Genomic DNA, 40,767 nt, shown 5'->3' with positions numbered 1-40,767 from the left:
AATAGATAATATATTACATAGCAAGAAAACTAAGAGCATGAAAATATTTTAATAATCCAATTAACTTCTTGGAAAAGTACAATAGGGAAAGTGATAATATGCTTGCAAAAAAATATTGATAGTCTTTTAAGGATATAAGAATATTTCCTAATTTTACCTGACGGGTTTTGCAAGCCCATTGGTGTAAAAGATTGATAATAGTACTTTTTCATTCAAATAAATTCGCAAACCAATTTTGTTTGGGTATAAAAATTAGATTTACCATGATGCCAATAAGCTCGTTGCCGTATGACTTAGCAGAAGTCCACACCCTCATCAGCGATATGTTTGAAAGTACAAATGATTGGGAAAAGTATAGCTTGACCGAAGAACAAGTAGATTTTTTCCATGAAAATGGGTATTTAGCTGGGATTAAGCTACTTGACGAAGCGCAAGTAGAGAAGCTACGAGAAGAACTTAGTGAACTTTTTGACCCTAAACACCCTAAAAATCAATTATTCTATGAGTATCATACCAACGAATCCTCCTCGCCTGACCATGTCTTGTTTCATGCCTTAGGAGCGTGGCGTATTTCTGTAGGTTTTCATGATGTTTTGTGGAATCCTGCTTTTGTAAAACCAGCCAGCCAGCTATTGGCAGGGAGCGTAAGATTTTGGCACGACCAACTTTTTTGCAAACCTGCTAAGCATGGAGGCGTGGTGGCATGGCATCAAGACTATTCATATTGGACACGTACAAAACCTATGGCTCACTTGACTTGTTGGGTAGGTTTAGATGATGCTGATGAGGAAAATGGTTGTTTGTACTACGTACCCAAAAGTCATCGTTGGGGACTGATAGAAAAGCCTGAGTTAGCGGGAGATATGAATGGAATTTATCGTTTCCTAACAGAGGAACAGAAGGCACAGTTCAGCCCCATTCCTATCCCTTTGAAAAAAGGATACGCCGCTTTTCACCACCCATTACTCATGCACGGCTCGTATGCGAATAGAACTGACCGACCAAGACGGGCTTTTGTACTCAATGTTTTCAAAGATGGAGTTTGCTCTGATAGCAATGATACTCTTTTAGAAGGTGTAACTCCTATTCCCAAAGGGCAAAAAATGGAAGGAAAGTTTTTTCCCTTGCTTTTTGAGGCGAAATAGTTTTTAGCAAAATGCCTCAAAAACAGGAAATTTCTCGCCATCTATGACTCCTCGCCGACCTACAGTTTCAAAATAAGTAAGAGATTCCGCTCCTGCTTTGTGCAAGATGCCTATGCTTGCTTTTGTCCATTGATAGCAAAAATCACTGCTTTGTCTCTCATCAGATTGAGGATAGCCTGTTTCATTTGGATTAGTGGCATTGGGATTGAACCTTGGTTTGAGCGTAATTGAGTGAACATAAATGGGAATATTGCCATATTTCTGCTTAGCGGTAAGGATAGTATCTTTTTGTGCTTCAAGGGTTTCTATCAGCGAAAGGTCATCAAACGCATGAACTTGGGGATTGATAGAAAAACCTATAAAATCAATGTTAGATATATCTAAACTCGCTCTATTGAGTTCTGCAAAATAAGCATCTGTTCCAATACCCAGTTTTACCTCAGGCAAAATCTTTCTAAAAGCATCAACTAAAAATTGCTGAGCGGTAGTTTCCCAGCCAGCCTTACGGTATCTGAGCAATAAGATAGAATGATAACTCGCTGACATTGAAAGAGTATGATTCAAAAAGTCATTTGCTTCCTGCTTGTAATTTTCGCTAAAATGTAGCACTGCCTCCAATTTCCAACCCAAAGTATTGGCTTGTTCACTTGCTCTTTTCATTTCCTCTTGCCAATTCAGATTAAAAAGTTCAATATCCGCTCTTAGGTGGTCGACTTTGGTACTTTTTAACCATGTAATTTCCTGTTTGCTCAAATTGGCTTTGTCCGTTGAAATTCCCATACCTAAGGAAGTGTGAATCTCCTCTAATTCTGTAGGAAATTGGGGGAGGTGAGGAGCTTTTTTTTCTGCAAATACTTTATTATCAAAAACTTGTAATTTTAAAACAACTTTTTGCTTTATTTCTTCTCCTTCCGTGACCCATACAGGAAAAGGTTTGCTCAAAGGTGTGCAGTAAGTTTTGTAGGAGGCATCAGTCCAATTCCTTTGGTCTTCAGTTTCAAAAATTTCTCCTTCAAAAAATAGTTCTGCTTGGCTATTTTCCATTGGAAACCAAGTCATGCTTTGCACATTAGAAAAAGGCTGATGAGGAGAGATAAAGACAGGGAAAGTCTGTTTCTCTCTACCGTTAATGATTATCTCTTTGCCTACGCACTCTCTCAATGGGTGCAACACGCAAAAGCCAATTCTATTTTTTTTAAAATTACTGTATGCTTTTCCCTCAAAAATACATTCTATTTCATTATTGGATTTGCCTTCATAGGTCAAACTTGCCTTAAAGTGAATGTCATCTTGCTGGTAGAGTGCATTTAATACTATTTTGAAAGCAGCTTCTCCCTCTTTTAATGAAACAACTTCTACTTTGGGAATAATAGTATCCCAGTTTTCATTGCGAACTGCGGCGTAAATTCCCCTGACTATCTCCACTCCATTGCATTGGATATAACGGAGTTGGGTTTCGTCTAAAAAAATATCTAAGTTTCCAGCTTTTAAAGTTTTCATTTTGGAAAGAATTAGAATTTAGTAACGGGAACATTAGGGTCAGTCATTACACCAATTTGGTATTTGACATGCTCAACCTCGAGTACTTTTTTCCAGTCTTCCTTGAATATCAAAGGTCTGCCGATGTGTATAGCCTTGTATGCTGCATCAGAAAATACTCCGCCCGGCAGTTGGTCAAAGCAAAGAGCCAATTCAATATTCATGTGTCCCATGAGAAAGTCAAAAGCTGCTTCTCTGGGTACTCCTTTTTTTATGATTTCTTCTAAGGCTTCTCGGATAGTTACCATGACTGCCCCCAAGAAAGTTTCTGCCAAACCGGGTTCGAGCAGTGCCATCTGCTCGGCGGTAATGCGATGCGACCTTTCCACAGGTTGATAAAAAACCTTTGCCAAATCTTCGCCTATTTGATAGTGTTTCTCCTCGCCTTGCAACAAAGCACATACGATAGACTGCTTGGCAGCGATGCCTCCAAAATAATCATAATGGGCTTTTTTATCCTCTTCCCAGTTAAATACAGAGGGGTGGCAAGGGTGAGTAATGAAATAGGCAATATCCTCTCGCTGTGGCAGATGTCCGCCTACTGCCGCCGCAGGGTCAAGGGTAATGACGATACAACCAGACTTGAACTTAGGCAGTAGCTCAGTAGCTACTTTGCCGATGAGAATATCAGGCAGGGCAAGAATGACTACGTCTGCCTCTGGAATAACAGACTCATCTGAAACTGTAACTCCTCTTTGGGCAAGTCTTTCTTTGCCTACTTGGCTTACTTCGAGGTAATACACCTCTTTCGTACCTGCTTTAATAAAATTGTCGGTGAGTCGGCAACCCATTTTCCCGCCTGCACCCAGTAATGCGATTTTCATTTTCAAATGTATTTATAGTTTAATATTTTACTCCTTCATAAGCCTCTTGGTAAAATGACTTTTTCCCGTTTTGCCCTCCCTTTAATGCAATTTGAAGATTATCAAATTCTTTTCTCTGAGCATGAGTAAGGCAGAAAGGAGAACCTGCGGTCAGCTCTGCCAAAAACTCAAGTGCATCTATTTCAAGCAGGCGTGTAATTTTGCCTGAGGTATCGCCTCCTGCTGAGATGACGCGGTCTGGCTTGTAACGCAAAACCAAGTCTTTCAAAAGTTTGCCTAATAAAATTGGTAGCCTCTCTTGCCCGTGAGGAATTTGTTTAACCAAAGGCAAAGAAGGGTCATTCGGACCTAATGCCGAGTAAAAAATGATAGGTAAATAATCATTTTTACTTTCTGAGGCAAGACGCATCAAACGCTCTTGTTCTGAGGCACTTTCCTGTTCATTTAACAGCCTTACTGTATCTATAGCTATGGTTTTAAACCCAATTTGTTGGGCGTATAAAATCTGCTCGGCGGCTACGGGAGAGCAACTCCCTGACATCGCTATCATTTTTTTGGCTTTTCCAATGGCAGTTTTTGCTCTTTGTGCTTCATTTTCTTTTTCAGGAAATAAAGCGGTGGCTACTGCTGACGAACCCACGATTAACTGATTAGATGTAGGGAAATAAGCATTTAACCCTTTGCCTATCAGGTTTAGATGTGTAGGAGAAAGCGTATCAAACAAGACAATTTTTTTACCTGCTGACTTTGCTTTGTCCAAAAGTTGTGTGAGGTTTTTTTGCCTATCTTCCAATTGAAGTACATCTATTAAAAAGCCTTCTTTTTTTGTTTGTTTGGAAAGGTGTAACAAAATATCGCTCTCGTCCATAGGGGTAATAGGGTGCTTAGACATAGTTGGGTGTCTGTCCAATCGGTAAGTAGTTTCTTGTACTCTTGCGAAAAGATTGCCAAATACGACAAAGCGGTTGAGTTTGGGCATACCTACCAAAAGCGGTATTAGTTCACTTTCAAAGTATTCAGAGGCTATGTCTATAGCTTGCCCAATGCTTCCAATACCGGGCGAGGAGTCAAAGGTAGAACAGACCTTGTAGTGAAAAAATTTGGCGTTCAGTGCAGCTAATTTTTCAAAAATGGCGGGAAGGGTTGCTTGCATCTGTTCCCTGTTCAGACTGCGACTGATACCTGCTACGCCGACAGCACGCAATTTTTGCATAGAAAAGAAGGTATTTTTAAACTGAAAATCGTGAATTTGTGCTTTGGTAGGCGGTTCAGTAAACAGAGCTACAGGTACATGTGCTAAGGCTAAGGCTTCCATGACATCAGTAGAGCCTGTAAAATCATCTCCATAAAATGTCAAATCCAGCATGTTCATATTATTTTCCATAAAATGCCAAAGCCTTTTGAATAACAGGGTATTTATGAGCAATATCTTGCAGTTGATTGCCTTTCATACCTTCTTCCCAAGCAATGCGGATACTTTCTACCCCCGCTTTAATGCCGTCGGGGTGTGCAGTGATACCTCCTCCACACAAATACATCAGGTCAGCATTGCCTACTTTGGCATAAGTATCTGCGGCTTGGTCTGCCCACTGTCCAGAAGAGATAACAGGCATAACCTTGTAAGAACCTCCTGCTTCGCTTTGGCAAGCGCGAATCGAGTTCAGTACAGACTCATCGCTTTCGCAAAACTTGTTGCGCAATCCGTTGGTATGCAAGTGGTCTATACCTGCTAAGCTAAATATTTTTTTATACACAGGAAAAGACATTCCCATTAACTCAGGTCGATAAAACATTCCCCAACCGTTTCTGTGTCCATGTACGGGAAGTTGGGTAAATTGGCAAATCTGATGCACTGCGGAAATACCTACCCAATTCAAGCTCATCATGATGCAAGTCCCTTCGTTTTTGAGTACGATGTCATGCCTTCTTTTCATATCGTCCAAGTCGCCACTAAGGTTAAAAGCGTACATCACTTTTTTTCCTGTGGCATCGGCGTATTTATTAATCTGATACATAGCTAATTGTACTCTTTTTTCAAAAGGGGAGTGCGGAGGGTCTGCCATAAGTTCGTCATCTTTGATGAAGTCCACTCCCCCTTCTATCAAAGTTTTTACTTGCTCTGCGTTCTGCTCGGGACTTAGCCCTACGCTTGGCTTGATGATAGTGCCGATGATAGGTCTTTGATGTACTCCTGCTAATTTTTGTGTACCTTCTATGGAAAACTTAGGACCCGAGTAGTGTGCTTTATAAGTCTGAGGAAGTTCTATATCAAGAAGTTTTAAGCCTGAGAATTGAGAAAGCTCAAACAAATTTCCTGCTACGGTAGCCATAAGGGTAGGCAAGTTTGCCCCTACGTTGTCATAATTCCAAGAAATTTCTATTCTTGCCTTTTGAAATATTGCTTGGGCAACTCCTTTGGGAGGTTTTGAATCGTTTAGGTAGGGGGTGGTACTCTCACCGAGGATTTCTATGGATTCTACTTTAGCTCCGTATTTTTCTGTGAGTTCGGCTGTTTCACCGGGAACTTTTACGAAAGTGCCACTGCTCTGCTCGCCTGCAAGCACTGCTACAGCTTTCTCGACAGGGTGAGCAGTTTCAATCAGGTATTTAGCGATAATTCTATTTTTCATATTTACTTAGGATTGAATTTCTATTTACTTCTTCAAAGCCACTTTGTTGTAAATCTTAGCGATGGCTATATCCACTTCTATTGCTTTGATTTGCAGGCTTTTGTCTTTTTCGTCTAAGAGGTTTACCTCCCATTTGCTTTTTCCCTTTCTGATGTGTTGCTCTATGCCTATTTTGTCTTGTTCAATCATAATGTACTCTTGGAGGGAGGGAATAGAACGGTATTCTTCTAATTTTTCTGTTTTGTCTATTTTTTGGGTGGAAGGCAATAGAATCTCTATGTTCACTATGGGGTTTTCTACCAAACCTTTCTCGTCGCGCTTTTCATCTATAGCAGAAGTGGCGCATAGGTCAGGCATGCGAGATTTTTCTTTATTGGGAATTTTTATATTGGGGTCTTCTGTATAAAGATTATACTTTTCTTGATTTAATTGTTTACCAATCTCTAAGAAAATATTAGAGTTGATAAGGGAATGATTTTTACTTTTCATTTCTAAATGGTATTGAAGGGCAAGTTGCATGAATTTGTACCAATCGTAATCAGGGCTAAAAAGAAAATCCAAAATTTCTTCTGGGACTTCTTTTTGGTCGTACCTCCAATAAATGATGCCTTCGCTGTACTCAAAAAAAGGCTTGTCTTCTACAATCTCTACCAATCGCAAATAGTCATCTAAGGAATAAAGTGTGGTTTTTACCTCTGTGAGCATAGTGTGGTTACTTTTTCCAAAGTTAAAAACTTTATTGTTTTTTTCAAAAAGTACAGTTACATTTATACAAATCTCTTGTTTTTTACAATGAGTAATAAATTTAGGGAACGTGGTAAATTTTTCCACGTTCCTTTTTATAATAAAACCCATCAGGTTTTCAAAACCTGATGGGTTTGGTTTTTTGTCTTACAAACCAAATCCACCCTCTTCTAACTGTTCTTTCACGTTACCAAGCGTATTGCCTAAGACCGTTCCTTTGAGCATATTGGCAAAGACTTCTGCTACGCTTTTGCCTCCTAAGATAGAAAGCGGAGCCATGGAAGTCGCTACCTTTTCTGCCAATGCCCTATCGCTGAACGCTTGGAGTGCGGCTACTAAATCTGGAGAAACGGCACTTGCTTTGGCAACGACTGCCTCGACCTCTCCTTTGAGTTCAGCCAAGTAGATTTCCAATTGCTGCTTTTCTACGTCAAGCGTAAACGCTTGGCGTTCTTTTTCTACGGCAAGTTCAGCACTGCTGATTTTTGCCAAGAGGTCTTGCTCAGCGAGTTTGGCATCTAAACTACGCTGACGAGATTTGATTTCAGACTCTATTGCCGCCATTTTGCTTTCCAGTTCTTTTTTGATTTCTATTTTTTGCAGTTCTAACGCTTGCTGTTTGGTTTGGGACTTGCTTTCGCTGATTTTACGATTGACATTTTCTACCTCTTCGGTAAGCTCGAGCTTGCGTTTTTCATTGGCAATGGCTAAGTTTTGACGAATCACGTCTTGCTCTGCATTGATGAGCATTTTTTCAATGTTGGCATCGCCTAACTTGATGTCAAACACCTCTACATCGTAGATGTGCATACCGTTTTCCTCAAAACGCCTGCCATTACGCTTGCCGTTTTCCCCTGCTACCCCCAGTACCGTATCTCTGATGATATTGATGCCATTGGCATAAAAATCCATGATTTTGTACTTTTTGACTGCATTTCTAATCACAGAACGAATATGGTCGGTTAAAAACTTGACGTAATTTTCTACATTGAACCATTTTTCAGGCTCCCCCTCAAAGTTTACACGATAAGAAAGATGAATGTTCACTTGGCAAAAATCAGAAGATTCTGCTTTGACCATATCGGAAATTTTATTGTGTAAAACCTTCAAATAGACTGTTCTAAGCAGATTTTCTTCTGTCTTGGGCGTACCTGTGGAAAGTTCTACGGTTTGTAAGTTCTCATCGTATTCCAACAAATAAGTTTGCGGACCTACAATGACTTTGCGCGTGCCTGTTTTGCTTACGACCAAGACCGCATAGCCTGTCCACAAATTGATAGTTACTGCTCCTTCGTACTTGTTGTAAAGCGTGATTGTTCTTGGTCTTGCTAACTGCTCTGGGCGATTAAATTCTTCCCCTGTAAAGCCAGAAGGCACGGTCGTCATAGAGCGTTTGCGAGATTCCTCTTTGGTTGTACCTCCTTTGAGGGCTAAGTCCGCATCTTTTGCCAAAATAAACTCGTCTTGTTGGGTTTGCTGGAAAAGCTCTTTGAGTCTGGCGTTGTACTCTAAGGCTTCTTTATTCCCCGGAAACCATAACTCTACCTGCCTCAAATCCAATACTCGCCTTACGATGACCTCCTCTCTGGGGTCTGGTAAGAACATAATAGGTCCTGTTTTGAGCGTAACGGCACCCGTTTTTCGGTTGAGTACATAGCGACCTTCCCCTGAGGGAATCGCTACAGCATGATAGATTTCTTGCTCTCCGTACTTGATGATGGCGTGTTCGGTGCGTGGATAGTAAATCATCTGGTCTTTGCCCGTAATAAATAACTCTTGCCCTACTTCATAACGGATGCCGTTTTCTTCATAAGGAGCTATGACTTTGATGTATAAACCACTGATTTCGTTTAGCTCAATTGCTCTAAATTTACGGTTGCCGTTGCGAACTACGAAGTCTTCCGTTGGCTCTGGAAAAACTACATTAGGACCTTGTACGTAGCGTTTTTTTCCATTTTCATCAAGCAAAATGCAATACTCCAAGCGTTCCAGAGTTACGGCTTCCCTTACATAGTTGCCCTGCTCGTCCCTGACTACTTCTACGCCCGTGGGAGGAATATAGAAGGAAACATTTGTTCCTTTGATTATCAGGGTTTTACCTGTAATCAAATCGGGTGCTTCTGTACTAATGATTTCGTCTTCGCCGCTTTCTGCATTTTTCACTTTTACGACTGCTTTTGTCCAATTTTTCTTCGCTTCGGTTTCATCATATACCCTTACGACCAAATACTGATTGGAGCGAAGGTGATGCCCTGTAACGATTTTGGCGATTTGCCCAGGCCAAAGAGCGAAGAAAACGGGACCGGGTATATTGACTTTTCGCCCAATATTTAGCTCCCCTAAGTTGTTGGAAGTGCCTACTTTGGGCTGATTTCCGTCTTTGGGTGGATTTTTCAAAATCACGTACCACCCTTCTGGTGCAATGGTAAAAGTTTGGATAGACTCGTCAAGATTACATTTGATAAACTGTTTGGTTTCGGCATCAAACAGTACAGGTTTGTCGGTATTTGCCAAGCTCGTCTTGTAAGGACCTACATAGACATTGATGTTGCCTTTGGTTTGGTCGGAAATAAAAGCGTACTCGTTTGGCGCGAGTACTAAATCACGTTCTCTGTTGCTGTCGTTCATCTTTTTGCTAATTTGGAATGATTTAATCTGGAATGATTTAAAATTAAGAAATTCCAGATTTCTAATTTTTTTGATTCCAGATTCTAACAATATATACGTATTTTTTACACTAAGGTTAGTGTTTTTTATACACTTTTTAAATTTTTTTTTGAAGGAGTAAAGGAAAAGAGAAAATTCCTTGATAGCGTGATTAAAATGAAGATAGTGGGATATTTTATAAGTGAATATTTTTATAAAGTTTGCAACCTAAATATTTACATGAACGTATAAGCTACTGTAAAATAAACTAACTATATAAAAACTTACATATCTTATGAAAACATTGCTTATTAAATTTTCTTTGATGATTATAGCCTTTTTGTGGAATCTACTTGTTTACAAGATAAAATATATATTCTCATTGAGGAGTAACGCTGTACTTAATGTAAACTAACTGCTTTTTAAATAAAAATAGAAATGAGTTGTAGAGGATTTTTACAACTCATTTTTTTATTTTTACCCAATTAAATATAAAAAAATAGTTGAACTACTATGGCAGTAAGAATGTCTGATACACGAAGTAGAGGAGTAGCAATAGAGGAATCTACTGAGGCACTTCACGAAGTACATGCACAAAGTAACATCATTATTGTAGGGGCGGGTGTAGCTGGTATGTATGCCGCTTATCTTTTGCATAATCAAGGCATTGAAGTAACTATTTTAGAGGCTTCAGCACAATGGGGTGGTAGAGTGAGGACATTGGAAGGGTTTGCTTCTTTTCCTGTGGAAATAGGTGCAGAGGAAATTCATGGAGAAAACTCATTGTACTACCAAATGGTAAAACAAGCTAATATAGAAATGTTTGACAGTGAAAGTGGAGAAAACTTATACTTTGTAAATGATGAACTGCTTAGCGAGGATCGCATCAATGAGAACAAGCACTATAAAAAAGCCTTAGATTTGATAGAGGAGATAGTAAACTATGAAGGGGAGGATATTTCTCTGCAAGAGTACATGGACAAGCAGAAGATAGACAAAAGTATTCAACACATCTTGAACGCAGAGTTAGCCAATGAAAGGGGGACTTCGGCGAGTAGGCTTAGCATGAAAGGTTTAGCTTATGAGTTTCAGCATTGGAAGGCTGGTTATCAGACCTTTATGCTTAAAAATCATTCACATTCTGCCATTTTAAAAAATTACTTTGCAAGTATTTTAGACAAAATCCAGTACAATCAAGAGGTAAAAGCCATAGATTATTCTGAAGATTTGGTGAGTATCATTACCCAAAATGGACAAAGTTTCCAAGCAAGCAAGGTTGTCTTGACTGTTCCCTTGACTATTTTGAAAGCGAATCTTATTAATTTTTATCCTGTCTTACCTAAAGAAAAAGAATTAGCAATTCAAAAAATAGGCATGGGAGCAGGAATGAAGGTGATTTTGAAATTTAAGCAAGCTTTTTGGGGAGAGCATACGAACTCTATTTTTGGGCAACTTGTCCCTGAGTATTGGGTAACTTCTTTTCAAAGAAATGAGAATGAATATGTTTTGACTGCCTTAGTCAATGGGGTGAACGCAGAGTTTTTAAGTCATCAGGGGGAAGAAGCTATCAACTCCATTTTAAATGAATTGGACAACATCTTTGGTGCGAATGTAGCCTCTGCCAATTTGGAGAAATCTTACCTTATGGACTGGACAAAAGAACCTTTTATCAAGGGTACATATTCTTTTGACAAAGTAGGAGGTGGCGATAGTCGTCAGATACTTGCTGAGCCAATAGCAGAGAAATTATTTTTTGCAGGAGAAGCTACCTGCACCAATGGGCATCATGCGAGTATTCACGGGGCGATGGAAAGTGCAGCAAGGGCGGTGAAAGAAATTTTAGAAACCAATTTGTAAGTTAGGAAAAATAACAACTAATTTGCATTACTAAACTAAAAAAATATGATAACAGAAAAAACAGATTTTCAATTACTTACTTTTGATGCGGACACTAAGTTAGTAAGCATTACTTGGCAGGAAAATACTAAGCTAATGACAGAGGAGCAGTACAGAAATGAGCAACTTCAAACTCGCGATTTTTGCTTGAAAAATAAGCCTGCTAAGCTATGTGTAAATACACAAAATTTATTTTTTGTTATTACGCCTGACTTGCAAGTCTGGACAGATGTCAATTTGGTGCAGCCACTTATCGAGCAAGGGGTTAGTCGCTTTGCTTTTATCATGCCTGAAGATATTTTTACCCAAGTTTCCATACAGCAAGCGGTGGAAGAGAACCCACAGCAGTTGGAAAGCACACGATTTTTTGATAAAGAGGCAGAAGGGATGAGTTGGTTGTTGAAAGGATAGATTTGATGATAAAGCTATCAAAAAAATCAATTTTTGTAAAGTAATTTTCATAATGATTTCCTTAGCTATGCCTAAGCATTTTCAAAAATCCTTAGGGTTTTCATGCAGTCTCATATAGGCTTTTGTATCTTTGTTAAGAACTTCTCGTATTTTTAGGAACAAAAAAGAAACTCAGAAGTTATCAAAAGAGAGTTTTTTGCTATTATTCAAAAGCTATTTTTTTCTAATGTTTAGATATTTTTTTTTGTTTGTTTTTGTTTGTTTAACTGTTATTCAGCTATTTGCTGGGAATACGCCTACATTAGTGCTAAACCCTACAGACCATTACAAGCGAATTTCTTTGTTGCCATATCTTCAGATTTTGGTAGATAGTACCACACAGAAAAACTTAAATGCAATCTTACTGCCTACTGTCCAAAAACAATTCCATCGCCTCGATATTGAAAGCTTAGATATCAAGGCAAAATCCATTTGGCTGAGGTTAGATGTGGATAATAAAAGCGATACAGCAAAAAAGATAGGTTTACAGTTTGGCTATTTCGAGCATTTGACTATCTACCTTGCAAGCGATACATTGACCAAGAAAGTCGCTCAACGTTCTTTTAAACGCTTGGAAGATGTAGAATATGTCATGTTACCTCCTCATAAAAGCACTTTTTATTTTCATATTAATCGCTCACAGCCTATTTATATTTCGCAAGTAAAACCTGCTATAGACTTTGCTTTTTTGCATGGGGAATATTATGATTACTTTTGGGAAACTAATAAAGTGGGCTTACGTTATTTTTCTTTGCTTTTTATTGGAGCAATCAGCGTAATGCTTTGTTATAACCTTATTTTGCTAATTATTTTAAAAGATAAAAATTACTTGTATTATGTTTTATGTCTATTCTCATTTGGCATTGCTGATTTCTCAGAAAGAGGTCTTTATGAAGAATTAGTAGCACCAGCCCCCCCCACTTATTTTTTGTGGTTAATACTTATTCCTGTTATTTTTTATGTTCTTTTTCAGCTATTATTTACTCGTAGTTTCTTAGACCTACCTAAGAATATGCCTTTTCTAAACAAAATAGCCCTGTTTCTATGCTTTCTGGTAGGCTCTAATTTTTTGCTTATTGCATTTGGAGCGTATGAGTATCTCCAGATTTACTTGATGATATGTTCTGGTATTGCTAATTTAGGGATACTTTGTATCTCTTTGCTTGCTATAAGAAAAGTAAAAAGCAATATCACATTCTATCTAATAGGAAATATCCTTTACAATATTGGGGTAATCATCTATGTACTTGATTTATTCCAAGTGATAGAAAGTAATATCTATACCGTGAATGGAATGTTAGTAGGTAATATTTTAGAAATGATGTTGTTTTCTCTGGCTTTAGCAAATAAAATCAATGAGGCTAAAAGAGATTTGATGGAAGAGAAGCTATTAAAAGAGCAAGAAAAAAAGATTATTATTTTAGAGCAGAATAAACTTTTGGAAGAGAAAGTGGAACAACGCACTTATGAACTCCAAGAGAGTAATAACAAACTACAACAAACACTGAAAACCGTAGAATTGCAAACAGAAGAGTTGGTGAAAAACAATTTATTCAAAGACAAAATGTTTTCTATTATTGCTCATGACCTTCGCAGTCCTTTGGGTGCGCTAAAAGGTACTTTGGCACTGTTAGCAATAGATGCTCTGAGCAAAGAAGAAATCAATTCCATGACCAACGATGTGAAAAGACGTTTAGATGCCTTAGATGTAACTTTGAATGACTTGCTACAATGGGCAAAAAGCCAAATGCAAGGAGCTACTATCTCCTCAGAAATAATTGATATACAAGAGAATATAAATCAAAAAATTGCCTTGTTTTTGCCAATAGCCGAAGATAAAAAAATTACACTTCTGAATCATATACCAAAGAATACTATCGCTTATGCGGACTTAAATCAGTTCAGAGCAATTATAAGAAACTTGATAGCCAATGCAATCAAATTTACCTCTCCTAATGGGGTAGTAATAGTGGGAGCAGAAGAAGAAGAAAAGGATACCAATTTTGTAACTATTTGGGTCAAGGATACGGGGTTAGGTATGAAAGAAGAACAAATGAAACAACTTTTTGAAAACAAAACGCACTTTACTACCAGAGGCACCAAAGGAGAAAAAGGAACAGGGTTAGGGCTGTTACTTTGTAAAGATTTTGTAGTGCAAAACGGAGGGAGAATTTGGGTAAAAAGTGAATTGAATAAAGGAAGTTGTTTCTATTTTACTTTACCCAAATCTCCCACCAAGATTTCAAATTAAGATGTTAAAATTTGAGGAAATTTTAGCCCTATTCACTAAATTTGGCTAATTTGAATTTCTTAGTAATTATTAGACTTTGCTTCTTAAACTATGCTTGTTGAAGTTTATCAACCTAAAAGCCTTTCCCCTTCACGTTTGGACAAACTCTTGGCAGGTGGCTGGTTTCGTACCTCCTCAAGTATTTCTCGCCTTCAATATCTGTGCATAGATGGAACGGTAGGCTCTGTGATTAATATTAGGGCTAAGTTAAGCGATTATCAGTTCAGTAAAAGTTTTCGTAAGTTATTAGCAAAGAACAAGAAAAAGTTTACTCATATCATCAGAAAAGCAAGCATAGACGAAGTCAAAGAAATGCTCTATCAAAAGCAAAAAAGCCGCTTTGAGATTTTTGTCATGGAGAACCTGCATGTTTTTTTGTATGATTACTTAGATGCACGAGATTGTGTATTTGATACTTACGAGATTGCGGTCTATGACGGGGATAGATTGGTCGCTGTAAGTTTTTTTGACTTGGGCTTTCAGTCTATTGCCAGCATTTTGGGCTTGCATGACCAGGACTATCAAAAATATAGCTTAGGCACATATACGATGTTATTGGAAATAGAATATGCTAAGGCAAAAGGGTTTACTTGCTATTATCCTGGGTATGTAGTGCTGAGCAACAAGGGCTATACATTTGACTACAAATTGCGTTTGGCTAATTTAGAATACAGAGATATTTTGGGAGAGTGGAAACCCATCAGCGAGGTAGAGTCAGAATATTGGATTCACCAAGTTTTGGAAGAGAAAAAACAAGCAATTGAGACCTTGTTTGAAAAATATAACATTGATTGCCAAGAAGTTCTGTATCCTTACTTTGCTATTGCTCATTTTATTACTCATTACCAATGTGTTAGTACTGCTATTTACTTCTTGATAAGTGAACGGCATCACCAACAGCTAATTTTAGAATATTTGATAGAAGAAGCAACTTACAGGGTAGGTTATGTAAGTCCAATTAATGATATTTTTATAGAAATGATGGTAGAAAACGTAAAGCTCTCTGACAAATTCATAACTACCAGCCACTATTACAAAAGACCCTTAAAATATGAGGAGATTGTCTTAGAAACCATATCTCTGCCCCAAGCAATAGCTAAAATTCTGGAATTGAAGGTTTTTGAGGGATAGAAAAGTAAATGAGAACTAATTTTTAAACGGGCAGATACACTTTAAAAGTAGTGCCTACATTCACTTGACTTTCTACCTCTACTGTGCCATTCAAAAATTCTACTTGCGTTTTTACCAGATAAAGCCCTAAGCCTTTTCCTTCTACGTGGTCGTGCATTCTTTGATACAAGCCAAAGATTTTATACGGGTCTGTATTGGTCAAATCCATGCCTATCCCGTTGTCTTGAAAGGAAAGAAGAAACAAGTCATCTATTTTAGTAGTACTAACATGAATAATTAACTTTCTTTTTTCTGAACGATATTTGATTGCATTAGAAATGAAGTTGAATAAGATGCTTTGGATATAGCTTTTGACGGAGTTGATGTGTTTAATTTGAAAATCGCGGACTATGGTTATTTGATTGAGTTGTATCTCCCCGATAAAATAATTTAGTTCGTTGTCAAATTCTTGTTCTATATCTACTTGTTCTTTGATAGAAGTCAGATTCTTGCGAATAGAAATAATCTGAGTCAGGTCTTTGATAACTTCGTCTAAATTTTGAGTGGCTTTCTCTAAGTAGCTCATTACTTGCTGGTTATGGGCTTGGACTACCTCGCTTCTATCAAAAATATTCATCAGCCCAAGTATTCGGGCAACAGGAGCGCGTAAGTTATGAGAAATAATGTAAGAAAACTGTTCTAAATCTTGGTTTTGTTTAGAAAGATTTTCTACTGTGTGCTTGAGTTCGCTGGTGCGGTCAGAGATTATTTTTTCCAAGTTTTCGTTCATTCTAAGTATCTCTTCGTTTTGCTGGTTCAGTTCCTCATTGATAGTTTGCAAGGTTTCTTTCTGTTCTTGGATAAGTCTGTTTTGCAAGGTAGTAATATGATTGGCTTTTTTTATCTTTTTATTGTTTTTATGGAAAAAGTAAGCTACTATACACGACAAAACTAAACCTATGATGGTAACATTTCTAATGATATTTTGTTCCTCTATTGTTTTTTCTTGGAGTTGGAGAGCAATTTTTTGTTTTTCTATTTCATTTTGCTTCTCTCTGATTTCATAATCTGTTTGAAGGCGTGTCAGGGCATCTATTTTATCTTTGGTAAAAAGGCTATCTTTGAGTAGGAGTATTTGTTCGTGATAGGCAAGTGCTTTTGCCAAATCTCTTTTTTCTTTGTAAATGAGATACATAATTTCGTAGATTCCCAATTTTTCTTGCTTGGAGTCTATGCTCAAAATCAGACGAAGGGCTTGTTGGCTGTATAGCATCGCACTGTCTAACTGGCGGGAAGTCTGATGAGTTTTAGCTATTTCCTTCAAGGTCATAGCAATTGACAAATTATCTTGGACGGTTTTATCTATGGCGAGGCATTGATGCAAAATCTGCAAAGAGGCAGGGTAGTTTTTCTGAAAAAAATAGACTTTGGCAAGGTAAAAAAGTGCATCGCTTTCTTTGTCTTTTTGCTTGATTTTCTTGGCAAGGGCTACTGCTTTCCCCAAAACTTTTAGGGCATCTAAGTATTTTTCTTTGATAATGAGTATTTTTCCCAGACGGTTAAGGGCTATGCAAAGGGACTGCTCGTCTTGGGCTAAAGAGGCGAATCGAATAGCCTCTTGGCAGTATTGTTCTGCTTTTTCGTATTCTTCCTGCGCAAAGTAGATATTGGCTATGATAGAAAAGTTAGTAGAAAGAATATGATTAACACGGATTTTTTTTGCCTCTTCTACCGATGCTAAGGCATATTTTAGTGCATTGGTAAAATCACTTTTGGTAAAATAGGCTAAACTGATATTGCGAAGCAAGAGAACTTTGCCGTAGGAATAATTAATTTTATTAGCTATTTCTAATCCTTGGTTGCCATACTTGATAGCTGTCAAAACATCGTTCCCACTGTACAAAATAACTAATTCCGCTAAAATTTTTACTTGAATGGAATCAGTAGGGCGAGCATTTAGTTCTTGCAAAAGGCTATCAATGAGGTTTTTGTTTTGTGCAAAACCTTGTACATGAATTAGCAACAAATAAAGTAACAAGCCTAAAAGCCTCTTAGACATAAATATTTATATCTATCATTCTTAGTGTTTGAAATTAGATAAAAATTTTTAAATAGGAAAATATACTTTAAAAGTTGTGCCAACGTCTAACTTACTTTCTATTTCTATTTTCCCTCCAAAAGACTCGACTTGTGTTTTTACTAAAAAAAGCCCTAATCCCTTCCCTTCTACATGTTCGTGCATTCTTTGATACAAACCGAATATTTTATATGTATCCGTCTTGCTAAGGTCTATACCCAATCCATTATCCTCTACGGAAAGGCAGATAAAATCTGTCATCTTTTCTATAAGGATACGGATAATTAGCTTTCGCTTATTAGAGCGATATTTGATGGCATTGGAAAGTAGATTGTGCAAAATACTCTGGACGTAGCTTTTGATACAATATATAGTGTTTGTATCACTGATAAAGGTGTGAATTTCTGCTTGTGCTTTTTCTATTTCATCTTTTAGCAGGAACTTTTCTGTTTCTATGACTTGCATGAGATTTACAGATTCTTTGGTTTTATTTAAGTCATTGCGAATGGTAATGATTTGCGTCAAGTCTTTGATGACAGTATCCAGGTCGTAGGAAGTTTTTTTCAAATGCTCAAAAATTTGTCGGTTGGCTTGGTCGTCATAGTCCTTTTCATTGAATAAGCTAATCAAGCCCAATAAGCGGGCTACTGGAGCGCGTAGATTGTGCGAAACTATATAAGAAAACTGGGCTAAGTCCTCATGCTGTTTTGTAAGGTTGTCCAGTGTTTGTTTTAATTCTACTGTCCGCCGCTGCACCTTATTTTCTAAATTGTTATTGAGTTCTATGATTTCGTTTTTTTGCTGATGCAGTTCCCTGTACTGCGTTTCTATGAGTTTGTTTTGCGTTTCCAGATGCCTATTAATCTCAATAAGTTCTTTGCGTTGCTCTTGTAGTTCTTCGTTTTGCTTTTCTATTTCCTGTTTGGTTTCCTCTAATTCTGAGGTTCTTTTTTGCACTTCTTTTTCTAAGTTTTCTTTTTGCTTTTGTACTAACTCGATATTTTCTTTTTGTAAAATATTGATTCTATTGGCAAGTGCCAATGAGGAAATAATAGTTTCCAAAACGATTCCTGTGGGCGTGAGATACTTGGAGAAGCTGTGAAACTCTAAGACTCCTGTATAAGACAAAGTTGCCCAATTAGTTAGGATTATGAATGCGCTCCAGCCTATGAGGTAATAGATAGCAGGTTTGTATCCCTTCGCATAGATGATGATGCCTGAAATGATATAAAAGGCAAAGTCGAGGGTAAGAAAAAAAAGACTCCCCTTGAAAAAAAAACTACCTAAACCTGATATATTTAATACGATTCTAAATATAGAAATAGATAAAAGAACCCAAGCGATGCGATAAAGTGTGCAGCTATACTTTTTGAATTTTAAAAAAGTAACTGTAAAAAGCATCACAAAAATAGGATAGATAGAACTAATCAGGTAAGTGTAGCGTCCTATGAAATCTCTGTATTCAGGGAAAAACAAGCTAAGATAACCTCTTGTATTTAAAAGATTGATACCGATAAAAAAAGTATAAGTAACATAAAACAAAAAGGCAAAATCTTTGACCGAAAAAAACATGAATAGATTATAAATGATAGCTAAGAGAATAATCCCCAAAAAGACTAATTCTATGAGGTATCTATGCAATAAAACACTTAATACACTTTGCTGAGTAATAACTTTTGTTTCTATAAACATGTACCGATTAGACACCAACCTAATGTACAAAGTTTGAGTTTTGTTCGTGGCTGGGTTGGCAGGTAAGGCAATGATGGTATGGGTAGAGGCGATATCCTCATTTTTGATAGGCAATTTTTTCCCTGTGAGCCTAAGCTGATAGTTGTCTTGCTCATCTTGATAATAAAAAGAAACACTATCTAAGTAAGGGTTTTCTATCTGGAGGTAGTATTTCTTCTCTGTTTGAATATCTATTTTTAATTTGAGCCAAACCGCAGACTGAGTATTTCCCAGATTAAGGATATGGTTAGGCATTGGCTCAAATTTTCTTTGCAATGAGGAAGTTAAGATTGGTTCTATGCCCAAACTCCTACTCTTATCTTCATAGATAAGCATATATTTTTGAGGATTGATGACTTCTTCTAAGCCGTCAATAAAAAGAACTTCTTGGGCATAGAGGCGAGTACTCACAAGAAGAAAGCATACAAGCAAGAATTTAGACTTCATTGAATTTTAGCTTGGCAATCACAGTTTATTTGACCTATGAGTGCATAGATTACTTTCTCAAAAATAAAACTTTAATTGCAGAAAATGAAAATAATAAAGGTGATATACTGTTCTATAAAAGTAAGATATGCTGATAATTATTGCTTTTTCTTTTTGAAAAGTCCACTAATTGTTTTTCCGATGCTGTCTAACCTGCCTATATTTTCCTTGATTGGTTCTAAAACAGAAGGATTCTTGAAGTCATCTATGACTGTTTCTTCGCTTACCCCTATTTGCGTAGGGAAAATGAGCATAAAATTGTTAGTTTGAAAATATTTATTAAGGTACTTAGGAATTTTGGGCATATTATCATCATAAGAAGGGCGGTTTTTCCTACTCATGACAATAATTAAGTTATCATCGCTTTTTATATCTCTGGAAAGCACAAGGAAATCTTCCCAGTCTGAAAACTCCTTGAACTCTGCTTCTATGTGGTGCTTTTTATGCACCTCTTTAATCGCGTGAAGCGTTTGTTCGGTAGCATAAAAAACCAGCTTTGCGCCTGTATTGCGTCCAATGTTCCAAACTTTGCCAAGCCAAGCATAAAAGCCAAGTTCTTTCTCTGCCATCTTAGGAACAATGATGACGTGCTTTTTAATCGTTGCTAAGGGTTGTGAAGGCTTATAAATCAGGGTATTGGCATTGCACTTGGTTAGTATGCCTTCGGTCAAGTTCCCTAAAAAAGAGTCTGAAATACCTATTTTTTTATGTAAGCCTAAAATTAAATCTGTAATTTTATGTTCTTTGACTGTATTGGTGATTCCATTCACTACATTGAGGTCATAGCGGACTAAATCGTTCAACTGATTATCGGTTGAGGAGGCTATCTCAATGGCTTTGTCGAGCATCTTTTTTGCTTTTTTGTAAGCCACCTCATCGGAGTTCTCACTGCTAATAATATTGAGTGCATACAAGCCTGCCTTATTTTTTTTAGATTTAACCATGATACTAAGATTCATCAACTCCTCAATCGTTTCAGGATTGTGGATAGAAATGAGTATTTTCTCTTCCTCCTCGCTTTCATCTACCTCCTCGTTAGTTGCTTCCATTGCTGCTATGTTTTGCGCTCCCTTCTGAGCAACAAAAGTAGCGATGGTGCAAGTAATCAAAATCATGAGGATAGTACCATTTAGTACGCTCTCGTTCAGTAATCTAATAGGCTCTCCGTTGTCAGTCTGCCCAAGCACGATGTTGTAGCCTACCAAAACTGCGGCAAGCGTAGCTGCCGCTTGTGCGTTACTCAGACCAAAAATCAGCCGTCTTTCGTCTATGGAAAAGCGAAAGGTTTTTTGCGTAAGCCAAGCTGCACAAAACTTAGATAAAGTAGCCACCGAAGTCATCACTAAAGCCACTTTGATAGTTTCAAAATCTTTGAAAAAAGCCTTGTAGTCAATCAACATTCCCACGCCAATAAGGAAAAAAGGAATAAATAAGGCATTCCCTACAAACTCAATCCTGTTCATCAAAGGAGAGGTACGCGGAATAAGTCTATTGAGTGCCAAACCTGCTAAAAAAGCTCCAATAATTGCCTCTATACCTGCGGCTTCTGCCAAAAAAGCTCCTAAGAACACCATGCCCAGCACAAAAATATACTGCGAAATATGGTCATCAAAACGCTTGAAAAACCACCTGCCAATGATAGGGAAACCAAACATGACTGCAAGCACAAAGGCTAAAATGGAAATCCCTAACTTAATCCAAAACTCGTTAGTTATTTCGCCTGTGGACATTCCCACAATGATCGCCAAGACTAAAAGTGCCAAAGTATCTGTAATTACCGTTCCGCCTACGGTAATATTTACGGCTTTATTTTTGGTAACACCCAATTTGCTTACGATAGGGTAAGCTATTAAAGTATGCGAAGCAAACATGCTTGCTAATAAAACAGAAGTGGGCAATGAAAATTGGAGTAGGTACAAGCCAGAAAGCGTACCTAAGGTCATGGGAATCAGGAAAGTATATAAGCCAAAAATAATACTTTTGCGGCTATTTTTTTTAAAGTCGGCAAGGTCTATTTCCAAACCCGCTAAGAACATGATGTAGAGCAAACCCACCGTTCCAAAAAGAATAATACTACTATCTCTACGCATTAAATTCAAACCATTGGTGCCTATAACTGCCCCAGCGATGATAAGCCCAATAAGGTGAGGAATTTTGAACTTATTGAGAATAATTGGGGCGAATAGAATAATGAAAAGTATTAATGAAAAAATTAATACAGGATTTTTTAAGGGGAGTGTCCAATCAAATGTACTAAGTAATACCATGATTTTCTGATTTTTAGGTGTAATTACGTTTACTCAACGAATATCCAATTTCGCAAAGATAATCATAAATTATATAAACTTCAGAGTGCTAACTATTGACTTATTAAATTAAAGTTTTTTGCTTGAAAATTTTATTTTTCCAAACTTTTCCTTACATTTGGGAAGTAAATATGAGAAAAGAAAAAAGATTTTGAGAAAACTTGTAGCTATATTTTTAGTTTTCCTACTGATTTACAACATGATAGGACACTACTTAGTGCTGATTTACCAGCAAAAAGTAGCCAATATGTACTTTTCTCAAAGTTTAGCCCATGACAATATCCCCGACGACGACCTCTTCATTATCAAAGTCCCTGCTTCTCTATATGTACCTGCTAAAAACACCGATTTTGAACCCATTAGCGGAAGTTTTGAGTACAAGGGCAAGTTTTATGATATGGTAAAGCGCAAAGTGGAAAATGATACGCTCTATATTTACTGTGCAAATAATCGCTACAAAGAAAAAATTGCTTCACAAATCGCAAACTACGTAAAAAGCTATGTAGTTGATTTTGAAAATGATAAAAATAATAACCAAAACCAGAAATTGCTCAAATCCTTTGCAAAAGAGTATTTGCAAGTTTCTGCTTACCACATTCTTTCTATCTACCAGAGGAATAAAACGAGTGAAAAAAATGTAATTCTTGATGATTCTTCACCTGCTATGCCCTTGATTGCTACTCCCTCGCCACCTCCCGAAGTCTAAATCTATTTTCTCGTTTTTTCATTAATTCAACAACTACAAAGGCTAATTTTTGTATAGTTAAGAACCGCAGAAAAGCCTACAAAACATAGTAAAGGGCAACCTTAATAAGCACTTTACTGTTTGTTGGATTACCCGTTTTACACACATTCTATTATAGTAATTAAACTTTTGTCAATCTATACTTTTGCAATCCTGCAAAGGGTGATAGGCTATTATCTAATAAATAAATTTGAAAAATAATGAAAAACATTACATATATCAGAGGGAAATATAGTAAAGTTTATTTTCTAAAAGAATCAGTCCTTCTTCTATACTTTTGTACTTTTCTCTTAACTATCTCCGCACCCGCTCAGACCTTCACAGACGGGCAAATGATGGGAAAGGGATTGTTCTGTGGTGGGTTAAGTTATACCCATGATAGTTGGAAAAATTACTGGGAAGGCACTTTGAAGCGAGATAATCTTAACTTAGGTACAGTAAGCACTCAAAGCATTACGGCTATGGGGGCACTTGGCATAAATAAAAATATCAACGTGATGTTTATGCTACCGTATGTTTGGACAGAAGCTACCGCAGGCACATTGACAGGTATGAGAGGCGTACAAGACCTCATGATTGGGGTGAAATATAGACCTCTCGACTTAAAATCTGATTTTGGAAGGTTTAATGTCATGGCAGTAGGGGCGTTCTCCGCACCTATGAGTAACTACACCGCAGATTTTCTACCTCTATCCATAGGATTGGAGGCAAAAACCTTGCAAGGGAGGCTCATTGCTCACTACCGTACTAAGCAAGGTATCTTTGCCACTGCACAGATGGGATACATTTGGCGAAGTAATATTACCATAGACCGCACTTCTTATTATACTGATGGACAACAATTTAACTCCAATGAAGTGGAAATGCCTCACGTAACGCATTTTTCTGCACGAGCAGGCTACATGCAAGAACGTATGATTTTAGAGGCATTTTTTGACAACATGAATACACTCGGCGGTGGTGATATTCGCAGAAATGATATGCCTTTCCCGTCTAATAGAATGAATTTTAGCAAGGTAGGAATCATGGCTACTTACCGACCTTATGGCTATCAAAACTTTGGCTTTACGTTAAGTGCCAGCACCACACTTGCAGGAAGAAACGTAGGGCAATCAAATAATATTACTGCTTCGGTCTTGTATATCATCAAATGTTGGGAGTAGTTTACAATGTTTAAAATGGTTTAAGATAGTTTGAAATGTTACGATATACAGACAAAGGGTTAAAAGTCTTGTTTTTCACGTGATAATTCTCGGTACGAAGTCCGTGAAAAATTACCTTGTCAATAATTGGTGTGTTATTACACGAATTACTAACTAACCGAGAAGTATCAGATGAAAAAACTCAAAATTTAAAAAGGTTTAAAATTATGAAAACGTCAATATCTATATATAAGTTTTTTACAGCTTTTGCTTTATTATTCCTATTCTCTATCACTGCTTGCGATAAAAGTATTACTGATAGGGAACAGTTAGAGGCTTTTCTGCCTGTAAGCTTAGACCAACAAGCAGGAAATTGGAAAACAGTTGTATTGGCAAATGCTAATGAAATTAGTATCCCAGAGCCTGCGACTATCCAGTCTAATGAGTACAGAAGCGAGTTGGCTCAGTTGAAAACAACTGTTAGCAAACTTACCAATGAGCAAAAAGAAATCGTGAAGTATTGGAGTGGAGGGGTAATGTTGCGTTGGAATCAAATTATGAGGGAATTAGTAGCCAAATACAATTTACCACCCGTACACAATTCCGATGGGACTTATCCTTTTCCTGACCCCAACAATCCCTTAGCATATCCGCTTTTTCCTTTTGCTAATCCACCTTATGCGGCAAGAGCGTATGCTTATATTGCTGTGGCTCAGTATGATGCTTTGGTAGCAGCGTGGAACTACAAGTTTAAGTTCAATCGCCCTGCCCCTTCTAAAACTGATAATACCATTCAAACCCTTGTGCCTATCAGCAACTTACCCTCTTATCCTTCGGAAGATGCAGTAATAGCAGCTGCAAGTTTAGAAACCATGAAGCTACTTTTTCCCGGCGAAGTGAACTTTTTAACTCAAAAAGCTGAGGAGTGTAAAAATTATGCACTTTGGTCTGGAAAAAATGTGCTAAGCGACATTATTGCTGGGGAGGCTCTGGGCAAGGCAGTTGCCGCAAAAGTAGTGGCAAGAGCAAGAACTGACGGAGCGGGAGCGGCAGCTGGGAATCCTGCGATGTGGAAAGCCTTAGAGCAGGCAGCTATTGAAAAAGGCGAAACACCTTGGATTAGCTTAGAAACCCCGCACCGCCCTCCAATGTTGCCGGGATTCGGAAAAGTAAAACCGTGGATGTTCACTACTGAGCAAATGATAAGTTTCAGACCTGCACCACCACCTTCTACTAAGTCGGAGCAGATGAAAAAAGAAATAGAAGAAGTAAAGTGGTACGCTAAAAACATGACCAGGGAAAGATTGAGAATTGTGCATTTTTGGGCTGACGGCGTAGGTACATACTCTCCTCCAGGACACTGGAACGCTATTGCAGCGGATTTGGTTATCAAAGCAAAAATGAGTGAAGTCCGAGCAGCTCGTATCTTTGCACTGACCAATATGAGCCTTATGGACGCAGCGATTGCTTGCTGGGACGTAAAAAACTTTTACTTTAATCCACGACCCAGCCAACTTGACCCAAGCATTAAGACAGGTACGGGTGTACCTAATTTCCCCGCTTATACCTCAGGACACTCTACGTTCTCAAGTACAGCCGCTACGGTTTTGAGCTATCTTTTCCCTAATGAGAGCCAAAAATTACAAAATATGGCTTTGGAAGCCTCCATGTCAAGACTTTATGGAGGCATTCACTACCGAAGCGACTGCGAAATGGGAGTGGCACACGGGAAAGTCATTGGACAATACACGATTAATTGGGCGAAGCAAGCAGGGGAATAGGTAAATTTTTGCTTTTCATGTGATAACATATAAAAAGGTGACTAATCAGTGATGTGTGTGATAACACACACATCACTAATCATAAAAAAGTTTACTAAAATGAAAAAGCTAATTTTTACTATCTGTATATTTTCAAACCATTTACTCTTGGCACAAACCCAAGATTCGCTAAAGACCAAAGTTTTGGATTCTGTTACTATTCAAGATTATTTAATCAGAGAACAGGTAATTACGCAATTACCCGAAACCCAGTACACCTATATTTTTGCAGGGAAAAAAAGCGAGGTGATTCACATTCAAGCCTTAAATACCAATATCGCAGAAAAAACAGGACGACAGCTTTTTGCGAAAATCCCGGGAGTTTTTGTGTATGATATGGACGGGAGTGGTAATCAAATGAATATTAGCACCAGAGGACTTGACCCGCACCGAAGCTGGGAACTCAATATCAGACACAACGGAATCATCACTAATTCAGATATGTACGGCTATCCCGCAAGTCATTATAACCCTCCAATGGAGTCTATAGAAAAGGTAGAATTAGTGAGAGGTACAGGCTCTTTGCAATATGGGGCGCAGTTTGGGGGAATGCTTAATTACGTGAGCAAACAAGCCAACCCCAATAAAAAATTTGAATTTGAAAGCATCAATACCGCAGGTTCTTTTGGCTTGCTCAGTTCCTACAATGCGATTGGGGGAAAAGTGGGCAAGTTCTCTTACTATGCCTATTGGCACAAAAGAGTTTCCAATGGCTACAGAGAGAATGCCCGCTCCGATGCAGAAAGTCAGTTCATAAACCTCACTTACCAACCTAACGACAAACTGACTTTGAAAGCAGAATTAGGGCATAGTATCTACCTTTACCGACTCCCAGGACAACTGACAGACGCTATGTTTGCTGAAAATCCACGACAATCTGTGCGTTCTCGCAATTGGTACAGCCCTGATATTTATGTGCCTTCTTTGTCGATGCTTTGGCAGGCTGGGAAAAATACCAAAGTAAGTCTGACAAGTTCTGCAATTTTAGGTTTTAGAAACAGCGTACTTTTTGACCGCTTTGCCAATGTCAGAGATACGATTAACGCACTTACTCAGCAGTACAATCCTCGCCAAGTCGACATAGATAATTTCAATAGCTATACTACTGAATTAAGGGTTTTGCAAGAGTACAAGATAAAAAATGTAAAAGCCTATTTTTCAAGTGGCTTGCAATACATGAACAACGATTTGCACCGCAGGCAGCAAGGCAGAGGTACTACGGGAAGCGATTTTGATTTGGCTGTTACCCAAGAAGGCTTTGGGAGAGATATGCACTTTAAAACAAAGAATATTGCTTTTTTTGTAGAAAATGTGTTGAAAATAGGAGAAAAACTCTCTCTTACACAAGGGTTTAGAATAGAAAATGGACAATCAGACATGAGTGGCTACATCGCTTACTTAGATGCCCAAGATGTACCTAACTTTATTCCACATCGTTTCCCACTTTTCGGACTTTCCGCCCAGTACCAAATTGATGAGAAAAATCAACTCTATGCAGGTTGGTCGCAGGCTTACCGCCCTGTGATTTTCAAGGATATTATTCCTGCCTCTCGCTTAGAAAGAGCAGATAAAAACCTAAAAAATGCTTTTGGTCATAATGCAGAAATAGGTGTCAGAGGAGAAATTTTCGGAAAAATCAATTATGACATCAACGTTTTTGAACTTACTTACCAAAATCGCTTAGGCAACTTACTTGTTACCAATGAAAAAGGAGAGTCTTATATTCTCAAAACTAATATTGGCAACAGCCGCAATTTCGGTGTAGAGAGCCTCATAGATTGGAAAGTGATAGATTATTACAAACTGTATCTATCTATATTTAATTCCACAGCTTACATCAATGCTCGTTATACCGAAGGTATCTTAGCAGTAGGCAGTGCCAATCGCTCTATTGCAGGAAATTGGGTAGAAAGCGCGCCCCAATGGACAAGCCGAAGCGGTATTAATTTTGGCTACCAAAACCTTTCTATGACTTTGCTCTATAGCTATGTAAGCCAGACTTATGCTGATGCACTTAATACCGAAACTCCCTCTGCCAATGGAGCAGTTGGGCTTGTCCCCTCTTACGGCATTTTAGATTTTAATACTACTTATTACCTTAAAAAATTTACCTTCCGCTTTGGAGTAAATAACCTTCTCAACAAGCAGTATTTTACCAAAAGACCCACTTTTTACCCAGGACCGGGAATTTGGAGTTCTGACGGCAGAGGTTTTACCTTCTCGGTGGGATTGAGGATATAAATTGCAACAGGAAGGACAAAGAAGCAAAGTTTTCAAAAGTTTGCTTCTTTTAAAAAAATAAATAACTTTGGATTCAATAGTTATTAAATCTCCATGAAAGAATCCATAGGTGACTTTGTAAGATATTGGAAAGAGTACATCAAAGGAAAAGAAAGGCAGGAAGCGCAAGTTTTTTTAGAAAGACTTTTTATTGCTTTTGGACATACAGACGGTATTAGAGGAGCAGGGGCAGAGTGCGAGTTTAAGTTGAAAGATGCAACAAAAAATACTACCAACTTTGCTGATTTGGTTTGGAAACCTCGCTGTATTATAGAAATGAAAAAAAGGGGCGAATATCTCCAAGCACACTACGAGCAGTTGCTCAACTATTGGCTTCTGCTCGTTCCTAACAGACCTAAGTTTGCACTACTGTGTAACTTTGACGAGATTTGGATTTACGATTTCAACAAGCAGTTAATAGAACCCGTAGAAAGAGTCAGAGTAGTTGATTTGGAAGAATTGCACCCCGCCCTTTCTTTTTTATATCCTGACTATGTAGAGCCAATTTTTCAAAAAAGTAATGAGGTAGTTACTAAAGAAGCCGCTTACTTAATGGCACATACTTTCAAATCCTTCAAAGAGAGGGACATAAAGCCAGAAGTAGCTCTACATTACTGTATGCAGTGTATTTTGGCTATGTTTGCTCAAGACATTGGCTTGCTTCCTGATAAGGTATTTTTTCGCATTATTTCCGAGTTAGAAAAAGACACAAATCACGGGAAATTGGGTTATCATTCTTTGCCTCAAAGCTATGATTGGATAAAAGGACTTTTTGAAGCCATGAATACAGAAGGAGTCCAAGAATTTGGTAAATTTAAAGGAGTGCCTTATTTCAATGGAGGATTATTTGAAAAAATAGAAGCATTTGAACTTACTGTAAAAGAGGTTAATAACATTTTTTTTGCTTCTCAAAAGAATTGGCGAAAAGTAAACCCTTCTATTTTTGGGAGTGTATTTGAGCAAGGTTTAGAAAAAGGGGAAAGGCACATATTGGGGGCGCACTATACTTCGGAAGCAGATATTCAAAAGATTGTCTATCCTTGCATAGTTCAGCCTTGGTTGAGAAAGATAGAAAAAGCTCAAACCTTAGACGATTATTATTTATTACTTCACGAAATTACCAATTACAAAGTCCTTGACCCTGCTTGCGGAAGTGGAAATTTTCTTTTTGTAGCTTTTAAAGAGTTAAAAGGGATTGAAAATCAATTACTAAATAAGGTGCGAAGCCTGTCTGTAAAGCCGCATGAAGCAAAAAGACTAACAAAGTTTTTAGAAGATTACTCTTTTGTAAGTACACGACAGTTTTATGGAATAGACAAAAATAAATATGCGGTAGAACTTGCTAGGCTATCTCTGATGATTGCTAAGGAAATGAGCTATTTTGACTATAAAGAAACGTATGATAATAAATATAGCCCTTTACCCTTAGATAACTTAGACAAAAATATCATTTGTGCTGATGCTTTAGTCAATGATAAGGGTAAGCCAACAGAGTGGATAAAGGCAAATGCAATCATAGGAAATCCACCTTTCCAATCTAAAAATAAGATGAAGTATGAGTTTGGCAATGAATACCTTAACAGAGTGAGAAGTGCTTATCCAGAAGTAAATGGTCATGCTGATTTTTGCGTTTATTGGTTTTATAAAGCACATCAATACCTGAAAGAAGATGCTTATGCAGGTCTGGTAGCAACCAATACTATTCGCCAAAATTATAGTAGAGAAAGCAGTTTGGATTACATCGTAGCCAATGGAGGCGATATTTTTAATGCGGTTTCTTCACAACCTTGGGAAGGAGAGGCAGTAGTTCATGTATCTATTGTCAATTGGAAAAAGGGAAAATATGAGGGGCAGAAGAAATTATTTGTTTTAGATAAAAAAGGTATTCTCCAGGAACACCATGTACAAGAGATAAATACAAGTCTTTCTTTGAAAATAGATGTAACGATTGCTAAAACTTTGCAGTGCAACATAAGAGAAAAAAGAGTATTTCAAGGGCAAACACATGGGCATGAAGGCTTTTTAGTCCCCAAAGAAACAGCATTGCAAATGCTGGAGGTAACTCCAAGTTTAGAAAAAGTTTTAAAACCTTTCCTCATAGCAAGAGAGTGGCTTACAGAGAACTTGTCGCAGCCCAATCGCTTTGTCATTGATTTTGACGACATTGATTATGAAGATATAAAGACAACATATCCAGAATTATATCAAATAGTCAAAGCAAAGGTTTTTCCTGATAGAGAAAAAAAGGCGGAGGAGCAGGAAAAAATAAATAATGCCTTATTAGAAAAAGACCCAAAAGCATATACGAACAAACATCACCTCAATTTTTTCAAATATTGGTGGAAGTTGGCTTACGGGCGTGAGGAAATGCTTAAAAGCATCAAAGACCTCAAAAGATATATCGTTTGTTCTCGTGTTTCTAAAAGAAATATTTTTGATTTTGTTTGTACTTCTATCCGTCCTAATGATGCTTTGATGGTATTCGCTTTCGAAGATGATTACTCTTATGGTATTTTGCAATCCAAAGTGCATTGGGAATGGTGGAAAGCAAAATGTTCTACTTTAAAGGAGGATTTTCGCTATACTTCTGAATCTGTATGGGAAACTTTCCCTTTTCCGCAAAAACCTACTCGCAAACAGATAACAAAAATTGCTGAATTGGGTAGAGAATTGAGGAAATCAAGAAATGAAATTATGAAAAAGCATAAAAAAATTTCTTTGAGAGATATTTATCGAAATGCAGAAGAGTTCTCTGCGCACCCTGTATTAGTCTTACAAAAAAAATTAGATAAAATTGTTTTAGAAACATACGGATTTGAGGAAGATTACGACTTATTGAGTCAAATCTTAGAACTCAACTTGCAAGTTGCAGAGAAAGAAGCAAAGGGAGAAACTGTGCAGGGGGCTGGCTTGCCCGATTGGATAAAAGACGAGAAAAGCTTTGTTTCTGAGGATTGTGTAAAGTTAATAGTCTAAGCATTTTGTGCTTGAAAAGCATGTACTATAATAAAATTTTTACTATCTGATTTTCAATAGACTACTTTTCCAATCATACATGGTTAATTCATCTGAATTGTTACTGACTATTTATAGAACACGGATAATACTGATTTTACGAATAAAACATAGATTTTTTGAGTAATTCATCAGTGAAAATCAGTCTAACCTGTAAAATCCGTGTTCTAAAATTATTGTCTAAAAAAGTTATCTATTTAACTCATTGATTATGAATAAGTAAGCTCTAATACTAAAAATTACTTCATCTAATTATAGACAATTACATGCAAGATTTATATTTTTACAAACTGTGTTACCAATAATAAAGATAAACTTTACCAAAGAAAACTTCATAAAGAGCTTCAAATACGCTTACCTTCGGTGTTGGGTATCGACAAACTGTTCCAGAGGAATAATATTTTTATAGTAACATTAGCTTATAAGCGGGAGAGGTAGCTTTACATAGCCAACAAGCAAAGTAAATTGGTAGGTTTACTTATTGGCAAGGCACATCGGTGTTGATTTCAAATGTATTTTTAGGTTATCAAATATCATCTTAATACCATGAAAATTTTAAAAAAATATCTGCTTGCAGTTCTCTTCTTATTACTCTTAGTTCATCTTTCTCCCGCTCAATCGCTGAAGTGGTCAAGAGATGGCAATGCTTTTTACCAACTGGAGAGAAATGAGATAGCCCTTTATCAACTTCCTTCAGAAAATAAAAATGTCATTGTAAGCAATCAAAACCTCGTTCCACAAGGAGAAAATAGCCCCCTTGTCTTGACTGATTTTTATTTTTCTCCTGACGAGAAGAAAATCTTACTTTATGCCAATGCTCAAAGGGTTTGGCGTATCAATACCAGAGGAGAATACTGGCTTTATGATTTGGCTACCAAGACTTTAAAGCAATTAGGCAAATCCGTACCTCGCGGCTCTATGATGTTTGCCAAGTTTTCTCCCGATGCAAGCAAGGTAGCCTACGTGAGCGAATACAATTTGTATGTAGAGGACTTGAATACAGGAAATATTAAGCAACTAACTACTGACGGCAACCGCAAACTCATCAATGGAACGTTTGACTGGGCGTATGAGGAGGAGTTCTTTTGCAGGGACGGTTTTCGGTGGAGTCCTGACGGCAAGTCTTTGGCTTATTGGCAGATAGATGCTACGGATATTGACGATTTTCTGATGATTAACTACATAGACTCTGTCTATTCTACCCCTATTCCTGTCGAGTACCCCAAAGTCGGCAAATCGCCCTCAGCTTGCAGAATAGGTATCATAGACATCAATACGGCTAAAACTACTTGGCTCAACATAGAAGGAGATAAAAGGCAGCACTACCTTGTACGTTTAGATTGGCTTTCAAGCGGAAAAGAGGTGCTGGTGCAGCAACTCAACCGCAAACAAAACGAGAGCAAGATTTACCTTTGCAATGCAGAAACGGGCAGTAGTAGGGTAATTTACGTAGAAAAAGACGAGGCTTGGATAGATTTTGGCTCTCCTGACGACTCTGACAATGCCTACCATGTGGATTTCAAACATCAGTTTCATTTTTTACCTAATAGCAAAGAAATTCTTTGGCTAAGTGAAAAAGACGGGTGGCGGCATCTCTACCGTATTTCGCAAGACGGAAAGAAAGAAACCCTCATCACCAAAGGCAACTACGATGTCATGGGGGTAAAATACATAGATGAAAAAAATAGCTGGGTGTACTTTTTGGCTTCCCCAACCAATGCTACTCAAGCCTATCTGTACCGCACTCGCTTAGATGGTAAGGGGAATTTGGAAATGCTAACCCCTGCTAATCAGTCAGGTACGCACAACTACGAGATTTCTCCTAATGGAATTTGGGCAGTGCATACTTTTTCCAATACTTACATTCCTCCAAGCAAGGAAATAGTCAATCTGATTACACAAAAGCCTACTAATGAATCTAATAGCATTGAAAATAAAATTAAAAGCATAGATAAGTCGAGAAACAGGGTAGAGTTTTTCAAAATCATTACTTCCGAAGGTGTAGAAATGGACGGTTGGATGGTCAAGCCAAGTCATTTTGACCCTAACAAAAAGTATCCTGTCGTTTTTTACGTTTACTCTGAACCAGCCGCTCAGACAGTAACAGATACTTATGCAACAGGCTATAACTTTCTTTATCAAGGAGATATGACCGAAGATGGCTATATCTACATTTCCTTAGATGGTCGTGGTACACCTGCCCCTAAGGGAAGGGCTTGGCGAAAAGCTATTTATCGGAAAATAGGCGTAGTTAATATCAAAGACCAAGCACTCGCCGCCAGAGAAATCCTCCAATGGAAGTTTATAGACCCAGAAAGAGTAGCAGTTTGGGGCTGGAGTGGAGGTGGCTCTGCTACGCTTAATCTCCTTTTCCAATATCCTGATATTTACAAGACAGGCATTGCCATTGCTGCGGTGGCTAACCAACTAACCTATGATAATATTTACCAAGAGCGATACATGGGGTTGCCACAAGAAAACCTCCAAGATTTTATTCAAGGCTCACCTATTACCCATGCTAAAAACCTTATAGGCAATCTCTTGTACATTCATGGAACGCATGACGATAACGTACATTACCAAAATGCAGAAATGCTGCTCAATGAGTTGATAAAGCACAACAGGCAGTTCCAGTTCATGGCTTATCCTAATCGCAGTCATAGTTTAGCAGAGGGCGAAGGCACTTTTGAGCATCTTTCTACCTTGTTTACCAATTACTTACGCACTCACTGCCCTGCGGGAGGGAAATAAAGTGCTTCAGTGTATTTCATCTATATTTCATTGTTGTTACTTTTGTAGGTATTTTAATTATATGATTGCTTAGCTAGTGAAGAAAAATGAAAATTTGCATTATTGGTCTGGGTTTATTGGGAGGCTCTTTTTCGCTGGGACTAAAAGAAAAAATCAAAGAAACTCATATTATCGGGGTGGATATCAACCCCTTGCACGTAGAAAAAGCCTTAGAATTAGGTATTATTAACGAATCAGCCTCTTTTGAGGAAGGCATCAGAAAAGCCTCTCTGACTGTATTGGCTACGCCAGTAGATGTGATTAGTCAGCAGATAGGCAAGGTCTTGGACATACTTCCAGAAACCAGCGTGCTTACCGACTTGGGTAGCACCAAAGAGCAAATCTGCAAAATAGCAGACCAACACCCCAAGAGGCAACAATACGTAGCCTTGCACCCTATTGCAGGAACGGAAAACTCTGGACCTGAAGCCGCTTTTGCGGACTTGCTCAAAGATAAAATCATGATTATTTGCGATAAAGAAAAAAGTAGTCCTCAGGCTTTGATGATAATAGAACTGCTTAGCAATATCTTAGAGATGAAGATTCGCTATATGCCTTCTGATGAGCATGATAGACATTTGGCGTATGTTTCTCATCTTAGCCATATCAGTTCTTTTGCCTTAGGCGCAACGGTTTTGGACAAAGAGCAAGATGAGCAAAGCATTTTTGACATGGCGGGAAGTGGTTTTTCCTCTACTGTGCGCTTAGCAAAAAGTTCTCCTCAAATGTGGTCGCCTATCTTTGTGCAGAACAAGCAAAATATTTCTGTAGCCTTAGGAAGCTATATACAAAAACTACAATACTTTAAGGAAATCATTGACAATGAGGACATAGAGGCTACCAAAGCCCTCATGGTGCATGCCAACGATATTAGGCGAGTACTAAGCGGTATGGAAAAAAGGAAGTAAGTAATTTTTTTATTTATACTGTTCCAAAAATAGTTGATAGGCTTCGGGAGTATCTAAGTCTATGTTCCCTTTGGGAAAAGGAACAGATAGCATTTTCTCAGAAAACTGCATAATGATTTTTCTTGCACCTGTATCCCCGTTGAGTTGCAAAAGCTCGGGGAAAATTGCACTTGAAAAAAGGGCAGGAACGCCATTCACGCCGTTTTCATACGTAGAAACTACTAAGGGACTGCGAGTACGCCTATACACCGTAACTAACTCATTAATCAATGCTGCATCTACGAAAGGCTGGTCGCAAAGCATGAACACGATAGCCTCCAAGTTTTTTCCCATAACCTCTACCAAATGATTGATAGATAAGCGAATAGATGAAGCCATACCTTCCTGCCAGTCTGGATTGTTTAAGACGTGAAGTAGCTTATCATTAAGAGTAAGATGGGCTATTTCAGGGACTATTTTTTCTTGATTTGCCCCTAAGACAGCAATAGCAGGCGAGCATAAGGACTCCAAAGCTACCAAGGCACTGTGCCGAATCAATGTTTTGCCTCCAAAAGTTAGTAACTGCTTGGGTGTACCCATGCGCCGCGATTCTCCCGCCGCCAAGATGACCAATGCTATCATATTTTTAGCTTCTTTTATTATAGTTGATAGTCAAAGATATAGAGGAAGTTTTACAATAAGTAACGCTGACTAAGTTTTTTTCTAATTCCCAAACGATTTCATATTGGCAAAAAGGAGCAGTTTTGTCCATGGTCTCCTTGATAGGGGCGCCCCAAGCCTCTCGCAAAGCCGAAACTACTCGTTCCAGTTCTATTTCTGCTTCTTGGTTTTCTTTCAAAGAAAATTTGCGTTTGGTATTGACCTGATAGAGAAGTTGATTTTCAGTATGAAAAAATAAATTTACTTCATAAGCCTCATAGTCAGCAATTTTAAATTTTATGTAAGTTCCTTTTCCTTCGTTCAAGTCGTAAGTATAAAAAATCTTTCTTTCTGTCAAAGAATCCTGTACTTGACGCATTTTCATATCCCAAGAAAGAAATTCCCAACCCTCTCTGTTCTGAGCAAAAGAAGATAGGTTACTGAACAATAAAAAAAACAAGCATAAATACATCAAAAATAGATTTTTAAACATTCCTCTAACTATCATTTTGTTTAAAATTTTAATGTGGTGTATAGCTTTTACTCAATCAACTTTAATTCCATAAATTTGTTAAGTATCTTTGCACCCTAAAATTAAATCATTTTTACCTATAAATCAATGAGGTGGATATATCTTGTATTTTATGGTTTGCTTGACTTGCTTGCTAAAACACCTCTGAGCGTGCTTTACTGGCTCTCAGACTTTTTGTTCTTAGTGATTTACTATGTAGTTGGATATAGAAAAAGAGTAGTTTTTGAAAACTTAAAAAACTCATTCCCACATAAATCTTCTCAAGAGATTACCTATCTTGCTAAAAAATTTTACAAACATTTCTGCGATTTGTTGGTAGAGTCTATCAAGACTTCGGCGATGACCTTTGAGGACTTTCAAAAGCAGATTGTAGTAAAAAATACGGAACTGTTGAACCAACTTTATGAAGAAGGGAGAAGTATAGTAGTGTACTGTTCCCACTATGGCAACTGGGAATGGGTGTTGTTTATTCCTCAGATGCTCAAACACGTGGTTTTACCCGTCTATCACCCCTTAACTAATCCCTATTCAGATGCGTATTTTGTAAAACTCAGAGGAAAGTTTGGCGGAGTGCCAACCCCTATGAAAGAAACACTGAGGGTATTAATTGACTACAAGCAAAAAAATATTCCGACGATTGTGTGGCTTGCGGCAGACCAATCACCTGCGGTAGAGGGGGCATATTGGACGGAATTTTTGCATCAAGACACGCCCTTCTATACAGGTCCTGAGAAGATTGCCAAGAAGTTGAATCAGGTGGCGGTGTTTATGTATATCAAAAAAACAGGCAGAGGCAAGTACGAGATGGGGTTTGAACTAATGGAAAAAGAACCCAAAAACCTTCCTCATGGTGTACTTACTCAACAATATGTAGATATTTTAGAAAAGACTATCCAAGAGGAGCCAGCCTATTGGCTATGGTCGCACAAGCGTTGGAAGCACAAGAGAGAAAAGAATCAGAAGGAAGCTAACCCTTAACTTTTGCACTTTCCCAGCCGATAATGGCTGTCTTGCGGGTAGTTCCCCACATATAACCACCTATATTTCCAGAGGATTGGATTACCCTGTGGCAAGGGATTAAAAATGCTATGGGATTGCTTCCTATGGCTGTCCCCACTGCTCTCGAAGCGGTGGCTTGCCCTATCTGCTCAGCGATTTTTCCATACGTAGAAAGCTGTCCCATAGGTATTTTGAGCAAGGTTTCCCAGACTTTTAGTTGAAAATCTGTACCTTTGAGGTGTAGTTTGATTTGTTTGAGGTTACTCCAATCGTTCCCAAAAATAGCAAGCGCATTTTGCTGAGTGAAGTCGGATTTTTTCTCAAAAGAAGCCAAAGGAAAGTTTGTTTTCAAGTTCTCTAAGGCTTCCTCTTCTTTTTCATAAAAAGCCATGTAACAAATCCCTTTGGAAGTAGAAGCTACAATGATATTTCCAAAAGGGCTTCCCGCAAAATGATAGTTGATAGCAAGATTTTTTCCTCCATTTTTGTACTCTGCTGGGGTCATTCCTTCTATATTTACAAAAAGGTCATGCAAGCGGCTCGTACCAGAAAGCCCTGTATCGTATGCAGTTTCAAATAGGGTAGCATGATTTTCCCTCAATAGCTTTTTTGCGTGTCCTATGCTGATGTATTGTAAAAATTTCTTAGGGCTTGTACCTGCCCACTCCGTAAACAATCTTTGGAAATGAAAAGGGCTAAGATGCACTTTCTCTGCTATCTCTTCCAACGAAGGTTGGGCTTGAAAGTTTGCTTTGATGTACTCGATTGCCTTAGCGACTTGGGCGTAGTGCATATTCTCTTCGTGATTCATTGGGTATCTGAGTTTGGTATGGCAAATGTCGCAAGCATTTTGCAAAGATAAAATCCGAAACTTGCTTACATGAGGCTATTTGATGCTCGCCAATGCCACCGCAATCCTCGAATCTGCTGTTCCGTAGTACAGAAACCACTGATTTTTGAAATAAGATAGCCCTTCGACAAAAGTAACTTTGTTTACCAAGCCTGTGAGTTCGTAGTCTTTTTCGGGCTGGATAAAAGGTGTATCTAAGCGACTGATGAGTTTGGTAGGGTCATTTTTATCGAACAAAGCCTGTCCACCGCAATAGTTGGAAATACCTCCTGTGGTTTTATCTTTTGATGCTCCATTGTAAATCAGCAAGATGCCTTTTTCAGTGAGTAGGGCAGGAGGACCTGGCTCTACTAAGGCATTGTCAAAAATATCTTGACCTTCTCTTTTAGGTAAAACAGATTTAGGCTCGCCTCGTTCATCTGCTAAAAACTCCCAAGTAAGCAAGTCGTTAGAAAAAGCTATCAAGCCATTTTCCCCCCAATACATCACGTATTTCCCCTTGATTTTGGTAGCAATCATTTTACCGTCTTGGGTAAGAGTGCAAACAATAGCCCCTGATTTAGACCACCTATCCCTATTTTTAGGATTTTTAAACACCAAGCCATGCTTTTTCCACTGCAAGAGGTCTTTGGAAGACGCTACACACAAGCGCGCAACTTTCCCGTCATAGGCGGTGTAGGTCATAAAGTACGTCCCACTGCTATCTTCCACAATGCGAGGGTCTTCGCACCCACCCATCCATTCGTATTTTTTCATTTCATCATTGTCAGGGAAAAAAACAGGTTGAGGTAGTCGCTTAAAATGAATTCCGTCTTCGCTTTCTGCCAAACCTAAGCGAGAAGTCCCATTGACTGTTTTTACGGTGTCCTCCGCCCGATAAATCATGTAAATCTTTCCATTTCGCACCACTGTACTTGGATTATACACATCGTTGGCTTCCCAAAAGACTTTTTTTTGGGAAACAGGGCAGAAGAAAGAGGTGTTTTTCTCTGCTAACAAAATAGGATTAGCTGAGTCGACTTTGGTAAAAGGTAGGATAGCCCATTCTTGTGTTTCTTGGATAACTATAATAGAATCTTGTTGGCTTTCAGCTACTTGTTTTGGATTTTCGCAGGAAAGAAAGAAAAATAAAGATACTAATACTGAAATGAGTAGAATAGCTTGCTTCATCTTGTTTTAGTTTTTCTTGGTAAAAGTAAAAAATCTAAATTTCTTTATCACATCTATTTGAAGGAAAAACAATGGCGCAAATTAAATATTTTAACTTTCTTGGATTTCTTCCCTACTTCATGCAAATTACAATTTTGTTTGTGAGCTATTTTAATCTCTTTAAAACTATCAAGTAAATGATGAAAAATATTACTTTTGTTCTTTTCTCTACCTTTGCCGCCGCTTTGGGGGGCTTATTATTTGGTTTTGATAGCTCCGTAATTTCGGGAGCATTGCAGTCTATCAAGCCTTTTTTTGGATTAGACGAAGTAGGGCTGGGCTTTTCGGTGAGTTCTGCTGTCATTGGTTGCGCTATCGGGGCGGGTACAGCGGGCTATGCGAGCGATTTGATTGGTCGTAAGAAAATGTTGCTAATCACCGCCATCTTATTCGCTATTTCTTCCATAGGCACAGCTATTCCTAACTCTTTTGCAGTTTTTGTGATTTTTAGGGTGCTTTGCGGCATTTCTATTGGGGCGGTATCCGTTCTGTCCCCTACCTATATCGCAGAAATTGCCCCTGCCAATATTCGAGGTCGCTTGGTTTCCCTCAACCAATTGATGATAGTGATAGGAATTTTAGTCGCTTACTTTTCTAACTACTTGATAAAAAACCAAATAGGAGGAGAAAACGATTGGCGTGTGATGCTTGGAATTGGGGCTTTGCCCGCCTTATTGTTTTTCTTGGCATTGCTTTCCGCTCCCGAAAGTCCGCGATGGCTGATGAAAAAAGGAAGAAACTCAGAAGCAGAAAAAATTTTGGTAAAAATCGGCAATGCAGAAAATGCACAAAAAGAAATAGCAGACATCAGCCATGGCATAGACGAGGCAAAAGTACCTGTCAGTGAGCTTTTTAAAGGAAAAATGGCAAAAGTTTTTACCTTGGGGCTGGTATTGGCTTGCTTGCAACAGTTAGTAGGCATCAATGCGGTGATTTACTATGCCCCTACGATTTTTGAGAAAACGGGAGGCGATGAGTTTTTGCAAACCGTCATGGTCGGCTTGGTGAATTTGACCTTTACTTTTGTAGCTATTTGGCTCATAGACAAAGTAGGCAGAAAACTGCTCATGATTTATGGCTCTGCGGGCATGGGAGTTTCGCTTTTATTACTCATTTTTGCCTTCATTACCAATCAGTTAGAAGGGTACTTAGTGCTAATCTCTATCTTGGGATATATCGCTTCTTTTGCTGCTTCCTTAGCCCCTATTACTTGGGTAGTAGTTACAGAAATCTTCCCCAATAAGATTCGCGGAACGGCAATGTCTGTAGCGATAGCGGCACATTGGTCTTGCACTTTCTTAGTTACGCAAACTTTTCCCTATATCTTAGAAAAAATAGGGGGACAGTATGCCTTTGGAATCTTCTCTGCCTTGAGTTTCTTTACCTTGTTTTTTGTTTGGAAGTACATTCCAGAAACCAAAGGCAAGTCCTTGGAGCAGATTCAAGCAGAGTTAGGGGTGGGGTAGTGGACTACCTCCAGTTGATGCTTCCCTCTGAGGGAAGCATCAACTTAGAAAGAAACTTTGGCTAAAAAAGGTCTAATGACTTGTGCTACTGCTTATCCCTATCAAAATCTGTTTTTTATCTACCTGCTCTTTGCTGACAATGTGCAAGTAATAAGTACCTTTGGGAAGTTTCTTTACATCAAAAGTAATCTTTTTCTGGGCTTGAAACTCCATGTCTTTTGCCTTCTGTTTCATGTCTGCCTCAGCCACTTTCTCGCCTACTGAATTGAACAAGGCTATTTCTTCAGGGAGTTCTTCTGTATGCTCAAATTCTATGTTTAACACATCATCGGTAGGATTAGGATAGACTTTATAGCCATTTCCTGCGGAAAATCCACTATAGCAGTGGTTTACATTGACACCAAAGCCCACAGGATACAAAGCCCAACCGCAACTATTGGCAACTTTCACTGTCAGGTTGGCGTACCCTGTGCTATAAGGAGTAAGTCCTACAGTTGT

28 protein-coding genes are annotated in these 40,767 nt (G+C 38.2%); 14 read left to right on the top strand and 14 right to left on the bottom strand.

Going from position 1 to position 40,767, the window contains the following annotated elements; genetic code table 11:
* The first annotated feature begins 263 nt into the window (after positions 1 to 263).
* A complete protein-coding gene (locus tag BM141_RS18450; protein ID WP_245764109.1) occupies positions 264 to 1,145 on the top strand; it encodes a phytanoyl-CoA dioxygenase family protein in 882 nt (293 codons plus the stop codon).
* A gap of 3 nt (positions 1,146 to 1,148) precedes the next feature.
* Here BM141_RS18450 and BM141_RS18445 read toward each other — a convergent pair whose 3' ends face one another.
* From BM141_RS18445 to BM141_RS18420, 6 genes are all read right to left on the bottom strand, one after another.
* Entirely contained in the window at positions 1,149 to 2,645 is a 1,497-nt protein-coding gene (locus tag BM141_RS18445) for a D-apionate lactonase family protein (protein ID WP_091548948.1), read from the bottom strand.
* An 11-nt stretch (positions 2,646 to 2,656) separates the two neighbouring features.
* Positions 2,657 to 3,508 carry a phosphogluconate dehydrogenase C-terminal domain-containing protein gene (locus BM141_RS18440; protein ID WP_091548947.1) on the bottom strand — a complete coding sequence of 284 codons (852 nt, stop codon included), beginning with the start codon at positions 3,506 to 3,508 and terminating at the stop codon, positions 2,657 to 2,659.
* Positions 3,509 to 3,527: 19 nt separating this feature from the next.
* Complete coding sequence (locus tag BM141_RS18435) at positions 3,528 to 4,892, bottom strand: four-carbon acid sugar kinase family protein (protein WP_091548946.1); 1,365 nt, start codon at positions 4,890 to 4,892, stop codon at positions 3,528 to 3,530.
* Positions 4,882 to 6,138 carry a ribulose-bisphosphate carboxylase large subunit family protein gene (locus tag BM141_RS18430; protein WP_091548945.1) on the bottom strand — a complete coding sequence of 419 codons (1,257 nt, stop codon included), beginning with the start codon at positions 6,136 to 6,138 and terminating at the stop codon, positions 4,882 to 4,884. Before BM141_RS18430 ends, BM141_RS18435 begins: the two co-directional genes overlap by 11 nt.
* Before the next feature lie 24 nt (positions 6,139 to 6,162).
* Positions 6,163 to 6,843, bottom strand: coding sequence for a Uma2 family endonuclease (locus BM141_RS18425; protein ID WP_177217450.1), 681 nt, complete (start codon positions 6,841 to 6,843; stop codon positions 6,163 to 6,165).
* 186 nt (positions 6,844 to 7,029) lie between these two features.
* Positions 7,030 to 9,510: an SPFH domain-containing protein gene (locus tag BM141_RS18420; RefSeq protein WP_091548943.1), complete on the bottom strand. Its 2,481-nt coding sequence runs from the start codon at positions 9,508 to 9,510 to the stop codon at positions 7,030 to 7,032.
* Between the two features lie 531 nt (positions 9,511 to 10,041).
* Here BM141_RS18420 and BM141_RS18415 point away from each other — a divergent pair.
* The 4 genes from BM141_RS18415 to BM141_RS18400 all read left to right on the top strand — a co-directional run bounded on the left by BM141_RS18415 (position 10,042) and on the right by BM141_RS18400 (position 15,295).
* Positions 10,042 to 11,385 (top strand): flavin monoamine oxidase family protein, encoded by a 1,344-nt coding sequence (locus BM141_RS18415; protein WP_091548942.1) that lies wholly within the window; start codon positions 10,042 to 10,044, stop codon positions 11,383 to 11,385.
* A gap of 45 nt (positions 11,386 to 11,430) precedes the next feature.
* The gene (locus BM141_RS18410) at positions 11,431 to 11,835 is read left to right on the top strand and encodes a hypothetical protein (RefSeq protein WP_091548941.1); all 405 of its coding nucleotides are present in this window, start codon (positions 11,431 to 11,433) and stop codon (positions 11,833 to 11,835) included.
* A 226-nt stretch (positions 11,836 to 12,061) separates the two neighbouring features.
* Positions 12,062 to 14,125 carry a sensor histidine kinase gene (locus BM141_RS18405; RefSeq protein WP_143090988.1) on the top strand — a complete coding sequence of 688 codons (2,064 nt, stop codon included), beginning with the start codon at positions 12,062 to 12,064 and terminating at the stop codon, positions 14,123 to 14,125.
* A gap of 90 nt (positions 14,126 to 14,215) precedes the next feature.
* Positions 14,216 to 15,295: a GNAT family N-acetyltransferase gene (locus tag BM141_RS18400; protein WP_091548939.1), complete on the top strand. Its 1,080-nt coding sequence runs from the start codon at positions 14,216 to 14,218 to the stop codon at positions 15,293 to 15,295.
* Between the two features lie 22 nt (positions 15,296 to 15,317).
* Here the strand turns inward: BM141_RS18400 and BM141_RS18395 are convergent, their stop codons facing one another.
* From BM141_RS18395 to BM141_RS18385, 3 genes are all read right to left on the bottom strand, one after another.
* Positions 15,318 to 17,333 carry a tetratricopeptide repeat protein gene (locus BM141_RS18395; protein WP_091548938.1) on the bottom strand — a complete coding sequence of 672 codons (2,016 nt, stop codon included), beginning with the start codon at positions 17,331 to 17,333 and terminating at the stop codon, positions 15,318 to 15,320.
* 48 nt (positions 17,334 to 17,381) lie between these two features.
* A complete protein-coding gene (locus tag BM141_RS18390; protein WP_091548937.1) occupies positions 17,382 to 19,529 on the bottom strand; it encodes a sensor histidine kinase in 2,148 nt (715 codons plus the stop codon).
* 137 nt (positions 19,530 to 19,666) lie between these two features.
* Positions 19,667 to 21,835 (bottom strand): cation:proton antiporter, encoded by a 2,169-nt coding sequence (locus BM141_RS18385; protein ID WP_091548936.1) that lies wholly within the window; start codon positions 21,833 to 21,835, stop codon positions 19,667 to 19,669.
* Between the two features lie 190 nt (positions 21,836 to 22,025).
* Between BM141_RS18385 and BM141_RS18380 the strand changes: the two genes are divergently transcribed.
* The 7 genes from BM141_RS18380 to BM141_RS18350 all read left to right on the top strand — a co-directional run bounded on the left by BM141_RS18380 (position 22,026) and on the right by BM141_RS18350 (position 34,574).
* Positions 22,026 to 22,580: a hypothetical protein gene (locus tag BM141_RS18380; RefSeq protein ID WP_143090987.1), complete on the top strand. Its 555-nt coding sequence runs from the start codon at positions 22,026 to 22,028 to the stop codon at positions 22,578 to 22,580.
* A gap of 239 nt (positions 22,581 to 22,819) precedes the next feature.
* Entirely contained in the window at positions 22,820 to 23,782 is a 963-nt protein-coding gene (locus BM141_RS18375) for a transporter (RefSeq protein ID WP_091548934.1), read from the top strand.
* A gap of 206 nt (positions 23,783 to 23,988) precedes the next feature.
* Positions 23,989 to 25,542: a vanadium-dependent haloperoxidase gene (locus BM141_RS18370; protein ID WP_091548950.1), complete on the top strand. Its 1,554-nt coding sequence runs from the start codon at positions 23,989 to 23,991 to the stop codon at positions 25,540 to 25,542.
* Between the two features lie 99 nt (positions 25,543 to 25,641).
* Positions 25,642 to 27,822 carry a TonB-dependent receptor family protein gene (locus tag BM141_RS18365; RefSeq protein ID WP_091548933.1) on the top strand — a complete coding sequence of 727 codons (2,181 nt, stop codon included), beginning with the start codon at positions 25,642 to 25,644 and terminating at the stop codon, positions 27,820 to 27,822.
* Between the two features lie 93 nt (positions 27,823 to 27,915).
* Positions 27,916 to 30,837 carry a DNA methyltransferase gene (locus BM141_RS18360; RefSeq protein ID WP_091548932.1) on the top strand — a complete coding sequence of 974 codons (2,922 nt, stop codon included), beginning with the start codon at positions 27,916 to 27,918 and terminating at the stop codon, positions 30,835 to 30,837.
* Between the two features lie 585 nt (positions 30,838 to 31,422).
* On the top strand, positions 31,423 to 33,627 hold the full coding sequence (locus tag BM141_RS18355; protein WP_091548931.1) for a S9 family peptidase: 2,205 nt from the start codon (positions 31,423 to 31,425) through the stop codon (positions 33,625 to 33,627).
* An 86-nt stretch (positions 33,628 to 33,713) separates the two neighbouring features.
* Positions 33,714 to 34,574: a prephenate dehydrogenase gene (locus BM141_RS18350; protein WP_091548930.1), complete on the top strand. Its 861-nt coding sequence runs from the start codon at positions 33,714 to 33,716 to the stop codon at positions 34,572 to 34,574.
* A gap of 9 nt (positions 34,575 to 34,583) precedes the next feature.
* Here BM141_RS18350 and BM141_RS18345 read toward each other — a convergent pair whose 3' ends face one another.
* A complete protein-coding gene (locus BM141_RS18345) occupies positions 34,584 to 35,195 on the bottom strand; it encodes a nucleotidyltransferase family protein (RefSeq protein WP_091548929.1) in 612 nt (203 codons plus the stop codon).
* 4 nt (positions 35,196 to 35,199) lie between these two features.
* Positions 35,200 to 35,721, bottom strand: a complete 522-nt coding sequence (locus tag BM141_RS18340; RefSeq protein WP_143090986.1) for a hypothetical protein — start codon at positions 35,719 to 35,721, stop codon at positions 35,200 to 35,202.
* A 111-nt stretch (positions 35,722 to 35,832) separates the two neighbouring features.
* Here BM141_RS18340 and BM141_RS18335 point away from each other — a divergent pair, with 111 nt between their 5' ends.
* Positions 35,833 to 36,723, top strand: coding sequence for a lysophospholipid acyltransferase family protein (locus BM141_RS18335; RefSeq protein WP_091548927.1), 891 nt, complete (start codon positions 35,833 to 35,835; stop codon positions 36,721 to 36,723).
* On the opposite strand, the gene BM141_RS18330 is transcribed toward BM141_RS18335, so the two are convergent.
* Entirely contained in the window at positions 36,713 to 37,555 is an 843-nt protein-coding gene (locus tag BM141_RS18330; RefSeq protein WP_091548926.1) for a bifunctional helix-turn-helix domain-containing protein/methylated-DNA--[protein]-cysteine S-methyltransferase, read from the bottom strand. The two genes, BM141_RS18335 and BM141_RS18330, sit on opposite strands and share 11 nt — an antisense overlap.
* 75 nt (positions 37,556 to 37,630) lie before the next feature.
* The gene (locus BM141_RS18325) at positions 37,631 to 38,764 is read right to left on the bottom strand and encodes a glycoside hydrolase family 130 protein (protein ID WP_091548925.1); all 1,134 of its coding nucleotides are present in this window, start codon (positions 38,762 to 38,764) and stop codon (positions 37,631 to 37,633) included.
* A 176-nt stretch (positions 38,765 to 38,940) separates the two neighbouring features.
* Between BM141_RS18325 and BM141_RS18320 the strand changes: the two genes are divergently transcribed.
* Positions 38,941 to 40,269 carry a sugar porter family MFS transporter gene (locus BM141_RS18320; RefSeq protein ID WP_221407707.1) on the top strand — a complete coding sequence of 443 codons (1,329 nt, stop codon included), beginning with the start codon at positions 38,941 to 38,943 and terminating at the stop codon, positions 40,267 to 40,269.
* A 72-nt stretch (positions 40,270 to 40,341) separates the two neighbouring features.
* Here the strand turns inward: BM141_RS18320 and BM141_RS18315 are convergent.
* Positions 40,342 to 40,767: T9SS type A sorting domain-containing protein (locus BM141_RS18315; protein ID WP_221407706.1), on the bottom strand; the 426-nt coding region annotated here is incomplete at its 5' end.

Source organism: Thermoflexibacter ruber (assembly GCF_900113045.1).
Lineage (GTDB): Bacteria > Bacteroidota > Bacteroidia > Cytophagales > Thermoflexibacteraceae > Thermoflexibacter > Thermoflexibacter ruber.
The sequence above is the reverse complement of the archived record's forward strand: the minus strand, read 5'-3'. Positions and strand labels throughout refer to the sequence as shown.

Coding starts and splice junctions, on each gene's coding strand:
- BM141_RS18450 (WP_245764109.1), top strand. CDS start 264: ATGATGCCAATAAGCTCGTTGCCGTATGACTTAGCAGAAGTCCACACC.
- BM141_RS18445 (WP_091548948.1), bottom strand. CDS start 2,645: ATGAAAACTTTAAAAGCTGGAAACTTAGATATTTTTTTAGACGAAACC.
- BM141_RS18440 (WP_091548947.1), bottom strand. CDS start 3,508: ATGAAAATCGCATTACTGGGTGCAGGCGGGAAAATGGGTTGCCGACTC.
- BM141_RS18435 (WP_091548946.1), bottom strand. CDS start 4,892: ATGGAAAATAATATGAACATGCTGGATTTGACATTTTATGGAGATGAT.
- BM141_RS18430 (WP_091548945.1), bottom strand. CDS start 6,138: ATGAAAAATAGAATTATCGCTAAATACCTGATTGAAACTGCTCACCCT.
- BM141_RS18425 (WP_177217450.1), bottom strand. CDS start 6,843: ATGCTCACAGAGGTAAAAACCACACTTTATTCCTTAGATGACTATTTG.
- BM141_RS18420 (WP_091548943.1), bottom strand. CDS start 9,510: ATGAACGACAGCAACAGAGAACGTGATTTAGTACTCGCGCCAAACGAG.
- BM141_RS18415 (WP_091548942.1), top strand. CDS start 10,042: ATGGCAGTAAGAATGTCTGATACACGAAGTAGAGGAGTAGCAATAGAG.
- BM141_RS18410 (WP_091548941.1), top strand. CDS start 11,431: ATGATAACAGAAAAAACAGATTTTCAATTACTTACTTTTGATGCGGAC.
- BM141_RS18405 (WP_143090988.1), top strand. CDS start 12,062: ATGTTTAGATATTTTTTTTTGTTTGTTTTTGTTTGTTTAACTGTTATT.
- BM141_RS18400 (WP_091548939.1), top strand. CDS start 14,216: ATGCTTGTTGAAGTTTATCAACCTAAAAGCCTTTCCCCTTCACGTTTG.
- BM141_RS18395 (WP_091548938.1), bottom strand. CDS start 17,333: ATGTCTAAGAGGCTTTTAGGCTTGTTACTTTATTTGTTGCTAATTCAT.
- BM141_RS18390 (WP_091548937.1), bottom strand. CDS start 19,529: ATGAAGTCTAAATTCTTGCTTGTATGCTTTCTTCTTGTGAGTACTCGC.
- BM141_RS18385 (WP_091548936.1), bottom strand. CDS start 21,835: ATGGTATTACTTAGTACATTTGATTGGACACTCCCCTTAAAAAATCCT.
- BM141_RS18375 (WP_091548934.1), top strand. CDS start 22,820: ATGAAAAACATTACATATATCAGAGGGAAATATAGTAAAGTTTATTTT.
- BM141_RS18370 (WP_091548950.1), top strand. CDS start 23,989: ATGAAAACGTCAATATCTATATATAAGTTTTTTACAGCTTTTGCTTTA.
- BM141_RS18365 (WP_091548933.1), top strand. CDS start 25,642: ATGAAAAAGCTAATTTTTACTATCTGTATATTTTCAAACCATTTACTC.
- BM141_RS18360 (WP_091548932.1), top strand. CDS start 27,916: ATGAAAGAATCCATAGGTGACTTTGTAAGATATTGGAAAGAGTACATC.
- BM141_RS18355 (WP_091548931.1), top strand. CDS start 31,423: ATGAAAATTTTAAAAAAATATCTGCTTGCAGTTCTCTTCTTATTACTC.
- BM141_RS18350 (WP_091548930.1), top strand. CDS start 33,714: ATGAAAATTTGCATTATTGGTCTGGGTTTATTGGGAGGCTCTTTTTCG.
- BM141_RS18345 (WP_091548929.1), bottom strand. CDS start 35,195: ATGATAGCATTGGTCATCTTGGCGGCGGGAGAATCGCGGCGCATGGGT.
- BM141_RS18340 (WP_143090986.1), bottom strand. CDS start 35,721: ATGATAGTTAGAGGAATGTTTAAAAATCTATTTTTGATGTATTTATGC.
- BM141_RS18335 (WP_091548927.1), top strand. CDS start 35,833: ATGAGGTGGATATATCTTGTATTTTATGGTTTGCTTGACTTGCTTGCT.
- BM141_RS18330 (WP_091548926.1), bottom strand. CDS start 37,555: ATGAATCACGAAGAGAATATGCACTACGCCCAAGTCGCTAAGGCAATC.
- BM141_RS18325 (WP_091548925.1), bottom strand. CDS start 38,764: ATGAAGCAAGCTATTCTACTCATTTCAGTATTAGTATCTTTATTTTTC.
- BM141_RS18320 (WP_221407707.1), top strand. CDS start 38,941: ATGATGAAAAATATTACTTTTGTTCTTTTCTCTACCTTTGCCGCCGCT.